This window comes from Seonamhaeicola marinus, from assembly GCF_008085455.1.
Genome location: NZ_VSDQ01000107.1, coordinates 1 through 57,671 on the forward strand (window position 1 = coordinate 1; position 57,671 = coordinate 57,671).

General features: G+C 33.2%; 44 protein-coding genes (1 of these 44 running past the window's edge). 21 read left to right on the plus strand and 23 right to left on the minus strand.

What is annotated here, in order from left to right; genetic code table 11:
* The 3 genes from FUA24_RS00680 to FUA24_RS00690 form a co-directional block, all read left to right on the plus strand.
* On the plus strand, positions 1-375 hold a 375-nt coding region (locus tag FUA24_RS00680), incomplete at its 5' end, for a T9SS type A sorting domain-containing protein (RefSeq protein ID WP_148539613.1).
* A 397-nt stretch (positions 376-772) separates the two neighbouring features.
* Positions 773-8,254: a choice-of-anchor D domain-containing protein gene (locus FUA24_RS00685; RefSeq protein WP_148539614.1), complete on the plus strand. Its 7,482-nt coding sequence runs from the start codon at positions 773-775 to the stop codon at positions 8,252-8,254.
* Positions 8,255-8,541: 287 nt separating this feature from the next.
* On the plus strand, positions 8,542-11,757 hold the full coding sequence (locus FUA24_RS00690; RefSeq protein ID WP_148539615.1) for a LamG-like jellyroll fold domain-containing protein: 3,216 nt from the start codon (positions 8,542-8,544) through the stop codon (positions 11,755-11,757).
* A 106-nt stretch (positions 11,758-11,863) separates the two neighbouring features.
* Here FUA24_RS00690 and hisS read toward each other — a convergent pair whose 3' ends face one another.
* The 7 genes from hisS to rpsF form a co-directional block, all read right to left on the minus strand.
* Positions 11,864-13,234, minus strand: coding sequence for a histidine--tRNA ligase (gene hisS / locus FUA24_RS00695; RefSeq protein WP_148539616.1), 1,371 nt, complete (start codon positions 13,232-13,234; stop codon positions 11,864-11,866).
* 210 nt (positions 13,235-13,444) lie between these two features.
* The gene (locus FUA24_RS00700) at positions 13,445-13,912 is read right to left on the minus strand and encodes a DUF6495 family protein (protein WP_148539617.1); all 468 of its coding nucleotides are present in this window, start codon (positions 13,910-13,912) and stop codon (positions 13,445-13,447) included.
* A 2-nt stretch (positions 13,913-13,914) separates the two neighbouring features.
* The gene (locus FUA24_RS00705; RefSeq protein ID WP_148539618.1) at positions 13,915-14,793 is read right to left on the minus strand and encodes a glycerophosphodiester phosphodiesterase family protein; all 879 of its coding nucleotides are present in this window, start codon (positions 14,791-14,793) and stop codon (positions 13,915-13,917) included.
* Positions 14,794-14,857: 64 nt separating this feature from the next.
* The gene (locus FUA24_RS00710) at positions 14,858-18,010 is read right to left on the minus strand and encodes a TonB-dependent receptor (protein WP_148539619.1); all 3,153 of its coding nucleotides are present in this window, start codon (positions 18,008-18,010) and stop codon (positions 14,858-14,860) included.
* Positions 18,011-18,139: 129 nt separating this feature from the next.
* Positions 18,140-18,592, minus strand: a complete 453-nt coding sequence (gene rplI, locus FUA24_RS00715; RefSeq protein WP_148539620.1) for a 50S ribosomal protein L9 — start codon at positions 18,590-18,592, stop codon at positions 18,140-18,142.
* A gap of 13 nt (positions 18,593-18,605) precedes the next feature.
* Positions 18,606-18,902 carry a 30S ribosomal protein S18 gene (rpsR, locus tag FUA24_RS00720; RefSeq protein ID WP_148539621.1) on the minus strand — a complete coding sequence of 99 codons (297 nt, stop codon included), beginning with the start codon at positions 18,900-18,902 and terminating at the stop codon, positions 18,606-18,608.
* A 2-nt stretch (positions 18,903-18,904) separates the two neighbouring features.
* Positions 18,905-19,243 (minus strand): 30S ribosomal protein S6, encoded by a 339-nt coding sequence (gene rpsF / locus FUA24_RS00725; RefSeq protein ID WP_148539622.1) that lies wholly within the window; start codon positions 19,241-19,243, stop codon positions 18,905-18,907.
* A 202-nt stretch (positions 19,244-19,445) separates the two neighbouring features.
* Here rpsF and FUA24_RS00730 point away from each other — a divergent pair, with 202 nt between their 5' ends.
* A complete protein-coding gene (locus tag FUA24_RS00730; protein WP_147131013.1) occupies positions 19,446-20,141 on the plus strand; it encodes a LytR/AlgR family response regulator transcription factor in 696 nt (231 codons plus the stop codon).
* A gap of 9 nt (positions 20,142-20,150) precedes the next feature.
* Here the strand turns inward: FUA24_RS00730 and priA are convergent, their stop codons facing one another.
* The 3 genes from priA to nadC all read right to left on the minus strand — a co-directional run bounded on the left by priA (position 20,151) and on the right by nadC (position 24,470).
* Positions 20,151-22,604, minus strand: coding sequence for a replication restart helicase PriA (priA, locus tag FUA24_RS00735; protein WP_148539623.1), 2,454 nt, complete (start codon positions 22,602-22,604; stop codon positions 20,151-20,153).
* Positions 22,605-22,606: 2 nt separating this feature from the next.
* The gene (locus FUA24_RS00740) at positions 22,607-23,533 is read right to left on the minus strand and encodes a YihY/virulence factor BrkB family protein (protein WP_148539624.1); all 927 of its coding nucleotides are present in this window, start codon (positions 23,531-23,533) and stop codon (positions 22,607-22,609) included.
* A gap of 79 nt (positions 23,534-23,612) precedes the next feature.
* Positions 23,613-24,470 carry a carboxylating nicotinate-nucleotide diphosphorylase gene (nadC, locus tag FUA24_RS00745; protein WP_148539625.1) on the minus strand — a complete coding sequence of 286 codons (858 nt, stop codon included), beginning with the start codon at positions 24,468-24,470 and terminating at the stop codon, positions 23,613-23,615.
* Between the two features lie 127 nt (positions 24,471-24,597).
* Between nadC and rlmH the strand changes: the two genes are divergently transcribed.
* On the plus strand, positions 24,598-25,071 hold the full coding sequence (gene rlmH, locus FUA24_RS00750) for a 23S rRNA (pseudouridine(1915)-N(3))-methyltransferase RlmH (protein WP_148539626.1): 474 nt from the start codon (positions 24,598-24,600) through the stop codon (positions 25,069-25,071).
* 1 nt (position 25,072) lies between these two features.
* Here the strand turns inward: rlmH and FUA24_RS00755 are convergent, their stop codons facing one another.
* The 3 genes from FUA24_RS00755 to FUA24_RS00765 form a co-directional block, all read right to left on the minus strand.
* Positions 25,073-25,432, minus strand: coding sequence for an MmcQ/YjbR family DNA-binding protein (locus tag FUA24_RS00755; RefSeq protein ID WP_148539627.1), 360 nt, complete (start codon positions 25,430-25,432; stop codon positions 25,073-25,075).
* Positions 25,432-25,731 (minus strand): ribosome hibernation-promoting factor, HPF/YfiA family, encoded by a 300-nt coding sequence (gene hpf, locus FUA24_RS00760; protein ID WP_148539628.1) that lies wholly within the window; start codon positions 25,729-25,731, stop codon positions 25,432-25,434. Before hpf ends, FUA24_RS00755 begins: the two co-directional genes overlap by 1 nt.
* 84 nt (positions 25,732-25,815) lie before the next feature.
* Positions 25,816-26,205, minus strand: coding sequence for a hypothetical protein (locus FUA24_RS00765; protein WP_148539629.1), 390 nt, complete (start codon positions 26,203-26,205; stop codon positions 25,816-25,818).
* A gap of 73 nt (positions 26,206-26,278) precedes the next feature.
* Between FUA24_RS00765 and FUA24_RS00770 the strand changes: the two genes are divergently transcribed.
* The 12 genes from FUA24_RS00770 to FUA24_RS00825 all read left to right on the plus strand — a co-directional run bounded on the left by FUA24_RS00770 (position 26,279) and on the right by FUA24_RS00825 (position 41,023).
* The gene (locus FUA24_RS00770; protein ID WP_148539630.1) at positions 26,279-26,854 is read left to right on the plus strand and encodes a non-canonical purine NTP diphosphatase; all 576 of its coding nucleotides are present in this window, start codon (positions 26,279-26,281) and stop codon (positions 26,852-26,854) included.
* Between the two features lie 62 nt (positions 26,855-26,916).
* Positions 26,917-29,136, plus strand: a complete 2,220-nt coding sequence (locus tag FUA24_RS00775) for a RelA/SpoT family protein (RefSeq protein ID WP_148539670.1) — start codon at positions 26,917-26,919, stop codon at positions 29,134-29,136.
* Positions 29,137-29,163: 27 nt separating this feature from the next.
* Positions 29,164-29,616, plus strand: a complete 453-nt coding sequence (locus tag FUA24_RS00780) for a Fur family transcriptional regulator (protein ID WP_148539631.1) — start codon at positions 29,164-29,166, stop codon at positions 29,614-29,616.
* A 12-nt stretch (positions 29,617-29,628) separates the two neighbouring features.
* Positions 29,629-30,903: an adenylosuccinate synthase gene (locus FUA24_RS00785; protein WP_148539632.1), complete on the plus strand. Its 1,275-nt coding sequence runs from the start codon at positions 29,629-29,631 to the stop codon at positions 30,901-30,903.
* Between the two features lie 108 nt (positions 30,904-31,011).
* Complete coding sequence (locus FUA24_RS00790) at positions 31,012-33,144, plus strand: OstA-like protein (RefSeq protein WP_187388121.1); 2,133 nt, start codon at positions 31,012-31,014, stop codon at positions 33,142-33,144.
* Positions 33,144-34,325, plus strand: coding sequence for an aspartate aminotransferase family protein (locus tag FUA24_RS00795; RefSeq protein WP_394344175.1), 1,182 nt, complete (start codon positions 33,144-33,146; stop codon positions 34,323-34,325). Before FUA24_RS00790 ends, FUA24_RS00795 begins: the two co-directional genes overlap by 1 nt.
* Before the next feature lie 154 nt (positions 34,326-34,479).
* On the plus strand, positions 34,480-35,865 hold the full coding sequence (locus FUA24_RS00800) for a tetratricopeptide repeat protein (RefSeq protein ID WP_148539634.1): 1,386 nt from the start codon (positions 34,480-34,482) through the stop codon (positions 35,863-35,865).
* A 57-nt stretch (positions 35,866-35,922) separates the two neighbouring features.
* Positions 35,923-36,843 (plus strand): DUF368 domain-containing protein, encoded by a 921-nt coding sequence (locus FUA24_RS00805; RefSeq protein ID WP_148539635.1) that lies wholly within the window; start codon positions 35,923-35,925, stop codon positions 36,841-36,843.
* Entirely contained in the window at positions 36,843-37,859 is a 1,017-nt protein-coding gene (locus tag FUA24_RS00810) for a DUF368 domain-containing protein (RefSeq protein ID WP_148539636.1), read from the plus strand. The genes FUA24_RS00805 and FUA24_RS00810 overlap by 1 nt, the downstream gene beginning before the upstream one ends.
* A complete protein-coding gene (locus FUA24_RS00815; RefSeq protein ID WP_148539637.1) occupies positions 37,856-38,602 on the plus strand; it encodes a shikimate dehydrogenase family protein in 747 nt (248 codons plus the stop codon). Before FUA24_RS00810 ends, FUA24_RS00815 begins: the two co-directional genes overlap by 4 nt.
* A gap of 2 nt (positions 38,603-38,604) precedes the next feature.
* Complete coding sequence (locus FUA24_RS00820) at positions 38,605-38,880, plus strand: hypothetical protein (RefSeq protein WP_148539638.1); 276 nt, start codon at positions 38,605-38,607, stop codon at positions 38,878-38,880.
* 142 nt (positions 38,881-39,022) lie between these two features.
* Complete coding sequence (locus tag FUA24_RS00825) at positions 39,023-41,023, plus strand: DUF349 domain-containing protein (RefSeq protein WP_148539639.1); 2,001 nt, start codon at positions 39,023-39,025, stop codon at positions 41,021-41,023.
* 93 nt (positions 41,024-41,116) lie between these two features.
* Here the strand turns inward: FUA24_RS00825 and mazG are convergent, their stop codons facing one another.
* Complete coding sequence (mazG, locus tag FUA24_RS00830) at positions 41,117-41,890, minus strand: nucleoside triphosphate pyrophosphohydrolase (protein ID WP_148539640.1); 774 nt, start codon at positions 41,888-41,890, stop codon at positions 41,117-41,119.
* Between the two features lie 254 nt (positions 41,891-42,144).
* On the opposite strand from mazG, the gene FUA24_RS00835 reads away from it, so the two are divergent.
* The 3 genes from FUA24_RS00835 (at position 42,145) to FUA24_RS00845 (ending at position 44,246) form a co-directional block, all read left to right on the plus strand.
* Positions 42,145-42,969, plus strand: coding sequence for an alpha/beta hydrolase (locus FUA24_RS00835; RefSeq protein ID WP_148539641.1), 825 nt, complete (start codon positions 42,145-42,147; stop codon positions 42,967-42,969).
* A 71-nt stretch (positions 42,970-43,040) separates the two neighbouring features.
* Positions 43,041-43,778 (plus strand): GldM family protein, encoded by a 738-nt coding sequence (locus FUA24_RS00840; protein ID WP_148539642.1) that lies wholly within the window; start codon positions 43,041-43,043, stop codon positions 43,776-43,778.
* A 144-nt stretch (positions 43,779-43,922) separates the two neighbouring features.
* Positions 43,923-44,246, plus strand: a complete 324-nt coding sequence (locus tag FUA24_RS00845) for a YtxH domain-containing protein (RefSeq protein ID WP_148539643.1) — start codon at positions 43,923-43,925, stop codon at positions 44,244-44,246.
* Positions 44,247-44,350: 104 nt separating this feature from the next.
* On the opposite strand, the gene FUA24_RS00850 is transcribed toward FUA24_RS00845, so the two are convergent.
* The 9 genes from FUA24_RS00850 to FUA24_RS00885 form a co-directional block, all read right to left on the minus strand.
* Positions 44,351-46,618: an aconitate hydratase gene (locus tag FUA24_RS00850; protein ID WP_148539644.1), complete on the minus strand. Its 2,268-nt coding sequence runs from the start codon at positions 46,616-46,618 to the stop codon at positions 44,351-44,353.
* Positions 46,619-46,945: 327 nt separating this feature from the next.
* On the minus strand, positions 46,946-47,074 hold the full coding sequence (locus FUA24_RS26025; RefSeq protein WP_262713596.1) for a hypothetical protein: 129 nt from the start codon (positions 47,072-47,074) through the stop codon (positions 46,946-46,948).
* 293 nt (positions 47,075-47,367) lie between these two features.
* A complete protein-coding gene (locus tag FUA24_RS00855; RefSeq protein ID WP_148539645.1) occupies positions 47,368-50,142 on the minus strand; it encodes a bifunctional aconitate hydratase 2/2-methylisocitrate dehydratase in 2,775 nt (924 codons plus the stop codon).
* A gap of 305 nt (positions 50,143-50,447) precedes the next feature.
* Positions 50,448-51,575, minus strand: coding sequence for an acyltransferase family protein (locus tag FUA24_RS00860; protein WP_148539646.1), 1,128 nt, complete (start codon positions 51,573-51,575; stop codon positions 50,448-50,450).
* Positions 51,556-51,741 (minus strand): hypothetical protein, encoded by a 186-nt coding sequence (locus FUA24_RS00865; RefSeq protein ID WP_148539647.1) that lies wholly within the window; start codon positions 51,739-51,741, stop codon positions 51,556-51,558. The genes FUA24_RS00860 and FUA24_RS00865 overlap by 20 nt, the downstream gene beginning before the upstream one ends.
* Before the next feature lie 20 nt (positions 51,742-51,761).
* Entirely contained in the window at positions 51,762-52,715 is a 954-nt protein-coding gene (locus FUA24_RS00870) for an AAA family ATPase (protein WP_148539648.1), read from the minus strand.
* Positions 52,716-52,719: 4 nt separating this feature from the next.
* Positions 52,720-54,156 carry a peptidylprolyl isomerase gene (locus FUA24_RS00875; RefSeq protein WP_317131912.1) on the minus strand — a complete coding sequence of 479 codons (1,437 nt, stop codon included), beginning with the start codon at positions 54,154-54,156 and terminating at the stop codon, positions 52,720-52,722.
* Positions 54,140-54,949, minus strand: a complete 810-nt coding sequence (locus FUA24_RS00880; protein WP_148539650.1) for a peptidyl-prolyl cis-trans isomerase — start codon at positions 54,947-54,949, stop codon at positions 54,140-54,142. The genes FUA24_RS00875 and FUA24_RS00880 overlap by 17 nt, the downstream gene beginning before the upstream one ends.
* A gap of 42 nt (positions 54,950-54,991) precedes the next feature.
* On the minus strand, positions 54,992-56,944 hold the full coding sequence (locus FUA24_RS00885) for a peptidylprolyl isomerase (RefSeq protein ID WP_148539651.1): 1,953 nt from the start codon (positions 56,942-56,944) through the stop codon (positions 54,992-54,994).
* Between the two features lie 243 nt (positions 56,945-57,187).
* On the opposite strand from FUA24_RS00885, the gene FUA24_RS00890 reads away from it, so the two are divergent.
* Positions 57,188-57,671 carry the beginning of a hypothetical protein gene (locus FUA24_RS00890; protein WP_148539652.1) on the plus strand. The gene runs 536 nt beyond the window's last position, so the window shows 484 of its 1,020 coding nt (coding positions 1-484); its start codon is at positions 57,188-57,190; the stop codon falls past the right edge of the window.

The window sequence follows — 57,671 nt, forward strand, 5'->3', positions numbered from 1 at the left end:
GATACGCAAGCTTCAATAAATCCTGGGGCTACTGAAATTCCAGGTAATGGAATAGATGATGACTGTAACCCATCAACTCTAGATGGAACATTAGGTATCAAAGATGAATTTAACAAAGAAAATGTAAATGTATCTCCTAATCCATTTTTAGATAAAATAAACATAAGTCTCCCCTCAAGTCTTAGTAATAATGATTTCAACTTTGTTTTAACGGACATTAATGGACGGGTAATATTTAATCTAAATATGTTAAGTAAAAACGGTAAAATTACCATTCCAACTAGTATTTATAGGTTAAATATTGGTACTTATTTAATTGTAGTAACGGATAAAGAATCAGGACATTCAATTATAAAAAAATTGATTAAGAATTAAACTATAATAATTACTAACTATGAAAAGAAGGTGGTTTAATGTAAACTACCTTCTTTCAACCCAAAAAAACTATTTTAAAAACACAAATAATAATCCCCTCTAATGTCGTAATGTAAATTGCTACTTATAAATCATTTTGATTTATAAAACTCTCTCATCATTCGTTTCCTTTAGATTAAATTCTAATTGAAACGGAGCTTAACCTAACCTTATAGAGGGTTCTTAGGTTTTACTTAAGAAATTTCGTTTGGGTTAAAAAAAAAGCAGAACAATAGTTCTGCTTTTTTCATTTAATCTGATACAAATCTTAAAACTTTATGCATTTCATCGATTATATTTGCGTTTTATGGATTATACATCTTATATTTGGGGCATTGCTATTTAAACCAAGTCTCTCATGAAAAAACTCGATCTCTCACTAGGGTTTTGCATACTTTTGGTATGTACATTATTTTCAATAAGAACATTCGCTCAGGATACATTAGATTCTGAGAGCTTTGAATCTGGTATGGGCATATGGTCCACATCAGGCAATGCAGTGCGTATTAATAACTCGAATCCATCTTGCGGTGGCTCTAGGTCTATTAGAATGCGTCAAAACAGTAGTGCCATACTGAGTTCTTCTACCTTAAACTTAACCAGCTATACCCAAATAGACTTTTCTTTCTGTCACAAAGCCAATAGCGATGTTGACACAGGTGAAGGTGTAAACCTTGAGTACTTTGATGGTACATCTTGGATTCAACTTCAGCAGTATAGAAGAGGTACCGAGTTTTCAACAACAGGTAATGGTAACCCCCACAATTTTTCGTTCACCATAACAACTGGGGGTTATACGTTTCCTACTAACGCTAGGTTTAGAATAGTAAATAATACAAACAACAATAGCAAAAGAAACATCATTGATAACATAGAAATACTAGGGTACACTAGTGCTTCGTATTGCGCATCAAATGGAGACGATACCAGTGGTGAATACATTAACAGAGTACAATTAAACACATTAGACAATACTCCAGCAGGTTCTGGTGCTGGAACTACCAGTACTGGCTATTCAGACTTTACAGCATTGTCTACAGACTTAACAATTAACTCTAATTATACAATTACTGTTTCTCCATTTTGGAGCAGTACGAATTGGTCCGAAGCATACTCAGTGTGGATAGATTACAACCAAGATGGAGATTTTACTGATTCGGGAGAACAAGTTTGGTCACTCTCTGCTACATCCTCTCCATCTGTTTCTGGTAGTTTTACTATTCCAGCTACAGCATTAACAGGTAGTACCAGAATGAGAGTCTCTATGAGGTATAACACAATACCAAGCTCTTGTGGAAATTTTGATTTTGGTGAGGTTGAAGATTATACAGTTAATATAACTTCAGCAGCTCCTCAACCTGAAATTAATATTCAGGGCAATGCCACTAACATTGTTGATGGTGATACAACACCCAATACTTCAGATGATACCGAATTTGGTTCAATAGCCAATTCAACAACTTTGGATCATACGTTTACAATTCAAAATACAGGAAGTTCAACTCTTAATTTAACTGGATCTCCTATTGTTTCCATTAGTGGAAACGCTGCTTTTAGTGTTCTTACTCAACCTAGTTCTAATAATATAACAAGTGGAGGAAGTGATTTAACTTTTATTGTTAGATTCGCTCCGACTATAGATGTTACCAACGCCCAAGCTACAATTTCTATATCCAATAACGATGCTAACGAAGATCCCTATACGTTTGTTGTACAAGGATCCTCGTTTACACCTTCACCTGAAATTAACATTCAAGGAAACGGTAATAGTATTACTGACGGAGATACTACGCCTAATGCGACAGATGATACCGAATTTGGTTCAATAGCCAATTCAACAACTTTAGATCATACATTTACAATACAAAACACTGGAAACGCTACTCTTAATTTAAATGGTGCTCCTATTGTTTCTATTAGTGGTAACGGAGCATTTAGTGTTCTAACACAACCCAGCTCTAACAATATAACAAGTGGAGGAAGTGATTTAACCTTTGTTGTTAGGTTTGCTCCAACCGTTGATAGTACTAATGCCCAAGCTACTATATCAATATCTAATAACGATGCTAACGAAGATCCATATACGTTTGTTGTACAAGGATCCTCATTTACACCTCAACCCGAAATTAACATTCAAGGAAATGGTAATACTATTGCAGACGGAGATACAACACCGAGTACAACAGACGATACAAACTTTGGAGATGTTCTAGTTACTGGAGGAACAGGTGTTAGTACTTTTACTATCCAAAATTTGGGCTCCGCAGACTTAAATCTTACTGGTAGTTCTCCTTACATAACAATTAGTGGTTCAAATGCTGCAGATTTTAGTATAACTAGTATACCTTCTTCCCCAATTTCTCCAAGCAGTAATACAACCTTTGCTATTACATTCGACCCAAGTTCGACGGGGCTAAGACAAGCAACTATAACAATTGCAAACAACGATTCTAGTGAGAGCTCTTATTCCTTCGATGTACAAGGTAATGGGGTAGCTGCATCATATTGTTCTTCAAATGGAGATAGTACTGGTGGAGAATACATTAACAGAGTACAATTAAATACATTAGACAATACTCCAGCAGGTTCTGGTGCTGGTACTACCAGTACTGGCTATTCGGACTTTACAGCATTGTCTACAGACTTAACAATTAACTCTAATTATACAATCACTGTTTCTCCATTTTGGAGCAGTACGAATTGGTCAGAAGCATACTCAGTATGGATAGATTACAACCAAGATGGAGATTTTACTGATTCGGGAGAACAAGTTTGGTCACTCTCTGCTACATCCTCTCCATCTGTTTCCGGTAGTTTTACTATTCCAGCTACAGCATTAACAGGTAGTACCAGAATGAGAGTCTCTATGAGGTATAACACAATACCAAGCTCTTGTGGAAATTTTAATTTTGGAGAAGTTGAAGACTACACAGTAAATATCATTTCGGCTGCCCCTCAACCTGAAATTAATATTCAGGGTAATGGTACTAATATTGCAGATGGTGATACAACACCTAGCGTATTAGATGATACAGATTTTGGAAATGTAGATGTCACTTTGGGAACAAACGCTAATACATTTACAATTCAAAATACTGGTTCTGGTATATTAAATTTAACAGGAGCATCTCCGTACATATCAATATCCGGAACCAATGCAGCAGATTTTAGCGTAACTGCAATACCTTCTGCTACAATTTCCGCTTCAGGAACAACCACTTTTAGCATAACTTTTAACCCAAGTGCTATTGGGCTTCGCTCTGCTACAATTAGTATAGCAAATAATGATTCTGATGAGCCAACGTATACGTTCAACATTCAAGGTAACGGAACTACCACAGCTCAAGAAATAGATGTTTTAGGTAATGGTATATCCATTGCCGATGGAGATACAACTCCTTCTTTGCCAGATCATACAGATTTCGGAAATGTACTAGTTTCGAGTGGTACAATTGCTAGAACTTTTACTATAGAAAACTATGGCACTGTTAATAGTCTTAATTTAACAGGAGTTTCACCATATATAACTATTACTGGAACTCACTCTGCAGATTTTACGGTAACATCTATACCCAGCAACTCTATTGCCGGAAGTAGCAATACTACTTTTGTAATTACATTTAATCCCAGTGCAACAGGACTAAGAACTGCAACAATTACAATAGATAATAATGATGCCGATGAGTCTTCATACACCTTCAACATTCAAGGTTCAGGAACCAATGTTACGGGACCTGGAGGCGTAAGTTCTGGTTTACAATTATGGTTAAAATCTACCGATGGATTAGCTTACACAGACGGACAAAGTGTGAGTATATGGCAAGATCAAGGTAATGCATCCGATGCTGTAGCTCCAGTCTCAGGGGTAGAACCAACATACAAAGACAATATCACAGATAACCTTAACTTCAACCCTGTAGTAGATTTTGATAACAATTATACAAGTATTTCTGTAGATAGTGATTTTTCTTTTGATAATACTTCTACACAATTTTTACAAGGTTCTAGTGGTTATTATTCACAAGATGTGTTTGTTGTATTAGTTCCAGATGTCACAGTTACATCTATATTTGGAAGCATGGACATTTTCTGTGGAGATGAAGACCCAGGAAGAAATGAACAAGATGGAACTGGTCTTGGTTTCGGACGATATACTTCTAGATTCTCTGGTGAAATTATAGCATATGCACATGGTACGGCAGGCGGAAGTGGAGGTTATGGTGTTGCTGAAATAGGAACAGGAAGTTCTTATAGCAACCCAAGTATTATTAACATAAGAAACAATTCGGGAGCTACACAGCAAGAATTATTCCTTAATGCAACCGATATTGAAACTAACCAAAATGATGTGGCTGACTTTGCTAATGTAAATAACAGTAGATATTGGATTGGAAGAAGTGAAGGATGGGAAGCTAGTACAGATGCCAGAATTGCTGAAATCATTACATTCTCTTCTCGTAAATCAGATACCGATTTAACACAAGAGCGCAATAGAATTCAATCTTACTTAGCCGTAAAATATGGTATTACTCTGGGGGCTAACGGAACATCTCAAGATTATGTAAATAGTGACGGTAATGTTATTTGGGATCAGTCTGTTAACTCTGGGTACAATTATGATGTAGCAGGTATTGGTAGAGATGATAATTCTACTTTAATTCAGAAGCAATCTAGTAGTATTAATAATGCCTCTGATGGAAGCGGACCAGTTGAAGGTATACTTACTATTGGTTTATCTGATATATATGACACAAATAACCTTAACATTAATAACAATACTACCAATTTTAGTGATAAACAATTCTTAATGTGGGGTAATAATGGCGCAGATTTAAATTTAGCCGCAACCACTGTAAGCGTAGATATGAGTTCTGGGGTAAGTGGATTAACCACACCTGTTACATTCACTGCTATGCAAAGAGTGTGGAAAGTTGTAGAAACGGGTGGTGATGTGCCAAGTGTAAAAATTAGAATTCCTCAAAATGCTATAAGAAATATTACACCTCCAGGTAATTTCTTAATGTTTATCTCAAATACAACTGTATTTGATCCTACAGCAGATTATAGAGTTATGACTGCGGATGGAAGTGGAAACTTAGAAACTGACTATAATTTTGATGGTACAAAATATATCACATTTGGATACGCTCCTCAAGTGGTAGCTGAGAGATCTGTTTACTTTAACGGTTCTTCAGATTACATTGATGTTGAAGACAACTTAGATCTTAACAACACTCAGTTTACTATTTCTGCTTGGATAAAAAGAGGTACTGGAAGTACTAATGCCTCCATTATTTCAAAAAGAAACGCTGCCAATACAGAAGGGTATGACTTAAGATTAGATGCAGCTGGAAGATTACAGTTTACCGTAAATGGTAATGCTGCGTCTTTAACGTCATCTGTGGTAATTCCAGAAAACAAATGGCATGAAGTAGCCATAGTATATAATTCTGGAACAGCAACATTTTGCATTGACGGTGTAGAAGATACTAGTGGTGCTTTACCTGCTCCAGTACAGACATCTCAATCTTTCTTAATTGGTGCTGCAGATGGTTATGACCCAAATACGACAGATTTCTTTACTGGAAACATTGATGAAGTAAGGGTTTGGAACATTGCCTTAACAATAGATCAATTAAGGTATATAATGAACCAAGAAATAAGTCATGATATGTACTTAACTTTGGAGTACGGAGATGTTATACCTACTTCTATTACGAACAATGAAATTAGCTCTATACCATGGACTAATTTAGCGGCATACTACCCAATGCAGGTATTTACATATACTAATACCAATGATATGTCTGGTAATAACCTTCAAGGTGCTCTAAGAAACCTTAACACAGTAGATTACCAAACGGCTCCACTACCATATAGAACGCAAGCAAGCGGTAGTTGGGATGATCCTGCTACTTGGTTAAATAATACCGATCAAATATTACCTAACTCTTTATCTATTGTAGATGGAACAACACCTATAGATTGGAATATTGTAGAAATTGATAATGATGTATACTTAGGTTCTTCTCCTACTGCGGCAAGAAGTAGAAATTGTACTGTAGAAGCTTTAATCATTAACAGCGGAGAATTACAAGTAAATGGAGATAATGGATCTCATACAGGTATCGGATTAACTGTATCACATTACTTAAAACTAGATGGTGTTTTAGATTTAGAAGGTGAATCTCAGCTAATTCAAACAAATGAAAGTGATTTAGATGTAACGAGTGCGGGGACCATAGAAAAAGACCAGCAAGGTACAAGAGACTTATATACATATAATTATTGGTCTTCTCCTGTAAGTACTAGTAATACATCTTCTAACAATAATAGTTTTAGTTTAGACACCAATGTACTTAAGAATGGTACTATATCTGCAACGCCAAATAACATTATGTTTTCTTCCACGAGTTATGATGGAGCAGTTTATGGAAATGACATTAGTATAGCAGATTATTGGATTTGGAAATATGCCAATCAAACAAATAATTCGTATTCTTCATGGCAACATGTTAGAAGTACAGGAACATTGAATCCAGGCGAAGGTTTCACTATGAAAGGTGTCGCTAATACGGGAGGTGTTGTTTCTCTTACTCAAAATTACGTATTTGATGGTAAACCAAATAATGGAGATATTTCCCTAACCATTTCTGCTGGAAATGATTACTTAATTGGGAACCCATATCCATCTGCAATTGATGCTAACGAGTTTATAATGGATAACATTAGTAATCTTGAGGTAAGTGGAAGAAATACCAGCGGGAATATTATTAATGGTGCACTGTACTTCTGGGATCACTTTGGAGGAGGAAATCATAACAGAAAAAGTTACGAAGGAGGTTATGCAACCTATACTTTAATGGGTGGTGTACCGGCCGTAGCAAACGACGCAACAATGAATAATACTGGGGCTATAGGTACCAAGACACCAGGACGCTACATACCTGTGGGGCAAGGATTCTTTGTATCAACAGTTTCAGATGCAAGTTTATCGGGAGCTTCTAATGATCCTGCTCTTGGACAACCAATTGTTGGAGGTAATTTAGTTTTCCAAAACAGTCAACGTGCTTACCAAAATGAAGTTAGTGCTTCTTCAACATTCTTGAAAAACACCAAAGGCAAATCTAAAGGTTCCTTATCAACTAATAAAGCAGAAGATACTAGAGAGAAAATTAGACTATTATTTGATTCGCCTAACGGATATCATAGAGAAATTTTAGTTGGTGTTCAAAAAAATACATCACAATCTTTCGATATTGGATACGATGCTATTTTAATTGATCAAAACCATGAAGATATGTTCTGGAATTTCAATGAAGTTAAATATTCGATTCAATCTGTTGATAATTTTAATGAGGATCAAATTCTTCCTCTTGGCCTTAAAACCCAGATTGAAGGTTTAGCTCACATAAGTATTAAAGACTTAGATAATATAGATAATAATAAAAATATTTACTTGTTCGATTCTGAACTAAATATTTATCACAACCTAAGGGAAAATGATTATGAAGTTCACTTAACAGCTGGAGAACATCTGGATCGTTTTGAAATAGTCTTTAACAAGCAATCTTCATTAAGCATTGAAGAGGCACGTATTGAAGGTTTACAAACGTATTTTTCAAATGAAAGAAGAAAAATAATAGTTCACAATTCAAGTAATAAACACATAAAAAATGTTGAAGTGTATAACATGTTAGGTCAATCTGTTGAAAACTTCAACCTAAATACAAACGAAAATTACATTGAGATTAACGCCAAAACAATAAATACAGGGGTGTATTTAATCAAGGTAAACACTCAGCATGAATCTGCAACTAAAAAGGTTCTAGTGGAGTAATACCTAATACTTATTGTTAAGCTCAAAACCCCTTGAATGTACATTCAAGGGGTTTATTTTTGTCTTCAAAACTTATTTTAGAAGCTATTACCCTCATCTATTTCTTAAAAAAAAATGCATTTCATCGATTTTTTAATACATTTTAACGTTGTTTGTAATACTTTATATATATTTGAGCAGCTATCAACGTAATTATCAAACTATTAGCCCAAATCTGTAGTTTGAAATGAACGGTAATTAACCAAAAACACTAGTATTTAGTACTTAGAAAACTAGGTAACCTACTTATGAAGAAAATCACTTTAAATTATTTATTTGTTATTATAACAACTCTTTTATCATTTGAGGGTTATAGTCAATTACATGCACCTCCTAGTTGTGGTGAAAACTTTACCCTAGACTGGTCGGCATCACCAAGTGCTTCAAATGAATATAACTGGTTACCAGGAGGAGCTTTATCTAATACTTTTAGCAATGTTGATGCCTCAGGAATTGATATTACAGTAACCTTTACCGGAGATACGTCTTCACTGGGGTCTTGGGGAGGACAAACTCCTAAAGTAGGTAACAGTTCTAGTTTTTTATATGAAGGGTTAGATTTATATACGTCAGGATTTTCTAGTTCGGGAATTACATGTACCATAACATTTAGTTCTCCAATTTATGCTTTATCCTTTGATATGCATCACGTTAACTCTTCTGGTGCTAATGGAGATAAATACACAATTACAGGTATAGATACTGATGGAAACACCGTTTTTCCAACATTTACAAATTCTGCCTCACCCTCATACACAACAGATGACGCTACAGGAATTATTAATGCCGTATCATCTTCAACATCTGGTGATGATGCCATAGTAGGCGTTAATTTTGCCGATGCCAATTATATAACAAGTGTAACTTTCTTATGGCAAGATTGTAATACTTGTTCTCCTTTTAATGTTCATGGTTCTGGGTTAGGAAACTTTAGTTTCTGTTTACCACAAACCTTAGATTTTGATGGTGTTAATGATTACATAGCACGCGCTCCTTTTTTAGGTGGAGTATCTGAAGTAACCATGATGACGTGGTTAAAACGAGATACTGGAGCTACTGGAGGAGAAATAATGGGACAAAGAAACTTTAGGATTTATATAGATGGTTCAAATAATGTTAGGGCTTATTTGTATAGTAACAACTCCATAGGTGTAACAACACCAAGCAATTCAAATACTTTAATTCAAGATGACTTATGGTATCATGTAGCCTCAATCTTTGATAATACCACTGGAGATTTAAGTCTATATCTTAATGGTAATTTAGTTGCTAATACTACTAATCCGTCATTGGTAAGTTCTACAATAAATAATACATCTAGTTGGAACGATGATCATGACTTCGAAATTGGTAGAAATACAGAATCCGACAATAATTACTTTGAAGGTTCTATTTACGAAACGAGAGTATACGGTAAAGCTTTAGACTTAAATCAACTACATAGACAGATTAACCAAGAAATAGTAAATAATTCGGGGAATGTTCAAGGCTCAGTAATACCTAAAGATATTGAAGGTCTTCTTTGGAGTGATTTACTGCTTTACTACAAAATGGATATCATTGACACTGGATATACGCCAGATTATTCCAACTCAGCTGTAGATGGCGGTTTAAACAACATGAGAACCTATCAAGATAGAACTGCTCCTCTACCCTACACCACAACAAATTCTTGTTCTGGTAGCTGGAATAACGTCAGTAATTGGGAGTATGGGTCTGTTTGGGATATTACAGGTACACACCCAGACTGTGCTATTGTTCATATAAAGGGTAATATGACCGTAGATTCAGATCATAGTATGGTTGGACTGTTAATTGATAGCGGTAGTGAACTACAGGTAACGAATAATTCTGGACTTTTTAACTCATGGTATCTTAAATTAGATGGAAAAATAGACCTGAATGGAGAGTCCCAACTTATACAGCAATCTGAAAGTACCTTAGATGCTAATAGCTCGGGGACTTTAGAAAAAGACCAACAAGGTACTGCGGATACCTTTACATATAACTTCTGGTCTTCACCAGTAGGGCTATCTAATGGATCTACAAATAACAATGCTTATACAGCGGCCGATATATTTACCAATGTAACCTTTTCAAATTCCACCTACAATGGTATTGCTTCGCCTTTAACAATTGCGGATTACTGGATTTGGAAATACGCAAACAAACAGAGTAATACGTACTCGCAATGGGAACATGCCAGAAGTACTGGAATAATTCAAGTTGGAGAAGGTTTTACCATGAAAGGTCCTGGAAGTGGCTCAATTACGGATGAACAAAATTATATTTTAGAGGGTAAACCAAACAATGGAGATATAGATCTAACCATTAATGCAGGAAACGATTATTTAATTGGAAACCCCTACCCATCTGCCATGGATGCACATGAGTTTATTATTGATAATGGAAATACAATAAATGGCACCGGTTCTACAACAGGAACATTATACTTTTGGGAACATTGGGGAGGAGGATCTCATATTTTAAGAGAATACCAAGGAGGTTATGCTACCTATACGCTTTCTGGAGGTGTACCTGCTGCCGCTAAAGGTACTAACAATCCTGATGTTGGAACTGGTGGAACGCCTTTAAAAACTCCTGGAAGATACATTCCTGTGGGTCAAGGATTTTTTGTTCAGGCAGAATCTACAGGAACGATTAAATTTAGAAACAGTCAAAGAATGTTTCAAACAGAAGATGGATCAAATTCTATTTTCCTTAAAGCTGCCAGCAAAACTAAATCTAATAATTCAGAGAAAAATCAGGCTCCAACCGACAGTAGGTTAAAATTAAGATTAGGGTTCTATTCAGTAAATACCATTCGAAGACAATTGCTAACTACAGTTGATCAAAATAGTACCATGGGTATCGATTGGGGTTACGACGCTTTATATATTGATACGCAATCTGATGATATGTATTGGATGATTACTAACGAAAAACATACTGTACAAGGTATCAATGAATTAAATGCAAATACAATTCTTCCTTTAGGAATACATACTAAAAATGACGGGACCAATAGTATAACTATTGATAAACTTGAAAATGCTCCATCTAATCTGGAAGTATATTTACATGATAAAGAAATGGGAACATACCATGATTTAAAATCTGGTGATGCTCAAGTATTTTTAATGGCTGGAGAATATTTAAATCGTTTTGAGATTACTTTCTCGAATGGCCAAACTTTAAGTAATAACGATAATGATGACAATAGATTTATTGAAGTCTATTATTCAAATGAAAAAAATAGTATTGTTATAGACAATCCTAATGTAAAAGAAATAAAATCTGTTGAAATGTTAAATATGCTAGGACAATCTTTATTTAAGTTCAACTTAAACACAACAGATAAGTATATAGAATACAAAGCCGACCAGTTTACAACTGGACATTATATATTGAACATAGAAACAGCGTTTTCTAAAATTTCAAAGAAAGTATTAGTAAAGAAATAGTTTAGTTTTTTTTATAGTTTGTTTAGTTAGTTTGTTAGTGAATTAGTTTAGGCCCCAAATCTTTTCTAATTCATTTGAAAGAGTTCCGAAAGGAACTCTTTCTCTTTTAAGAAAGTTTAGAAACTAATTCTTCTAACGAAACTTTATGCTGTTCTCCTGAAACCATATTCTTTAAAGTGTAGGTTTTTGAATTTATTTCTTCTTCACCAACCAAAACTACAAATGGAATGTTACGCCTATTTGCATGTGTCATCTGTTTTTTCATTTTGGCTGCATCCGGATACAACTCTGCATTAACTTCGTTATGCCTCAATTCTTTTATTGCCTTTAAACAAAACAACGCTTCTTTATCACCAAAATTTATAAATAACACCTCAACATTTTTACTTACGGTTTCTGGAAATAATCCTAATTCCTCTAATACCAAATAAATGCGGTCTAACCCAAAACTAATCCCAACACCACTAACATCTTTCATCCCAAAAATACCAGTTAAGTCATCATAACGACCACCGCCACCAATAGATCCCATTTTTACGTCTTTAGGAGCAGATACTTCAAAAATAGCACCTGTATAATAGTTCAATCCACGTGCTAATGTAACATCTAATTGTAAGGTAGCTGCAGTTAAACCTAGTTCTGCAATTGCCGCATCAATAAATGCCAACTCTTCAATACCTTTTAGCCCTTCTTCTGAAGCAGATAAGATGGATTTTAAACTTTCTATTTGAGATTCAAAAGTTCCAGAAAGCGTAAATAAAGGCTGTAATTTATCAATCCCTTCTTGAGAAATTCCTTTGCTTAACATTTCTTCTTTTACTTTCTCCTCTCCTATTTTATCAAGCTTGTCAAGTGCTACCGTAAAATCAATAAGTTTATCACTTGCGTCAATAACCTCAGCAATACCAGATAATATCTTTCTATTATTAATTTTTATAGTAACACCTTCTAATTTTAAGGCTGAAAATACTGTATCGTACAATTGAATAAACTCTACCTCTTGCCATAAGCTCTTACTACCTACTACATCGGCATCACATTGATAAAACTCTCTAAAGCGTCCTTTTTGAGGTCTGTCTGCTCTCCAAACTGGTTGTATCTGATAACGTTTAAATGGGAATTCAATCTCATTTTGATGTTGTACAACGTAACGTGCAAAAGGTACTGTTAAATCATAGCGTAAAGCTTTTTCTGAAATGCTACCAGTAAGTTTATTAGAATCTTTATTCTCATAAGCCTCTGCATTCGCTTTAGCTAAATAATCTCCAGAATTTAAAATCTTAAAGATCAAACGGTCTCCTTCTTCGCCATACTTACCCATTAAGGTACTGGAGTTTTCAAAACTAGGTGTTTCTATAGGTTGAAATCCAAATGTTTTAAAAGTGCCACGAATAGTATTAAAAATGTAGTTTCGCTTCGCTACTTGTTCTGGATTAAAATCTCTGGTGCCTTTGGGTATACTTGGTTTTTGAGCCATAATATTTCCTGCGAACGCAGGTATCTCTTTTAAAATTATAAAAATAGATTCCGCATCAAGTGCGGAATGACAAAAATAAATAATGAATACGTCATTGCGAGCTTTTTTCTAAAAAAAGCGTGGCAATCTTTTAAATCAAACTAAAAAAAAGTAAAAAGCTAAAAAACAAAAGAGACTGCTACGTCGTTCTACTCCTTGCAGTGACAGTTACTAATTTATTAACGTATCAAAATACTTAAACAAATTGCCTTTAGTAATAACCGCGCCTTGTTCTATCATTTTAAATTTATCAAGATTTTTATCTTCTGAATATTCTTTATTAGCCTGTAAAAACTCAACGTTTTCGTTCATTAAATTTTCTCGTAACCAGGCATAACCTTCTGTTGTTGTGATATCTATATCGTTCTTAACGTTCACTACAATGGCCTGCATATTCTCTTCTCCAAGTCTGAACAAATACATGTGTTTAGCAGAAATATGTTCTAAATATTCTGCATTATTTAAAACACCTTCCCAAATTAAATCACTAAAAACATCTAATTCAGTTTCAGCTAATTCTGGTTTATTATTTTTTAAGTTTTTCCACTCCTCAGCAGTTATCTGTTGTGTGGCTAAAAAATTGATAAACTCTTGGTGCAGTTCTTCAAACTGTTCTTTTGTTAATCTTGAATACTTCATTATTAATTGTGTTGTTTTGTTGCCCTATATGCGGCAAAAGGTCTATCTGTAGCTATAACATCTATGCCATTATTTACCCATAATTGATATAACGAATCTCCTTTTGATTCCGCTTGCTTATCTAAATTTCCTAGGGTTCCCAAAATGGTTTTTATACCGTAAGAATGAATCTTTTTATACAATTCATCGGGGGATAAACGAGTACCTGTAAAAGCCAACATATTTTTCGTTGGAATTCCAGAATGTATTAACCAATCTAATTCTTTTTCATTTCTTGCAGATACAGATAAAACCAGTTCTGGCGCAATTTTATAAGCTCTTTCAGCCTGCTCCATATCGTACGTTATTATTATCGACACGTCTTGTGCACCAACTTCATTTATTAGCTTTACAACTTGTTCTACAGCTACACTTCTTTTAATATCTATGGTTAAAACCACGTTATTGGTCTTTGCCCATTCCAAAACATTCTTAAAAATCGGGATTTTATAAGAAGTAGGACTTCCAAAATCATCCTTTAAATTAATAGATTGGAGGTCTTTATATGTCTTGTTTGCTATTTGACCACTTCCAGTTGATGTTCTATCTAGAGTGTTATCGTGCATAAGCACTAACACATCATCTTTAGTTTTTGCAACATCTATTTCAAAAATGACATTTTTAATACTATCATTTATATACTGTAAGGTTTCCAGGCAATTTTCAGGGAAATTCTTTAAGCCTTTACCTCCTCTATGAACACTTATAATAGTTGGCGAATCTGGATTATAAGCAAATTGCTCTAACAATTTAGAAGACTGCTTGTCCTCAACCTTGTTAGTATTGGTTTTACAAGATGATACTACTACAATCAGTAAAAATGCTACTATAATTCTTCTCATGGTAATAAAAAAAATGCGCTCCTAAATAAGGAGCGCAAATTTACTAATATTATTACGGTTTATTCTAGAAAATATAACGTAATCCTATTTGAGCTTGCCATCTAGAAGCTAAACTAGAATCAAAACCAAAAGTATTATTTAAATCTCCATTAAATGAATACGTTGGTGTGCCAGAACCATCAACAGTAACACCTATAGGTTGTACGTTATTAGGTTGTTGGATAACACCCCATTCCGAACTTAATAAATTACCAAAGTTTAGGATATCTAAACTTAATTGTATTGTATTTGTTTTATCATTACCAACACCTACAATAAAGTCTTGTAAAACTTTAATATCCCAACGACCTCTCCAAGGCGCTAAAGCTCCGTAACGCTCTGCGTATTGTCCTCTCCTTCCACTTAAGTAGTCATCTTGAGCTATGTAATCCTCTAATGCCGCAGCATCTCCAGGACTTGCAAATTGCATTTGACCTATTTCACTAGAAGTTGGAATATAAAGTAAATCATTTAAACCAGATCCATCGCCATTAATGTCTCCTCCGTAAGTATAACTAAAACGACCTCCTTGAGCATATTCAAAGAATGTTGAAATAGTAGTAGCTACTTTATCATTTCCATAAGTCCATTTTTTACTTGCAACACCAATAAATCTATGCGTATCACCATACCTAGAGTAAGACAGCACATCGTTATTTACATTTCCTAAAGCTGGATTACCAGCAAAGGCATCACCAGTAATTTCTGCTTCTATAGAGTTAACATCCTTAGAATTTAGATAGTTATAAGCCAACATTGTATAAAACCCTCCTTTGAACGTCTTTTGTGCTTTAATAGAAGCATTCCAAATTCTACCTTCATCAGAATTTGTCATTACATAAGCATTAGCGTTTGCAGGGAAAGGTACATCTACTTGCACATAATCTGAAGCAGTATAAATTGCTCTATTATCAACGCCTTGTAAAGTACCTGTAGGTTCAATTAATCCCCAATTTTGTACATGAGGACCATTAATATCTTTTGTATAAGATACATCGGCAGTTAATATTAAACCGTTCTCAAGTCTCTTATCAACTCCGAGGTTTGTTCTCCAAACTTGAGGGAATTTATAATCTGGATCAACCATTTGGTGGAACCACCAATTTGGGTTTCCTGTTTGATTAGATAACCATACAAATGGGAAACGACCAGTAAATAGACCTGATCCACCACGCAATTGGAAAGTACTATCTCCATTTACATCATAATTGAATCCAACTCTAGGCGATATTAACCAATCATTGTCGGGCATGCTTGTATTATCTAGTAATTGAACATTTCCGGTATTAGGATTAATATAAGGGGTATTAGGTGCGTAATCTGAAGCTAAGTCAATTACATTTTGAGCTTTTTCTGCTGTATCAAAAAACAATGGTTTATCAAAACGAACACCATAAGTTAATTTAAACTTGTCCGTAACATTCCATTCATCTTGTAAATAGAATGAAAGTTGTCCCACATTAGTTTCATTTAAGGCCCAACCACCAGCAACACCAGTACCATTTGCAGATAAGGCATTATGAGCAGCCGTAGCATCATTTAACATAGTTTCTAATCCTCCTCCTGGAGCTGCATCTGCCAATAACTCAGCTACACTACCATAGGAAGGAAAGAAAACACCTCTACCTCCATAAACACCTAAGTTAAAAGAGTTATCAAATTGAAATTTTTCAAAAGAAGTTCCAATGGTAAATGTATGATCCCCTTTAAAAAAGTTCAAATTATCTGTAAATTGAAAAACTTTTTGATCTAGTCTGTTGTTGATTGAGAACGGCTCATGACCAGCAATAATGTAATTAGAACCACCTTCTAAAATTGTAATGGTAGGAGCAGGTGCAGACAATGGGTTTCTAAAATCATCGAAATGTGTATATCCAATTTGAAGCTTATTAGTAGCTTCATCTGATAAGGTTGAGTTTAACTCTAATTGTATAGAGTTTAATTTATTATTAATCTCATAACCTGTGTTTTGATACTGCAATGTTGCTGCATTTGGACCTCTAAATCCTAAAGCTGTAGGATGCGCAGGCTTTTCTTTAGAAGCATTTAAAAAGTTATAAATTACAGCTAAACGGTTGTTATCGTTTATATTCCAATCTAATTTAAAAATACCTTTAGTAGATTTTGCTGCATAAGTAAATCCTTCATAAGCCCCTGTATCGTAACCTAAAGCAGCCAGAGCATCGCTTACTGCTATTAAATCGCTTTCAGTCACTCTAGATTCATTAATAGCTCCAGAACCTGTATTTGGCACCCAACCGTTTGTTCCTAAATCATCTCTATCGTCTGTCTCGAAATTAGCGAAAAAGAAAAGTTTGTTTTTTATAATTGGACCTCCAATACTTATACCATATTGTTTTTGATTTAAGTCTGGGCGCGTAACTTCGTCTCCCTTAATTTTTTTACCAGTTAAAGTTTCGTCTCTGTAGAAACCATAAACTGTTCCATGAAATTCATTAGTTCCACTTTTGGTAACGGCATTTACAGATGCTCCGGTAAAACCAGATTGCGTAACATCATAAGGCGCAGTTGTAACCTGAATTTGATCTATTGCATCTAAAGATATTGGTTGCGCTCCAGTTTGCCCACCAGGCGTTGGCGCATCTAATCCGAATGGATTATTAAAAATGGCACCATCTAAGGAAAAGTTGTTGAATTGATCATTACGTCCTCCAAAAGATCCGCCACTTGCGGTTGGTTCTAAACGTGTAAAATCCGCTTGCGATCTTGAAATAGTTGGTAAACGTGTAATTTCTCTTCGTCCAACACTAGTTTCTGCTCCAGTACGATCACTTCCAAAAGTTCCCGTACCACCAGTACCTTGAATAACCACAGCATCTAATTGTTGACTGTCTTCAGTTAAAGTAACATTAATGTTTTGCGTTTTACCTAAAGTTAAAAACACATCATTAAATGTTTGTTCTTGATAACCTATAAAACTTACGGTAATGGTGTAGGGCCCACCTACTCTTAAATTTAAAAGGTTAAACCTGCCATCAAAGTTAGTTGCTGCTCCATACTTTGTACCTGTAGGTGTATGAATTGCTACTACATTTGCACCAGGAAGTGGCTCTGAGCTTTGGTCTACTATAAGCCCTTTAATGTTTGATGTTGTTACTTGCGAAAACGCAAATAACCCACAAAACATGAAAAAAAATAAGATAGTTGTTTTTTTCATCCAGTTTGTTTTAAATGAGTTAGTCTATTATGCACGCATAAAAAGTGCTCATCAAAAGTAGTAAAAAAAAAGGCTACTCTTTCGAGTAGCCTTCATTTTATGATAATGCTTTATTAACCGTTTGTTAACTTAGCTTTTCTGCGCAATTACTTCAAAAGGTAATTCAACAGATACTTCTCTGTGCAAACGAATAATGGCAGTATACTTACCTAAACGCTTTACATTTCCACCAATTACATTGATGAATTTTTTATCTATTGTTTGTCCTTCTTTTTCTAAAGCAGCCGCTACATCAATGTTGTTTACAGAACCAAATAATTTGTCTCCTGTTCCAACCTTAGATGCAATTTTAATTTCTAAAGCTTTTAATGCTTCCGCTACTTTATTAGCATCGTCAACAATTTTCTTTTCTTTAAAAGCTCTTTGCTTTAAATTCTCTGCTAATACTTTTTTAGCTGATACAGTAGCTAAAATCGCTTTTCCTGTAGGAATTAAAAAGTTTCTACCGTAACCGTTCTTTACTGTTACAACATCGTCTTTAAATCCTAAATTCTCAACGTCTTGTTTTAATATAAGTTCCATTGTTATCGGTATTTTACTTTAATAAATCGGCTACATATGGCATTAAAGCTAAATGACGTGCTCTTTTTACAGCTACAGACACTTTTCTTTGGTACTTTAATGATGTTCCTGTTAAACGTCTTGGTAAAATTTTACCTTGCTCGTTTACAAACTTTAATAAGAAATCTGGATCTTTATAATCTATATATTTAATACCAGACTTTTTAAATCTACAGTATTTCTTTTGTTTGTTAGTTTCAATGTTTAACGGCGTTAAATATCTAATTTCTCCGTCTTTTTTTCCTTTTGATTGTTGCTCTAATGATGCCATAATTAAGCTTTTTGTTTAAGTTTTTCTCTTCTTCTTTCTGCCCAAGCTACTGCATGTTTATCTAACTTAACAGTTAAATAACGCATGAAACGCTCATCACGTCTAAACTCTAATTCAAGGTCTGTAATAACCTCACCAGCAACAGTGTACTCAAATAAGTGATAAAAACCACTTTTCTTGTTTTGAATTGGATAAGCTAATTTTTTAAGCCCCCAATCTTCTTTAGATACCATCTTAGCGCCCTTAGAAACAAGAAAATCTTCGTACTTCTTTACTGTTTCCTTTATCTGGTCATCAGATAAAACGGGATTTAAGATGAAAACAGTTTCATAATGATTCATAAAAATCTATTTAAATTGTTAAAAATTGGGTGCAAAAATAATCAATAAACACATACCACACAACAATATTTTATATTATATTGCAACTGCTCTTTTAAATGTTAAAATTTTGTTAAAACGCGTTGTTTATCGATGATTTTTGGTTTTTGGCGGAATTTTTTGTACTATTGTCGATATCTTAACCGAAATAATACAAAATGTTATGACTTTAAACTGTGTAGTAGTAGACGATTCAGCAATACAACGTCTCTCTATAGTTAAGTTAGTAGAGAACCACCCGTCTCTTAATTTAATTGCAGAGTACAGTAGTGCCCTAGAAACGAAAAATGGACTTAATACTCACCAAGTAGACTTAATCTTTTTAGATATTGAAATGCCAGTACTAAATGGATTTGAACTTCTAGATGTATTAAACAAAAAACCCCAAATTATTTTTGTAACCGGTAAAACCGAATATGCGTTTAAAGCATTTAATTATGATGCTACCGATTATTTACATAAGCCAATTACTAGAGAGCGCTTTAATGCTTCTGTTGAAAAAGCATTAGAACACCACCGCTTATTAATGAACCAAAACGAAGAAGAAGGTGAACACATCTTTGTTAAGAGTAATCTTAAAAAACGTAAGGTTTATATTAAAGACATTAAATGGATAGAAGCTCTGGGTGACTATGTAAAACTAGTTACTGAGGAAACAAGCTTAGTTGTTTTATCAACTATGAAGGCTTTTGAGGCTGAATTACCTGAGGGTAAGTTTTTAAGAATCCACAAATCTTATATTGTTAATTTAGATAAGATTGATAGATTTAACAGTAAAAATGTTGAAGTGGGTGCTTATGAGATTCCTTTAAGCCGAAACAAAAAGACACAATTGGTTGATGCTTTAAATAATATCTAAAATTATTAGCTAGAAGTTATCAACATTTAAGATTACTTTAACCGACCGAAAATCTTTAATACTAGAGAAGCTATTATTTATTTTAATGATAGCTTCTTTTGTTTTTGCTAGAGATTGTTTTTTAGGAATCTTAACTAAAATATTTTTGTGATATTGATTTCTTATTCGTGCTACAGGTGGCGCTTCTGGTCCCAATACGGCATCTCCAAAAAACTGCCTTAAAGATTTAGCAAACCAAATTGAAGCAGTCTCTGTTCTATTATAATCCTTATGTTTTAAGGTAATCTTTATCTGCTTATAAATTGGTGGGTACTTAAAATTATACCTATCATCCATTTGTTCTTTGAACATCTCCACATAACTATTGGTAGATACTTGCTGTAGGATATTATGAAACGGATTATAAGTTTGAATTAAAACCTTTCCTCTTTCATCAGTCCGCCCTGCCCTACCAGATACTTGTACCATTAATTGAAAACTACGCTCATGTGCTCTAAAATCAGGGAAATTAAGCATATTGTCGGCGTTCATTATACCTACTAACTTTACATTCCTGAAATCTAAACCTTTAGTAAGCATTTGGGTTCCTACCAAAATATCTATTTCTTGTTGTTCTAAGGCGGTAATTATTTTTTCATAGCCATATTTCCCTCTAGTTGTATCCAAATCCATTCTGGCAACGTTTGCCTTTGGAAATAGTTGTTTTACCTCTTCTTCTATTTGCTCCGTGCCAAAACCTTTAGTATCTAAATCTGTGCTACCACAAGCCTCACAACTTTGAGGCATTGCTGCAACATAGCCACAATAATGACATCTTAATTGACTTCTATATTGATGATATGTTAAACTCACATCACAATTTGGGCATTGCGGAGAATGTCCGCAGGTATTGCATTCTACAATTGGAGAAAAGCCACGACGGTTCTGAAATAAAATTACCTGCTTTCCTTCTTCTAAAACTTCTGTTATTTCTTCTATAAGCCGGTCGCTAAAATGTCCTGTCATTCGCTTCCGTTTATGCTTATCTTTAATATCTACCAGTTCAATATCTGGCATTAAAACATTATTATGCCTGTGCATTAATTCCACAAAACCATACTTACCTTGTTTAGCATTAAAATAACTTTCTAAACTCGGTGTAGCTGAACCTAGTAACACTTTGGCTTTATGCATTGCAGCAATTACTACAGCGGTATCTCTAGCATGATAACGCGGTGCTGGATCAAATTGTTTAAATGACTGCTCATGTTCTTCATCAACAATTATTAACCCCAAATTATTAAATGGCAGAAAGATTGAAGAACGCGCTCCTAAAACTATTTTCGCTTTCGCGGAAGATGATAAAACATTATTCCAAACCTCAACACGTTCGTGTACTGAATATTTTGAATGAAAAATTGCCACTTGCTCTCCAAAATAATTTTGAAGACGGGTTACTAACTGCGTTGTCAAAGCAATTTCTGGTAATAAATACAATACTTGTTTTCCGCTATTTAGAACTTCCTCTATCAATTTTACATAAATCTCAGTTTTTCCTGATGATGTTACACCATGCAAAAGCGTTACATTATTGGTCTCAAAAGATGTTTGCACTTCTTTTAGTGCAATTTCCTGATGCTCATTTAATTGTTTTGAAGCCTCATTATCTTCACCTTCATATTGCACTCTATCCGTTTGAATAAAATATTCTTCGAGTACGCCTTTATCAATAAGTGATTTTACTATTTGCGAGGATGCACCGCTTTCAGTGGTTAAATCTTTAACCTTTACAGGTTTTTTAGTAGTAGCTGAGATTGAAAACAAGGTCATTACAACATCTCGTTGTTTAGGCGCCCTATTCAATTTTTCCAATAAAGACTGTAATGCATGTTCTGAAGAAAAATTAGCATGTAATTTTACATAGCGCACTAACTTGGGCTTATATTTTTCATACACCTCCTCTTCCACTGTTATAGCTTCTTTTTCAATAAGCCTTTTTATAACAGGAAGTACATTCTTTTTATCCAGAATACTTGATATATCATGAATCTTTAAAGATGACTGATGATGTAATGCTTCGTAAATTAAAAACTCATCGTCTTTTAAAATTGATTCATCTATTGCTTCAACATTACTTTTAGTAATTACTGTTTCACTTTCAAGTATAAATGCACTTGGTAGTGCCGCACGCATAACGTCTCCCAAGGTACACATATAGTAGCTTGAAATCCATTGCCAAAGCTCTATTTGTGTTTGATTAACAATAGGTATATCATCTAAAATCTGGTGAATTTCCTTAGCATCATAAGCTGTTGGCGCTTGGTTGTGAATTCTAAATACCAAGCCCGTGTATATTTTAGTCTTTCCAAAAGGAACAGCAACTCTAATTCCAGGTTTTAAAAACTCAGCTTCTGCTTCGGTTATTTGGTACGTAAATAACTTCTGCAAGGGTATTGGCAATATAACATCAATAAAATAGCGCATACTTATACTCTTTTACGCAATTTGTTTAATGATGCGTTTAACTCATAACCCAGTAGTAAAATGTTAGCATTTAACCACAAATAAAAGAGTAAGATCAAAAGCGCTCCTATAGAACCATATAATTTATTGTATTGTCCGAAGTTTTCAATATAAATACCAAATAAATAAGAGGATAACATTACTAATAAGGTTGTAAATAAAGCCCCAACTGAGAAAAACTTAGAGTGTCTGCCTTCATGAGTTCCAAAATAATATAAAGTAGCTGTTGCAAGGTAAATCATTACTATAAAAAACAGGTATTGTGCAAAGTTTGCCCAAAACACGTTTTGAGAATCTACGTCTAATACCTCCAGTAATTCCTGAACTACATAAATTTGAAAATAACCTAAAAAGGCAATGGTAAGCACTAATAAAAGTGCCAAAATCAAAGCTATACTAAGAGCATATAAATATTGTTTAAATACATTTCTGGTGAGCTGTTCATGATAAGAATTTTCAAAACCAGAAAAGACCGCATTAACACCGTTTGCCATTAGTGCAATGGACAATGCAAAAACTGAAGACAACAAACCTCCTCTTTGAGATTTGTCTATATTTTCAAAAATATTATGAATAAAAAAGTCTGAGGTATTAGGAGGTAAGAACGATTCTAAAAACACTAAAAAATCGGTTTTAAAACCTTCAACAGGAATATATGGAATAATAAAAAGTACAAATAGCAAAAACGGAAACAACGCCATAAAGAAACTAAAAGCAATAGCACTTGCCCTAGTTGTTAAAGCACCTTTTACAATGCCTATTATATACAACTCTAATAAATCATAGAAGGATAAACCTTCTAAACCAGGAAGTTTAATTCTTTTGAGAAACCGTACCAAGACATTAATAACTGGAATTTTTTCTAGTTTGTCTTCAATTGGTTTTGTCATAAATAGCTTGTATTACACTACAAAGTTATTAAATTATGACCTAAGATAAGAATAGTTGAAATAGTAAAAAAGCAACTAATTACATTGCTTTAAGGCTCAAATCCATATTATGTACTGAATGCGTTAATGCCCCGCAAGAAATGTAATTCACACCACACTCAGCATAATGCCTAATTGTAGTTTCATTAATATTTCCTGAAGATTCTGTCAAACATTTATCTCCTATCATTTTTACCGCTTCTCTAGTGTCCTCATAATCAAAGTTATCTAATAAAATACGGTAAATTCCATCATTTCTAAGAATCTCTTCAACTTCATTTAAGTTTCTGGCTTCAACCATAATTTGGAGGTTTTTACCCGTTTCTCTTAAATAAAGCTTTGTCATTTCGATTGCCTTTGTTATCCCTCCAGCAAAATCTATATGATTATCTTTTAACATAATCATATCATATAAAGCGAATCTATGATTTTCACCTCCACCAATTTTTACAGCCCATTTTTCTAGAACTCTAATTCCTGGTGTGGTTTTTCTAGTATCTAATATTTTAGTATTAGTGCCTTTAACTAAATTAACAAAATGTCTCGTTTTAGTAGCAATTGCGCTCATACGCTGCATAGAGTTTAACACGGCACGTTCAGCTTTAAGAATAGATTGAGAAGGTCCTTCAACATACATTACAACATCTCCAAACTTTACCTCTGTACCATCTTCAATACGCACATCAAGTTTTAAGTTTTTATCAACGTAGGCAAAAATTTTCTTTGCAAAATTTACGCCTCCAATAACACCTTTGTCTTTTACTAATAGTTTAGCTTTCCCTCTAGCGTTTTCTGGTATACAAGCTAAAGAACTATGATCGCCATCTCCAACATCTTCTCTAATGGCATTTGCAATTATAGATCTAACTTCTTGGTCAAACTGCTCCTGTGTAATCATAATTTTGTTGATTTGCGACAAAAATAATAAATAGATTTACTTTTCTAAATTTTAGAATTACGATTTTTTAAATTTATTGCGATTTTAAATAAGAATTTCTCAAAATATAAAACTATTTTTGATTTTTATGACAATTACACTTATAACAATAGGCAAAACAGATAGTAATGACTTACAGTCACTTATCACCAACTATATCAAACGGTTAAGTCATTATGTGAGATTTAATTTTGAAGTTATTCCCGATTTAAAAAAAGTTAAAAATTTAAGCGAAGAACAACAAAAACAAAAGGAAGGAGAACTCATTCTCAATAAACTAGCAAATTCTGACACTTTAATTCTTCTGGATGAACAAGGCAAACAATTAGACTCGGTAGCCTTTTCTAATTACTTACAAAAACATATGAATTCTGGATTAAAACAATTAGTTTTTGTTATTGGTGGTCCTTATGGTTTTTCTGATGATGTTTATAAAAGAGCCAATGGAAAACTATCATTATCTAAAATGACTTTCTCACATCAAATGGTACGTTTATTTTTTATTGAACAACTTTATAGAAGCTTCACTATATTGAGAAATGAACCCTATCATCATAGATAACCTATAGTTCTTCCAATAGGGCTTGTTCTTTTTTGGTAAGTTTGGCTACTACTAAATTGTATGAGACATCTAACCATTCAAATAAGATCTTATCTGTTACAGAACCATCAACAACCACCCTACTCCAGTGTTTTTTACTAAAGTAGGAAGGTTCTTGAAGTGCATCATACTGAGCTCTTAACTCATCTATAGTCTCTGGTACACATTTAATACTAAAGCTCTCAAAAGTTTCAATATCTGTAGCTGTAAACATTTTACCCATAACCTTAAATACAAGTACATTGGGTAATTTAGGAAACGGAATAGATTCCGTAACTCCTTTTTTAGATAAACAATACTGCCTATATATTTCGATATTCATTAATGCGTTTTAAAAACTTGCTTTCGTTTCTTTAACTGAATTTCTAAATCTTTTATTGTCTTTTTTACAGACTCTTCATATTTCTCTTCATTAGAACTTGCAAAAATTCTTGGTCCAGGAACACTTAGCTCAATTTTACAAATCTTACCTTTTTGTTTCGCTTTCTGCTCAATTTCAAAATGAACTTCTGCATTAATAATCCATTCATATTTTTTATGAAGGTTATTTAATTTTTCTTTTACGTAGGCGCTCAATGCTTCACTAGTTTGCATATGAACATATTGAATACTCACTGTCATACCTCATTGTTTTAATTAATGTCTATTTCAAAGTTAATAGAGAAATAATTTATTTAAACTGATATTTGTCATACCCAAGCCATTCTAAAATTGTACATTAATTGCTGTATCATAATAGTTCTTTTCTCCTATTTTACGCTTCCCAAAATACAATTGTATTTTTTTATATCTGCCATTAAATACTCTTTTATAATAATCCAACTCAGTAGTAGATTGCACATTATGATGAAGCGCTTTTTTGTTGCCATTAACAGATCCATAAATGGAAACTTGATACACATGCTCATTATCTTTTCCTTTATAATTGGAAGAATACAATATCTTTTCAACAAAAAATTTAGCGTACTTACTAGTTGACTCTCTGTAAAACACATTATCATAATTAGTTTTAACCGGTACCTGCTTTATATTCTGACCTTGCATATATACAAAACCAAATACCATTAGCATTAAGGTTATTAATAATTTTTTCATTGTTTATTAATTTTAAATTTGCACTATTAAATTACTTAAAAATCTTAACATAATTGTTTCCTAACAACTCTCTATGAAAAAAATTGTTTTTGCTACTAACAACCAAAATAAAGTTAAAGAAGTACAAGCCTTAATGCCTAATGATATTCAATTAATTAGTTTAAAAGACATTGAGTGTTTCGAAGATATCCCTGAAACTCAAGAGACCATTGAAGGTAATGCCATCCAAAAAGCAGAATACATAAAGAACAAATATGGTTACGATTGTTTTGCAGATGATACTGGATTAGAAACAGAAGCTCTTAATGGAGCCCCAGGAGTTTATTCCGCCAGGTATGCCGGCCCTAAACGTGATGCTGAGGATAACATGAATAAACTCTTAAAAGCCTTAGCAAACAAAAGCAATAGAGCAGCACATTTTAAAACTGTAATAGCGCTGCATATAAATAATGAGTTAAAAATATTTACTGGAATTTGTCAAGGTGTTATTACAAAATCAAAACAAGGTGATAAAGGCTTTGGTTATGACCCCATTTTTAAACCAAATGGTTATAACGAAACGTTTGCCCAAATGGATTTAAGCCTTAAAAACAAAATAGGACACCGTGGTAAAGCAATAACCCAGCTAATAGATTTCTTATCAAAATAAAGCGCAACAAAACCTACCCTTATGTTGCCAATTAACAATCTTTATGTTACTTTTAATCTATGATGACAGCGGAAGATATTGAAAAGGAAAATGCAGCCATAGCTAAAGCCTACAAAGAATTACTACAGGTTAGTTACACTACACTAACAGATGAAGATAAAAAACTAATTAGAAGTGCTTTTGAAGTAGCCTTAGACGGCCATAAACACCAGCGTAGAAAATCTGGTGAAGCCTATATTTTTCATCCTTTAGCAGTAGCTAAAATTGTTGCTCAAGAAATTGGTCTTGACGGCACCTCTATTGCAGCAGCCTTACTTCATGATGTTGTTGAAGATAGTCCAGATTATGAAATTGAAGATATAGAAAAGAGGTTTGGAGGTACTGTTGCTACCATTGTAGATGGACTCACAAAAATTTCTTCATTGAGTAAAGAAAAAGACATGGATGTGTCTTTGCAAGCAGAAAACTTTAGAAAAATGCTGCTTACACTTAATGACGATGTTAGAGTTATTATTATAAAGATTGCAGACAGACTGCATAACATGCAAACCATGGACTCTATGCGTCCTGATAAACAGGAAAAAATAGCTTCTGAAACGCTTTACATTTATGCGCCCTTAGCTCATAGAATTGGTTTGTACAATATTAAAACCGAATTAGAAGACCTCGGTTTAAAATACACAGAACCAGATGTGTATTTTGATATTTTAAGTAAAATAAAAGAGAGTAAAGAAGAACAAGATCAATACATAGAACAGTTTACTGATGTTATAAAAAAGTCTCTGGACAAAGAACTATTTAATTATAACATTAAGGGAAGACCAAAATCAATTTTTTCCATAAGACGAAAAATGATGAAACAAGGCGTTTCCTTTGATGAAGTCTATGATAAGTTTGCCATTAGAATTATTTATGATAGTGATGTAGAAAATGAAAAATTCTTTGCATGGAAGATATACTCCATTGTTACAGATCACTTTAGACCAAATCCCACGAGACTTCGTGATTGGATTTCCTCTCCAAAATCTACTGGTTATGAAGCGCTTCATATTACCGTAATGGGACCTAAAGGACGATGGGTAGAAGTTCAAATTAGAAGTGAACGTATGAATGAAATAGCCGAAAAAGGTTATGCAGCTCACTACAAATACAAACAAGGAAGCGAAAAAGAGGACAATCTAGATACTTGGATAAACAGATTACAAGAAGCCTTGGAAAACCCCGAAACCAATGCTGTTGATTTCGTAGAACAATTTAAACTTAATCTTTACTCTAAAGAAATATTCGTTTTTACACCTAAAGGGGATTTAAAATCTTTACCCAAAGGAGCCACAGCTTTAGATTTTGCTTTTAATATTCATACAGAAGTTGGAATGAAAACTAGAGGTGCTAGAGTTAATGGGAAACTTGTTCCTTTAAGTCATGAGCTAAAAAGTGGTGATCAAGTAGATATTTTAACCTCCGAAACCGCAAAACCAAATCCAAACTGGTTGGACTATACGAGTACGGCAAGGGCAAGAAGTAAGATTAAATCTGCGCTTAGAGAAGATAAAAAACGCATTGGTGAAGAAGGTAAAGAAATTCTAAGGAGGAAGCTTAAACAGCTTAAAATAACGCTTAACGAAAACTCTATAAATGAATTGGTTAATTATTTTAAGCTAAAAACTAGCCTAGATCTCTTTTATAGAGTAGGTATTGGTACTATAGACAATACCATGCTTAAAAACTTTGCTTCTTCAAGAAGCAATGCCTTAATGAGTTTTATTAAAAATAAAATTACAAGAAAGGCTAATGTTAAGAAAGAAGACTTACATAAAGAGGAAGTTACAGCTAATTATGACTCTCTTGTTTTTGGTAAAGAAGAAGAAAAACTAGACTATAAACTTTCAAACTGCTGCAACCCAATACCTGGTGACCAAGTTTTTGGTTTCCTTACAGTTTCAGATGGTATAAAAGTTCATAAGAAAAACTGCCCTAATGCTTTAAGTCTACAGTCTAACTATGCTTACAGGATAATGCAAGCTAAATGGGTAGACTCTTCTCAAACAGAATTCTTAGCAAAAATATCCATTTCAGGAATAGATAATATTGGCTTGGTAAATGAAATAACACAAATTATTTCATCAAATATGCATGTTAATATGAGAAGTCTTAACTTTGAGAGTAATGATGGTCTTTTCTCAGGAAAAATACACCTTGTAGTAAAGAATAATACCATCATTAAAAAGCTAATTGAAAAGCTTAAAAAAATTAATGGTATAGATAAGGTTACCAGACTGTAAAAAAAGTGTAAATTTGCGTCGCTTATTATGAATTCAGAAACAGAAAATAAAAATCAGGAAATAGTAAAAAATGTTTTTACTAACTTTTTAGAAACCAATGGGCATCGTAAAACCCCAGAAAGGTATGCTATACTTCAAGAAATTTATAATAACGATGATCATTTTGATATAGAGTCCCTCTATCTCAATATGAAAAATAAAAAATATAGGGTTTCTCGTGCTACGTTATACAACACCATAGAATTACTTTTAGAATGTGGTTTAGTTAGAAAGCACCAATTTGGACAATCTCAAGCACATTACGAAAAATCATATTTTGACAAACAGCATGACCACGTAATTTTAACAGATACTGGTGAAGTTATAGAGTTTTGCGACCCTAGAATTCAATCAATAAAAAAAACCATCGAAGAAGTTTTCGATATTGAGATTAACAACCATTCTCTTTATTTCTACGGAAACCGAAAATCAACAAAATAACTAATTTTTACAATGGCAGTAGATTTACTACTAGGATTACAATGGGGTGACGAAGGCAAAGGAAAAATTGTTGACGTACTTACAAACAACTACAATATTATTGCACGTTTTCAAGGAGGACCTAATGCAGGACACACTCTAGTTTTTAACGGCAAAAAACATGTTTTACATACGATTCCCTCTGGAATATTTCATGATGATGCAACCAATCTAGTTGGTAATGGCGTTGTAATAGATCCTGTTATTTTTAAAGGCGAGCTAGATAAATTAGCTGAACAAGATGTAGATTACAAAAAGTCTTTATTAATTTCCCGTAAAGCACATATAATCTTACCAACACATAGATTATTAGATGCTGCTAGTGAAGCCTCTAAAGGAAAAGCCAAAATTGGTTCTACTTTAAAAGGTATTGGCCCAACTTATATGGATAAAACTGGTAGAAATGGTATCAGAGTTGGTGACTTAGAATTGGCAGATTGGAAAGAACGTTATAGAACTCTTGCCGATAAGCACGAATCTATGATCGCATTCTATGATGTAGATATTGAATACAATTTAGATGAACTAGAAGAAGAGTTCTTTAAAGCTATTGAAGTTTTAAAATCTTTAACTTTTATAGATTCTGAAGAATATGTGTATCAAGCACAAAAAGGAGGTAAAACTATTTTAGCTGAAGGTGCTCAAGGCTCATTGTTAGATATAGATTTTGGTACTTATCCTTTCGTAACATCAAGTAATACTACTGCAGCTGGTGCTTGTACTGGTCTGGGTGTTGCTCCTAATCAAATTGGTGACGTATTTGGAATTTTTAAGGCATACACTACAAGAGTAGGTTCGGGACCATTCCCTACCGAGTTATTTGATGAAGATGGAGATACTATGGGACGTGTAGGAAATGAGTTTGGAGCTACTACAGGACGTAAAAGACGTTGCGGTTGGTTAGATTTAGTTGCCTTAAAATATGCATGTCAAGTAAATGGTGTTACACAACTTAATATGATGAAAGCAGATGTGTTATCTGGTTTTAAAACACTAAAAGTTTGTACAGCTTACAAATACAAAGGTGAAACTATAGAACATCTACCTTATAACATTGAGGAAGAAAATATAGAACCAATTTACACTGAAATTAAAGGATGGGAAGCAGATTTAACAGAAATGACAGATGCTTCTCAATTTCCAAAAGAATTAAATGAGTATATAGACTTCCTAGAAAAAGCTCTGGAAATTCCTATTACAATTGTTTCTGTTGGACCTGATAGAAAACAGACTATTTTTAGGAAATAATCTAAAATAAAATTACAGAAAACGCTTCAATTTTTTTTTGAAGCGTTTTTTATTTCAAGGCAATAGCGCAATATAATAATCGTTATTTTTGTCACAAACATTTTAATTTTGAACAAACAACTTCTTATATATTCTTTATTATTCTTTGGTTTTATTTTAACTATAAATGCTCAGGAAAAAAGAAAAATTGAAATTAAATATGCTGGTAGGTTAAATGTTGATGAAGACAAGTATCCCGGAGCTCGAATTCTAACCAGAGATGAATCACAACAAGTACATATTGGCCATGAAAGTATAGAATTATGGTGTGATAGAGCTATTCATTATGGCAAAGAAAATTTTATTGAAGCCTATGGAAACGTGAGAATGAAACAAGCCGATACGGTAAACATGACTTCTAAATATATTGAATATAGTGGGATTACTCAATTGGCTCTGGCTAGAGGTGAAGTTGTTTTAACAGACCCCAATACCACAGTTTCTTCGGATACATTATATTTTGACAGACTTAAACAAGAAGCTTTTTACAGAAGTGGTGGTACCGTGGTGAAAGACACATCTGTGACAATAACCAGTAAAATAGGGCGGCACTACATGCAAGAAAACAAATTTAAGTTTGTAGAAGATGTGGTAATGGTAAATGATAGTTCAACCATTAAATCTAATTACTTCGATTTTTATTCTGATAATGGGCATGCTTATTTGTTTGGACCTTCAACAATTACTACTCCTGAAAGTGAAACTTATTGTGAAAAAGGGTTTTACGATACTGAAAAAGAAACTGGCTATGTTTTAAAAAATGCCAGAATTGACTACGATGATCGAATTATTGAGGGAGATAGTCTTTACCTTGATAATGCCAGAAATTTTGCTTCAGCTTCAAACAATATTAAAGTAACAGATACCATAAATAAAAGCATCATTAAAGGGCATTATGCAGAGGTGTTTAGGGGAGAAGAAAAAGATTCTGTTTTTATAACCAAGAAAGCTTTAGCTATAACAGTACAAGAAAAGGATTCTATATACATTCATGCTGATAAAATAATGGTAACGGGCAAACCTGAAGAGCGAATTATTCGGGCTTATTACGATGCAAGAATATACAAATCAGATCTTTGTGGAAAAGCAGATTCTATACACTCTAATCAAAAAACAGGCTTAACCAAATTAATAAACTTAAATAAGTTTAGTTCTTTAGATAAGTTTTCTACCGCCAGAAAACCTATTATGTGGAATCTTGAAAATCAAATGACAGGAGATACGATTCACTTAATCTCCAATCCCAAAACAGAAAAACTAGATTCCCTTTTAGTATTTGAAAATGCATTTATTATAAGTTTAGATACAGTAAGTAAAACTGGATACAATCAAATCAATGGTAAACGTTTAAAAGGTCTTTTCAATGAACAGAATCAACTAAGACAAGTAGATATCACTCAGAATGCCCAATCAATTTTCTATGCAAGAAACGATCTTCAAGAATTAATTGGAATTGATAAAGCAAAATCTGGGAGTATTTCCATTTTGTTTGACCAAGGGGCCATCGAAGAATATACAAGATTAAATCAAGTAGATGGTAGCTTATCACCAGAATCACAATACGATGAACGTGATAAAATACTAAAGGGTTTTGATTGGCGAGAAGAAGAACGCTTAACTAGTGTTGATAATTTATTTAAAGGAGATCCACCGCTGGAATTACCTGTGATTAAAGGGTTGGAAGATTATGTGCCACCTAAAGACTTTTTTGATGAGGATTTATTGGAACGAATTAATCAAGCTGGAAGTAGAGCCACAGAAAACATTGTTTTGAGCAGTAAAACTTTATTAGGTAATTTATTAAAATTTAATAATCAATTTTCCTCAAAAACCTGGACAAAAACAAATTTATCCATAAAAACTTACAAAGACTCAAAAAACACAAAAGCTTACCAACTTATTTCCAACACAGAAAAAAACGCTTACATGTTTCAATCTAACAGAACATTTGGTAAAAAAGTAAAATTCTCCGTTTGGCTTAAAGGTAAAGCGGAAATATCAATTATAATAAGGGATATTGATGAAGAAAAGACTTTTGTTGGTCTCAAAACTGTTAATATTACACCTAGTTGGAGTAAATACTCTTTATTCTACACTAAAAATAATGAAAACAACGAAATTAAAGTTGTTATTGGTGGGATTGATAAAAATGAAAATGTCTACATAAAGAATACTGAGCTAATAAATATACCCGAAAATTGATGATTGAAAAGCAATTCCTGAAATATCAAGCCCAAACAACCCCACATCCTTTAGGTATTGAGATTTCTAGGGCTTACGGCTCATATATTTACAATACAAATAACATAGTCTTTTTAGACTTTGTAGCAGGTGTTTCCGCTACGCCACTGGGACACAATCATCCAAAAGTTGTTAATGCCATAAAGGAACAACTTGACAAGTACATGCACGTAATGGTTTACGGAGAATACATTCAAAGACCTGCAGTAGAACTTGCTAAACTTCTCTCAGATAACCTACCAGCTTCTTTAGAAAAAACATATTTAACCAATTCTGGTACTGAAGCTATAGAAGGTGCTTTAAAATTGGCTAAACGTGCAACTGGAAGAAGCGAAATTATTTCAGCTAATAAAGCCTATCACGGCAATACAATGGGTTCCATGAGTGTCATGGGTTTCGAAGAGAGAAAACAAGCTTTCAGACCTTTATTACCCGATGTAAGGTTTATAGATTTTAATTCCGAAAAAGATCTAAACAAAATAACCACTAAAACTGCATGTGTAATTCTAGAAACGATTCAGGGAGGAGCTGGCTTTATTGAACCAACAAATAACTATTTAGAAAAGGTTAGAAAACGTTGCTATGATGTTGGCGCACTCTTAATTTTAGATGAAATACAACCGGGAATAGGGAGAACAGGCAAACTCTTTGGCTTTGAACACTACAACTGTATTCCAGACATATTAGTTACTGGTAAAGCCCTTGGTGGAGGTATGCCTATTGGCGCTTTTACAGCGTCTTCTGATTTAATGGATTTGTTAATGGATAATCCTAAACTGGGCCATATTACAACTTTTGGTGGGCATCCAGTAATTGCTGCCTCTGCTCTTGCTACACTAAAAGAAGTAACTGAAAGCAACCTAATTCCACTAACGTTAGAAAAAGAAAAGCTTTTTAGAAAACAGCTAATTCATCCATTAATTAAAGAAATTAGGGGTAAAGGCCTAATGCTAGCCCTAATAATGGAATCTGCTGATATTACTAACCAATTGATATTAAAAGCGCAAGACCAAGGCTTAATACTGTTTTGGTTACTTTTTGAGCCTAAAGCTGTTAGAATTACCCCACCTTTAACAATATCTGAGGAAGAAATAATAAAAGGGTGTAACATAATTTTAGACACCCTTAATTCAATCAAGTAACGCTATCCCTAATAAACTATTCATTTTCAAAACAAAAGGAAACCAAAGTATAAAACAATTGTTCATTACTTTGTTAAAAACATTTAAGCATAAAAAATAAAAACAAACAAATAGAAGCTTAAATTTAATCATGTAGAACCTTACAAATGTGCTTATGGAGTTCAGTCATGATGACAACAACAATTTGCCCCTTACTAAGTTCGAATCAATGTTAAAAACAAATCATGTTTTATTTTTTGATTCAGAAGAATTTGAAAACATCATTCATCACTACCTCAACCAAGGTAAAATTGCATTGGCAAAAAAAGCAATCAAATTAGGTTTAGACCAACACCCTACTTCCATTAACCTTAGGCTTTTTAAGGTAGAAGTTCATGTCTTCGAAGATAAGTTATTTGAAGCTGAAGATTTACTTAATGAACTTTACAGTATAGACCCGACTAACGAGGAAGTTTACATTCAAAAGGCTAATATTTTATCAAAAAGAGATAATCATGAAAAGGCTATTGAGGTTCTTAAAAAAGCTATTGACCTTACTGATGATTTGGTAGATTTATATTCTCTAATAGGTATGGAATACCTTTTCTTAGATCAATATGAAGAGGCAAAAGTTTATTTTATGAAATGTTTAGAACAAGATATTGAAGACTATTCTGCCCTATATAATGTCATTTATTGTTTTGAGTTCTTAAATCAAAATGAGGATGCCATTTCTTATCTGAACATTTTCCTAGACAAGAATCCTTACTGTGAAGTTGCATGGCATCAACTAGGCAAGCAATATGTGGTTTTAAAAAAATATCAAAAAGCGCTAACCGCTTTTGACTTTGCTATTATATCTGATGATAGTTTTGTAGGCGCCTATTTAGAAAGAGGTAAGGTCCTAGAACAATTAAAACGCTATGAAGAAGCTATAGAGAATTATACTATTACGCTTAAATTAGATGAACCTACTTCTTTTGCTCTTTTAAGAATTGGCACTTGCTATGAAAAACTAAAGGATGATGAATTGGCCGTTCAATACTACTACCAAACTGTTCATGAAGATCCTCTACTAGATAAAGGTTGGATAGCAATTACAAAATTTTACAATAAGAAAAAGAACTTCAAAAAAGCACTTTATTACATTAATAAAGCTATAAACATAGATTCCGAAAATGTAAATTACTGGAAACTGTATTCTCAGATAAATAATCGGCTTAATCTTTACGAAGAAGCAGAACAAGGTTTTAAAAAAACACTTGAATTAGGTAATTATGAATTAAATACATGGTTATCACGAGGAGATTTACTAATAAAACTGGGAGAACCTGAAGCAGCTATTTATAATTTTGAGCAAGCGGTAGAATTTTATCCGGAAAATGCCGAATTAGAATATAGGCTAGCAGGATTGTATTTTTCCTTACGAGAAAATGAAAAAGGAAAATTTCATTTAAAAAATGGACTTAAATTTAATGCGGAATACTCATTTATTATTGATGAACTTTTTCCCGAAGTTTCGAATAAAATTCTTGTAAAAAGTATCATAAAAGAGCATTAATACTGTGCTTTTCTTTCATTAAAATACATACCTTTGGTTTCAAATAAAAATCCAAAAATGCAAAGACGGTTTATAGATTACCTTATCATATCCCTAAAAGGTATCGCAATGGGCGCAGCAGACGCTGTTCCAGGAGTATCGGGAGGAACTATAGCTTTTATTTCCGGAATATATGAAGAACTGGTTAATACCATAAGCAATATAAACACTTCTTTATTTAAAACATTATTTAAAGAAGGTATTAAAGAATTTTGGAAGCAAGCTAATGGTAATTTTGTTCTAGCTCTGGGGTTAGGCGTAGTTGTTAGTTTTGTATCCTTTATGAGATTAGCAAAGTACCTATTAGAACATCACCCTGTGCTCATATGGTCTTTCTTTTTTGGGCTTATAATAGCTAGTATTTATTTTGTTGGTAAACAAATTACTAAATGGAATTTAGGGGTTATTGTCTTTTTAATTATTGGAACTGCTCTAGCATATTATATTACCTCACTACCTGTTTTATCAGAAACTAGCGGTGAGTACTTTTTATTTATTGCTGGCGCAATAGCTATTTGTGCTATGATTCTTCCAGGAATATCAGGATCTTTTATTCTTATTATACTTGGAGCATATAAAACCTTAAGCGATGCTCTTCATGACTTTGATTTTAAAAAAATAATCATTTTTGCAACAGGAGCAATTATCGGCTTGCTAAGTTTTAGTCACGTTTTAAAATGGTTATTTAAGCGTTATCATAACATAACTTTGGCAATACTAACGGGTTTTATTTTGGGTTCTCTAAATAGAGTTTGGCCATGGAAAAAGACACTTTCGTGGCACACCAACTCCAAAGGAGAAAAAACACCTTTAATTCAAGATAGCGTTTCTCCTTTTTCTTTTGAAGGAGATCATCAATTGGTTTTAGCCATAGTTTTAATAGTTATCGGATTTGCGACTATCTTTGTACTAGAAAGACTAGGGTCTAAAAAGCTATAATGCAAAGCACGAGAACACTAACAGACAGAATATTTTTGGTCTTAAAAGGACTGGCAATGGGGGCTGCTAATAAGGTTCCTGGAGTTTCTGGTGGTGTTGTGGCTTTTGTTGCTGGCTTTTATGAAGAATTCATTTATTCTCTTCAAAAGTTTAATGGTAAAGCCTTTAAACTTTTAATAAATAGAAGGTTTAAAAGCTTTTTTAGATACATTAATGGTAGGTTCATATGCCTTTTGTTTCTTGGAATGCTCATTAGCTATTTTAGTATTTCAAAACTTCTAGATTACCTTATTATTCACTATGAACTTTACGTATGGGCTGTTTTCTTTGGTATGATTATTGGCTCTATTTATTATATAAGTAAAGATTTTAAGGGTTGGTGCACCCAAGCCTATGTATCACTTTTCATAGGGATAATTATTGGAGTTAGTATTAGTTTTTTAGACCCCGCAAAGGAAAACGACAATCTAATTTTTGTTTTTTTCTGTGGAATGATTAGTGTTTCTGGTATGACACTTCCTGGCTTATCTGGCTCATTTATTCTAATCTTAATGGGAAACTATGTGCTTTTATTAGTAGATTCGGTTAATGCCCTTTACGATACTTTACTTGATGTTTTTACAGGAGATTTCTCGTTTGTAAACAATATAGAACGTATGCGTATGTTAAAAGTTTTGGTTGTTTTTACTTTAGGCTCAGTTGCTGGATTGGTAACATTTTCTCATATACTAAACTACGTTTTAAAACACTATAGAAACATTACCCTATCAATTTTAATGGGATTTATAATTGGATCTCTTGGTGTGGTTTGGCCTTGGAAAAAAACAATTTTTAAAACAGATGTTAATGACGCTCTCATTTTAGACTCTAATGGAGAAAAAATAATAGAAAGTTATAAAAGATTTTTGCCAGAATTAAATAGTGAAACTTTTTTTGCCATTGGTTTTATAATTATCGGAATTTTAATAGTATTGGCACTTGAATGGTACGGACAAAAAACAAGGAAAATAAAATGATAAAGAAGTTAGGGCTTTTAGGTAAAAATATATCATACTCGTTCTCAAGAGCATACTTTAAAGAAAAGTTTGAAAAAGAAAACATTTCGGGAGTCTCATATGATAACTTTGATCTAGAGTCCATTGACGTTTTTCCATCTCTTATAAAAACAACAGAAGGCCTACAAGGTATGAATGTAACCATTCCTTATAAAGAAGTCGTAATGCCTTTCCTTGATGAAATACACGAACAAGCAGCTGAGATAGGTGCGGTAAATACAATCAAATTAACGGAAAATGGTAAATTGATTGGTTTTAATACCGATTGTTACGGCTTTAAAGAATCTTTAAAACCTTTTATTAAGCCTAATCATAAAAAAGCACTCATTTTAGGAACAGGTGGTGCAAGTAAAGCAGTTGCTTATACTTTAAGAGAATTGGGTATTGAATTTCAATATGTTTCCAGAAGAATGAAAGAAGGTATTGGCTATACTTATGATTCTTTAACAAAAAAAATAATTGAAGAGCATACCATAATTATAAATTGTACACCATTAGGCACATTTCCGAATATAGAAGATTGTCCGGATATACCTTATGACGGTATTACTGAAAACCATATACTTTTCGATTTAATTTATAATCCTCAAGAAACGAAATTCCTCAACTATGGTAAGCAAAAACAAGCTACTTTAATAAATGGATTACTGATGCTAGAGTTACAAGCTGAAAAAGCTTGGTCCATTTGGAATATAAACGATTAATTGTGGAAAATTTAATTAATAAGGCCTATAAAATCTATAAGTTCTGTTTTGTCTTAGGTTTTATTTTATACTGCTTATATATTTTCGTAGATGATTACAACCTAATTTCAGAATATTGGCAAACGGAATTGGTAACCTATCTTGGAATATGGTTATTATACCTTGTAATTTATTCAATCACCTTTACAATCTTATTCTGGACTCCAACAGTAATAGGTCTATTTATTTACTACAAATTTATTTTTAATAGAAAGGCTCCAGACCTTGCAAAATTTTAAGTATTCCATTTTCTTTTTCATTCATATTTTAATCTTCTTTAATTTATTTAAAAGTTAAAACAACATTCTATTCTTTGTAAATCAATATAGTTGTTAGTATCTTTAGTGTCTAAAGCAATTTTGAACCTTAACATTTATTAAAATGTCTGATACTAATGACCTACAGAATCCAGAAGGAATTGAAAACAATAGTTTAAACCAAGATAGTGTTTCTCCGGAAACTCAAGAGACAAAAGTTGAAGCCTCTCAGGCTGATACTCAAGATGAGTCTAACGAGGTTGAAATTACTGAGGAATCTACAACCGAAATTCAAAATGAAACAACGGTTCCTTCAAATGGCACTGAAGACGAAGTTTTAAATGAAATAGAAGAAGCCAATGCCGAAGATGCCGAAGATGAAGGTAATAAAGAAAGGCATGCTATAAAAGAGAAAGACTATGACACCATGTCTTTAGAAGCTTTAGCTATAGAATTAGAAAAACTTTTAAACAATGAAAAGGTACAAGCAATACGCTCTCATGTTGATAAAATAAACAGCGTTTTCAAAACTAAATTTCAGGCTTTAGTAGATGAAAGGAAAGAAGAGTTTATAAACGAAGGTGGTAATGAAATTGATTTTTACTATTCCTCTCCTGTTCAAAAACGATATAAAGAAGCTTATAGAGGCTATAGAAAAAAACTTAACGACCACTATCAAAATATTGAAAAAAGCTTAAAAGATAATCTAGCTAAAAAACTAGAAATTATTGAAGAGTTAAAAGGTCTAATAAATGTTGATGAAAACATTAACACCACATATAATCATTTCAAAGAATTACAAGAACGTTGGCGAAATACAGGACCTATTCCAAGAGATAAGTACAACAACGCCTGGAATAGTTACCATCACCACGTTGAAATTTTTTATGATTTCCTTCATTTAAATAGAGATTTACGCGATTTAGATTTTAAACACAATTTAGAAAAGAAGCTTAAGATCATTGAACGTGCAGAACAATTAGCAAATGAAACTGATGTTATGCGTGCTTTTAGAGAGTTACAGGAACTTCATAAAATGTGGAAAGAGGAACTTGGCCCTGTTGGTAAAGAGCATAGAGAAGAAGTTTGGGATCGTTTTAAAGCTGCCACTAAAGTCATAAATGACAAAAGGCAAGTTTACTTTAAAGAAATAGATAAGGTTTATGAAAAGAACCTTGAAAGAAAACTAGAAATTATTGCCAATATTGTTGCTATTTCTGAGCAAAATGATGCCAATACGCATAATGGATGGCAAAAGAAGATTAAAGAAATTGAAAGCTTAAGAAATGACTTCTTTAATGCTGGTAAAGTACCTATTAAAGTAAACGAAGATACTTGGGCAAAGTTCAAAGAATCTGTTAGAACATTTAATAGAAAGAAAAACGCTTTTTATAAGGACTTAAAGAAAGAACAATATACCAATCTGCAAAAAAAATTAGATCTTATTAAAATTGCGGAAGACAATAAAGACAGTGATGATTTTGATACGGTTACGCCTTTAATGAAGAAAATTCAAGCGGATTGGAAAAAAATCGGTCATGTACCAAGAAAGGACAGTGACAAAATCTGGAAGCAATTTAAAACTGCCTGCAATTCTTATTTTGATAAGTTACATGCAAACAGAAATGCTGCGAATAAGGAAAATTTAGAAGCTTTTAACAAGAAAAATGATCTGCTAAACAATCTTAAAAGCTTGAAGTTAGAAGGAACTAAAGAAGATAAAATTCAAATTATTAAAGATCAAATTGCTAGTTGGAATGCCTTAGGAAGAGTTCCAAATGACAAACGCTATATAGAAGGTAAGTTTCAAAAAGCAGTTGACGAATTATTTTCTAGTTTAGAAGTTGAGAAAAATGAAGTAGAGATGATCAAGTTTGAAAACAGGCTTGATAGTATTAATTCTTCCGAAAACTCGCGTGATTTAGACAACGAACGCAACTTTATTAGAAAGAAAATAGATGAAGTTAAGAGTAAAATAAATCAGTTAGAGAACAATTTACAGTTCTTCACAAATGTTGATGACGACAATCCACTTGTAAAAGACGTTAGAAATAATATAAGCAAACACGAAGAAGAACTCCAACTTTGGAAAAGTAAACTTCAAAAAATTAAAGAGCTTTATTAAAAGCTCTTTTTTTTATTCCAAGCCTGACTTAGAATCTCCTCTTACAACAAAATAGAAATTAGGATCCCTCATCCCTCATGTTCGTTACATTCTTTAAAGTTTCTTAGCTTCCTCCCAAAACACATCCATTTCAGCAAGTGTCATATCCTTTAGACTTTTATTTAAGTCCTTAGCTTTTTTCTCTAAATACTGAAAACGTTTACTAAATTTCTTATTCGTACGTTCAAGAGCATTTTCGGGATTAATATCTAGAAATCTGGCATAATTAACCATAGAAAATAAGACATCTCCGAACTCACTTTCCATAGCCTCTTTATTACCAACAATTATTTCTTCTTGAAACTCTTGTAGTTCTTCTTGTAGCTTTTCCCAGACCTGTTCTGGCTTTTCCCAATCAAACCCAACACCAGCAACCTTTTCTTGTATCCTATTTGCTTTTACCAGAGCTGGTAAACTTCTTGGAACGCCCTCTAATACACTCTTTTTACCTTCCTTTAGTTTAAGGTTTTCCCAATTACGCTTTACATCATCCTCATTTTGAACCTTAACATCTCCATAAATATGTGGATGCCTATTAATTAATTTTTCACAGATTTCATTACAAACATCAGCTATATCAAAATCATTTGTTTCACTTCCAATTTTAGAATAAAATACAATGTGCAACAAAACATCACCTAGCTCTTTTTTTACCTCTTCTAAATCATTATCTAAAATTGCATCTCCCAACTCATAAGTTTCTTCAATAGTTAAGTGGCGTAACGTTTCCATGGTTTGTTTCTTATCCCACGGACATTGCTCGCGCAACTCATCCATAATGGTCAAAAGTCGGTCAAAAGCTTTTAATTGGTTTTGTCTGGAGTTCATTTTACAAGTTTTTGTAAAAGTAGTGTTTTTGAAATCTAGTAATTAAAATAATTTATTTAAAAATACCCTTTTAAATCAAACACCTAAATTCGATATTTTCAAATCTGAAGGCTACTTGTACCAATCAGAAAATTAATATAAATTGCATGAATATTAATTTATTAAACACGTGTAAAAGCAATTCCAAATGGAAATACGCTTCGCATTTTAGAGTTTAAAGCACTCAAAATAGTACTAATAAAAATTGCCTTAAATTGAAAATCAACTTCAAAAAAATAGGAAGACGACTATTACGTATACTAGCACTCTTTCTTCTATTAGTTCTTTTTGCCTATGTTTTTTTATATATAAAACAAGAACGCTTCTTCTTTAATCCTAAAGTTTTAGATAAGGACTATATATATCACTTTGACCAACCTTTTGAGGAGATTAATATTCCTGTTGAAGAAGATGTAAACCTAAACGCCTTATTATTTCCCTCTGATTCCATAAGCAAAGGTGTTATTCTATATTTTCATGGTAATGCGGGAGCCCTTCACGAGTGGGGCGAGCGCGCATATATTTATACTGAAAACAATTATGACGTCCTATTTGTAGATTATAGAGGTTATGGCAAAAGTGATAGCTTTTATGAAAAAGAAGCTGAAATTTACAATGATGCTCAAAAAGTATACGACTACGTGCTTACCAGATATAAGGAAGAGGATATTATTATTTTAGGCTTCTCAATAGGAACAGGCTTTGCCACTTATGCGGCTTCCAAAAACACCCCAAAGCTTCTTATTTTAGAAGCCCCTTATTACTCTTGGAATGATCTTATTAGCAATATGGGACCAATTCCTGAGTGGTTAATTGATTATGAAATCCCTTCTTACAAGTTCCTTGCAGATGTAAGTTGCCCTATTCAGGTCTTTCATGGTTCAAAAGATTTCATTATTGATCCAGATGAACATTCTAAACGTTTAAAAGACCTGTACCCTCATAAAATTAATCGTAGCTTAATTAAAGGAGCAGGCCATAGTGTTCATCTTACAAAACAGTATTATGATGAGCTTAAAGAGTTGTTAAACAACTACTAACGCATAATTTAGCTTAAGCAAGTGATTCCAAGTCCCAAAAGTAAAAGGTTAATTCTGATTAAAAATACATCTTGGAATTTAACAAGGTTTATAATTTTCTAGAAGATACAATACTAAACTACACTATTTCGTTTTATGTTTTTGATCATTTAGAAATGAAAACGTATTTGTTACCTATATTTCTATTTTTTTCTTTGAATATTTTGGGGCAAAACATTCATGCAAAGCCCATAATTGAATTTCTTAGATCGCCAAAAGTATTATATAGAGGGATTTATAATAATTTAAAAATCAATGTTTCTAAAACCGATAGTATTCAGTTATATGATACTGAAAACTCTCTAATTCCTAAAAGCATTACTGGATATTACAGAATTAATTGTACCTCCAATAAATTAGGGAGGAAAACATTAATAGTTAAATCCTTTCTTAATGGTTTGAATATAAAATCGGATAGTATAATTTTTAAAGTTGAAAATATTGATAGACCAAGATTAAAAATAGGTAATTACTCAGGTAAAAATCTAAAAATGACTGTTGATGAATTAAAAAATGCTAAACTTGAAGTATTTGTATACAATTTACATCAGGATTATAAAATCAAAGTTTCAGGGTATAAAATTAAAATTGCCGATGAAAAAATAAGACATGTCTACAGAGATTCAATTTCAACCGAGATTTATTCAAAACTTAAAGATTTACAAGCCGGCAAAGAGTTATTAATCTTTGACGTCCAATATCATTCTCCATATTTTAGATGTGGTAAACGCACATCTCCAGTGTATATAGAGATAATGAATGAAAGATGATAGAAACTCAAAATACTGACTAAACTTAGGCCAACAAAAGCATCTTCCATTAATTTAAATATCTGGCACTGAATTTGTTTGTAACAAAAAAGTAGCTTTTGCTACAAACAAGTAGAACAAGTCTAACATAAAAAAGAAAAAGAAATGATAATTAATAAAGGAACATTAATTCTAGGTGCTTTAATAGGTGCTGGTATTGGTGTATTATTAGCACCTGAAAAAGGAAAAATAACAAGAGATAAGTTAAAAAAAGAAGGTAAGGAAATTAAAGACCAGATAACCGAAGATTTCAAAGAAGTAAAGGAGGATGTTTCTAAAGCAGCCCAATCTGGAAAAGATAAGTTTAAAGAAGACATGAAAGACTTTGCTTCTAAAGCAAGTTATAAAACCGAAGAAGCCATTACATTTTTAGAAAAGCAATTGGCTAAGCTTAAAGAAAAGAATAAAACACTACAGCAAACGAGCTAGTAAAATGCTTTAGTACTGAAATAAATTCAAAACAGTTGAATTAAAACAAATAAAAAAACCAACGTTTAAACGTTGGTTTTTCTTTATTTAAATGCTTCTTATTGTTAAGCATTTTGCTTTTTAATCAAATTTAAAGCTGAACCTTCTTTAAACCATTCAATTTGAGAATCATTATAGGTGTGATTTAAGGAAATTGTATCTTTACTACCATCAGCATGAACAACCTCAACAGTTAAGGGCTTGCCTGGAGCAAACTCGTTTAAATCTAAAAAGTTGAAAGTATCATCTTCCTGAATTAAATCGTAATCATTTTCATTGGCAAAAGTCAATCCTAACATACCTTGTTTTTTAAGGTTTGTCTCATGAATACGAGCAAAAGATTTTACTATAACCGCTGCAACTCCTAAATGACGTGGTTGCATAGCTGCGTGCTCTCTTGATGATCCCTCACCATAATTATGATCCCCAATAACAACAGTTTTAACACCCGCTGCTTTGTAGGCGCGTTGCACATCTGGCACACCACCATACTGTCCTGTTAATTGGTTTTTAACAAAGTTTGTTTGTTTATTAAACGCATTAACTGCACCAATTAATGTGTTATTCGCAATATTATCTAGATGTCCTCTATAACGCAGCCAAGGTCCAGCCATAGATATATGATCTGTAGTACATTTTCCAAAAGCTTTGATTAATAGTTTAGCACCTGTAATAGTATCTCCAAGGGGTACGAAAGGCGTTAGTAACTGTAACCGTTCTGAATCTTCTTTTACAACAACGTTAACGCCGCTTCCATCTTCAACTGGCTCCAAATAACCATTATCTTTTACATCAAACCCTTTTGGCGGTAATTCCCATCCTGTTGGTTCATCTAACATCACTTCTTCACCATCTTCATTAATAAGCTTATCCGTTAAAGGATTAAAGTCTAAACGTCCAGCAATGGCTATTGCAGCGGTTAACTCAGGAGACGCCACAAAAGCATGTGTATTTGGATTACCATCAGCACGTTTAGCAAAGTTTCTATTAAACGAGTGTACAATACTGTTTTTAGGTGCATTCTTCGGGTCACTATAACGCGCCCACTGCCCTATGCATGGTCCACAAGCGTTTGTAAATATAGTGGCATCTAGCTTTTCAAAAACCTCTAAAATACCATCGCGTTCCGCTGTATAACGCACTTGTTCAGACCCTGGATTGATACCAAATTCTGCTTTGGTCTTTAAGTTTTTATCTAGTGCCTGTTGAGCAATAGATGAAGCTCTTGATAAATCTTCATATGAGGAGTTCGTACAGGATCCTATAAGCCCCCACTCTACTTTTAAGGGCCATTCATTTTCAGTAGCCCTTTTGGTCATATCCGAACCAACTTCAGTGGATAAATCTGGTGTGAATGGTCCGTTTAATAAGGGCCCTAACTCAGATAAATTAATTTCAATCACTTGGTCAAAGTATTGCTCTGGATTTGCATATACCTCAGGATCTGCCGTTAAATAATCTTTTACTTCATTAGCTGCATCTGCTACACCTTCTCTGTCTGTAGCTCTTAAATAGCGGTCCATAGAGTCATCATAACCGAATGTTGAAGTTGTTGCACCTATTTCAGCACCCATATTGCAAATAGTCCCTTTTCCAGTACAAGACATTGCTATTGCTCCTGGTCCAAAATATTCAACGATAGCACCAGTTCCCCCTTTTACCGTAAGAATCTCAGCAACTTTTAAAATGACATCTTTAGGTGCGGTCCAACCAGACAACTTACCTGTTAACTTCACCCCTATTAACTTAGGAAATTTTAATTCCCAAGCCATACCAGCCATTACATCTACCGCATCTGCTCCTCCAACTCCTATGGCAACCATTCCTAACCCTCCGGCATTAACCGTATGTGAATCCGTACCAATCATCATTCCTCCTGGAAATGCATAGTTTTCTAATACTACTTGGTGAATAATACCCGCTCCTGGCTTCCAGAAACCGATACCGTATTTATCAGATACAGACTCTAAAAAATCAAATACCTCACTACTCACATCATTGGCACGTTTTAAATCTTTTGCAGCGCCTTCTTTTGCTTGTATTAAATGGTCACAATGTACGGTAGTTGGAACAGCAACCTTCTTTTTCCCAGCTTGCATAAATTGCAATAAAGCCATTTGCGCTGTGGCATCTTGACATGCAATTCTATCTGGTGCAAAATCCACATAGTCTTTACCTCTTTCAAAAGCTTGGGTTGGTGCTCCGTCCCAAAGGTGATTATATAATATTTTTTCAGAGAGTGTTAGTGGTTTTCCAACAACCTCTCGGGCGGCATCTACGCGTGCTTTCATTCTCGCGTAAACTCCTTTTATCATTTCGATATCGAATGTCATAAGCTGTATCTATTTAATGTTTAATGCTTTATTTTTATAGGCTCACTAATATACGAAATTCGCAAATCGTTTTAAACTGAATGAAATAGAGTTCTTTTATTTTAGATTTGGTAAAATCTATTTAATCATTACCTCCATTATATCCATTTTGCCCTGATGAACTACTGAGATTTAAAACACTGTTCTAATTGAAAGTATATTTCCTAGCAAAAACAAAACATCATACCTTACCAGATTATTTTCATCATCAGTATTTCTAGATGATAACTAGCTTGAAAACTCGAGACATACTCGCGATGTTCTATTGATGTTGACGCTTTTCTTTAGCTATGCTCCGCCTTGATCTTCAATTCTGTGAATTAACATAAAGACACGACCTTCTAAATAGGATAGGCTTTTAGCAAGTACAACAGCTTTAGGGATTGAAGCGGCATCCTTTTTTTTGTAAAGAAGCATTAAGGTTTAAATTGGACTACAAATTAACAGATTGCCACGTGCTACCTCCTCACAATGAGGCTAAAAAAAAGATATAGCGGAAAGCCCGACCTATTTCCTGCAAGGTTTTGAAACCTTGTAGGTATTAAGGGAACCTGCCTGGGATATCGCAGGTAGACAGGCGCCCAACTTCTCGATACAATTCCTCATGCTTCTGAATCACTCGAAGTGACAGTACCGCGATATTAAAAAACAAAAAGTCCGAGCTTAAAAAACTCGGACTTTTAGAGAATATGATAAAATAATCTAAATGATTATATAACTAATTGCTTTTGAGAAGGTTTAAACTTTGTTAATACAATACCCTCTACAGCCGCTTCGTATTCTTCCATAGTAGGGGTTCTTCCTAAAATAGTTGATAATACTACTACAGGTGTCGATGATAATAAAGACTCTCCTTTTTTACCTTCAGCATCTTTTACCACGCGTCCTTGGAATAAACGTGTAGACGTAGCCATCACAGTATCTCCTGGTTCCGCCTTTTCTTGGTTACCCATACAAAGGTTACACCCTGGACGTTCTAAGTACAACATGTTTTCATATTTAGTACGTGCTGCTCCTTTTGGTGCATCATCATTAAATACAAATCCTGAATACTTTTCTAATACTTCCCAGTCTCCTTCTTCTTTTAACTCATCTACAATGTTGTATGTTGGTGGCGCAACTACTAATGGTGCTTTAAACACCACTTCACCTTGTTGTGCTTCAATATTTTTAAGCATTTGTGCTAATATCTTCATATCGCCTTTGTGAACCATACAAGATCCTACAAACCCTAAATCTACTTGTTTAGTACCACCGTAATATGATAACGGTCTGATAGTATCGTGCGTGTAACGTCTTGAAGGATCTTCGTTATTTACATCTGGATCTGCAATCATTGGCTCAGCAATTTCATCTAAGTCAATCACCACATCTGCATAATACTTCGCATTCGCATCTGGTTTTAACGCTGGTTTGATTCCTGTTTTAACCTCAGTAATTCTTGTATTGGCTTTATCAACAAGACCTTTAAGCACTTGCTTTTCGTTATCCATACCTTTATCAATCATGATTTGGATACGGTCTCTAGCAATTTCTAAAGATTCTATTAGGGTTTCATCTTCTGAAATACAGATAGATGCTTTAGCTTTCATTTCTGCCGTCCAGTCTGTAAACGTAAAGGCTTGATCTGATGTTAATGTACCAATATGCACCTCAATGATACGACCTTGGAATACGTTTTCACCACCAAATTGCTTTAACATTTGCTGCTGAGTTGCATGTACCACATCACGGAAATCCATGAAGCTTCTCATGTTTCCTTTAAAGGTTACTTTTACCGACTCTGGAATTGGCATTGTAGCCTCACCAGTTGCTAAAGCTAATGCCACGGTTCCTGAATCCGCACCGAACGCTACACCTTTAGACATACGTGTGTGTGAATCTCCACCAATAATAATATCCCAATCATCTACTGTAATATCATTTAATACTTTGTGGATTACATCTGTCATTGGGAAATATTTCCCTTTAGGATCACGACCAGTAATTAATCCGAAGTCATTCATAAACTTCATTAATCTAGGAATGTTAGCTTTAGACTTATCATCCCAAACTGAAGCGGTGTGACAACCAGATTGGTAACTTGCATCAACTATAGGAGAAACCACTGTTGCAGCCATCATTTCTAACTCCTGAGAAGTCATTAATCCAGTTGTATCTTGAGATCCTACAATGTTTACTTCAACACGAACGTTAGATCCTGTATGTAATGTTTTACCTGGAGTTGTTCCAACAGCATTTTTGTTGAAGATTTTTTCAACAGCCGTTAAACCTTGCCCTTCAATAGAAATTTCTTTAGAAGGTGCATATACTTGAGGTACGTCAATACCTAAAGCCTTACAAGCAAAGGTTTGTAATTTTTTACCGAAAACCACCGCATAAGAACCTCCAGCTTTAATGAACTCCATTTTTTGTGGTGTTAATGCTGTAGAGATATCTTTTAATTCTTGGTCTCCGTTATATAGTTTCTTTTCTTTAGTATTAATAGTTAAAACAGTTCCTGTTTCTACCGAATATACTTGTTCTAATACTGGCTCACCATCTGCATCGTAAACTGTTTTACCGTCAGCGTCTTTTTTAGTCACCCAGTTTTTAAGGTCTATACCAATACCTCCTGTTACACCAACAGTTGTTAAGAAAATTGGCGCAATACCATTTGTACCTGCAATTACAGGAGCTATATTAATGAACGGTACATATGGACTAGAAGAAATACCTGTCCATAATGCCACGTTATTTACACCAGACATTCTTGAAGACCCAACTCCCATAGTTCCTTTTTCTGCAATTAACATAACACGCTTATCTGGGTGTTGTTCTTTTAAAGCCAACACTTCTTTTTGCATGTCTTTGTTGTGCTCAAAAATACACTGTCCGTGTAACTCTCTATCTGAACGTGAATGTGCATCTGCACCAGGAGATAATAAATCTGTAGAAATATCTCCAACTCCAGCGATATATGTTACTATTTCAATTTCTTCATCAACTTCTGGTAGTTTAGTAAAGAATTCAGCTTGTGCATAGCTTTCAATAATCTCTTTAGCTAATGCATTTCCAGCTTTCATTGCATCTTCTAAACGGTCTGTATCCGCCTCATATAAGAATACTTGTGTTTTTAACACTTTAGCGGCCTCTTCAGCTATAGCTTCATCGTTACCTAATGCTAGATCTAACAATACTTCTATTGAAGGCCCACCTTTCATATGTGATAATTGCTCAAATGCAAAAGCAGGAGTAATTTCAGCAACCACAGATTCACCAAGAATGATTTCTTTTAAAAACTTTGCTTTAACACCTGCTGCACTTGTTGTTCCAGGTAATGTGTTATAAATAAAGAATTTAAGAGCTTCCTCTCTATGGGCATTACCAGAATCTTTTATTAACGAAATGATATCGCTTAATAATTCAGCCCCATCAATTGGCTTAGGGTGTAGGCCCTGAGCTTTTCTTTCTTCGATTTCTTTGATGTAATCGTTATAGTTCATATAATGAAGTATTTCAATGTTAAATTGCTTAAAAAAGCATTGTTATTTTTTATTTCAAAAAGCAGCGCAAAATACGAATTTAATGCAAAGATTTAAAACTTAAAATGAGTTAAGAATAAGTATTTATACTTAATTATTATAGTGCTATTATTAAATCAAATGATTAACATTTTAACAAAATTTATTTCAAAATTTAATAATTCATTAAAAAACCTATCATATAATTATCAAAATAAACTAATGTTTTGAGTAAATCGTAAAGTTCTATCCGCATACACTAAATAGTATTTCTTCAAAATGAACTTTTATCTAGAGATTTTTCTGTCTCTAAACTGTAAAATTGGCTTTTCCAGATGCGTATATAGGATATTGGCAGTGAAAAGTGTAATGATTAAAAAACAAATCACTACAAGCATTCTTTCTTCAAAGGAGAGCGTATTTAACTGTATTAACCGTTTAATACTTAAGAGTATTAAAGAATAATTTAATAGGTAAATTGAATAAGATCTTGTGCTCATAAAATACACAATCTCTTTTAGTTTTACTTTATTAGAATTTAAGCTTATACAACAAGGAAAAAGTAAGACTAAACTAATACATACGCCTTGTAAATAGATGAAAGTATAAAACCAAAGATGTGTATTGGGTTCTATTTCCAGCAAGAATATTGCCATATGTAAACTTAGAAATAAAACTACTCCAATCACAAATAACACAGTTTTAAACTTATGAATAAGAGAAGCGTATACCTTGGTAATATATAGCAATAAGAAACCATAATAAACACTGTCTAACCTGTAAATAAGAACTTTTCTGAAAGCAGCACTCCATTCGGAATAACTTTCAATGGTTGAAGAAATATAGAACTGCCACTTAAAAAGAGCTAAAACAACAATGATTAAAAGTGTAGTTACTAGATAAACTCTTCTTTTATTTTTAAGCTTGAAAAGGTATAGAGCTAAAAAGAAAATAAGGGGCAGAAAAATATATGCGTATTCTTCAATGGATAGACTCCATGCTTCCGTAAAAAAGTCCGGATGAGCTCCTGAAAAGTTTTGTAAAAACACCATGTAGAACCACACTTTACTACCTATTTGAAAGTCACCTAAAATTAGAAGCAAAAGAATGTTTAAAACTAAAGTAACAAAGTACACCGGAAGAGTTCTATACCAACGTCTTTTCCAAAATTTAAATAAATCGTCTAATTTAAATTCACTTAAAACTACTTTATTGTATAAGATACCTCCTATTAAATAACCACTTAATACAAAAAATAAGTCCACTCCTACCGCTCCCAATGTTCTTATAACCGTAACCACTAAAGGGATATTTTCATCGAACAGTAAGAAGGTAGCATGAGAAACAACAACTAAAAGAATTGCTAGGGCACGAAGCACATCTAAACCAAAAATTCTAGCTTGCTTTTCTAGCATATTGGAATAATTTAAAAATAGCTATTGCAATTGCAGTGACTTTAATAACAGTAGCCAAAATTAGTATTCTGTTTCCCGTTAAATAGTAAATTTCAAAATGAATAACCTTAAAGAGCGCTCCAATGTAAGTCATTGCCCAACCTATAAGAAATATAATAATGGGCATTATGAAGGCCTTTAAATTCACTAAAACAAACTTGTAATAATTTGATTTTCAGTAATACCTTCTGCTTCAGCTTTGTAATTTTTTATAATTCTATGACGAAGTATACTCTGTGAAACTGCTTGGACATCTTCAATATCTGGTGAAAATTTGCCATGTATAGCTGCATGGGTTTTAGCGGCTAAAATAAGGTTTTGAGAAGCTCTTGGTCCTGCTCCCCAATCTATGTATTGCTTAACTAAATCTGCAGCAGATTCACTATTTGGTCTTGTTTTACCAACCATTCTAACGGCATACTCGATTACGTTATCAGCTACGGGTATTCTTCGTATTACCTGTTGAAAATTAGTTATTTCGTCTGCTGTAAACAACGCATTTATTGTTGGCTTATCATTATTAGTTGTAGCTTTTACCACTTCTACTTCTTCTTCAAAAGAAGGGTATTCTAAATTTATAGCAAACATAAATCTGTCTAACTGGGCTTCTGGAAGTGGATAAGTTCCCTCTTGTTCAATAGGGTTTTGTGTGGCCAATACAAAATAGGGTAAATCTAATTTGTAATGATGTCCTGCAACTGTCACTGCTCTTTCCTGCATTGCTTCTAATAAGGCAGCTTGAGTTTTAGGAGGTGTTCTATTTATCTCATCTGCTAATATAATATTAGCAAAAATAGGGCCTTTAACAAACTTAAAGTGTCTGTCCTCGTCCAGTATTTCACTACCTAAAATATCACTAGGCATTAAATCTGGTGTAAACTGTATTCGCTTAAAGTCTAAACCTAAGGCTTGAGCAATCGTATTTACCATTAAGGTTTTAGCCAAACCAGGAACGCCGATTAACAATGAATGTCCTCCTGAAAATATAGAAATTAATATCTGACTAACTACTTCGTCTTGTCCGACAATAGCTTTAGCAATTTCTTGCTTTAATGCTTTATACTTTTTTACAAATTGTTCAATTGCTGCTACATCAGACATAAATTTACTTTTTTAACCAGTTACCAGAAAAATCACATTCTCTATATTTTCCACTTACTTTTATATAGGTGTCTAATATCTTTTCGGATTGCCAATCTTCAATTGCTCTTAATTGTTTTTCCTTAAGAGCTAATTCTTTTATTTTAAGAAAATCTCTAGCATAATCTGCTTTATGCTCGTCAATTCTATCAGTAACCATTAAAATTTTAAATTTAGTATCTCCAGATCTGTCTTGCTCAGTTAAAACTAAACTTATGTCATTATCTTTTAAGTTTTGAATTTGCGAATACAACTCAGTATCCATTCTTGTTAATTCAAAATTGTAATCTTGTGTTTCAGGATTTATAAGCTTTCCACCATCTTTTCTAGTTTCCTCCTCATCACTAGCTTCTTTAGCAGCTTCTGCAAAGGATATTTCTCCGTCTGTAATACGCTGTCTTACCTTTTCTAATCTTTCCTTAGCTTCCTTAATGGCACTGTTAGAAACTTTAGGTTTCATAAGTACATGGCATATATCATACTTTTGACCTTTTATTTTTTGACAATAAACTATATGATAACCAAAATCAGTTTTAAACGGCTCAGATACTTCTCCCTCTTGTAAAGCAAAAGCGGCTTGTCTAAATTCCTTAACCATTCTTGGTTTTTTTCTATCTAAAGTATAAATATAACCAGATTGCTTAAGACCGGGATCTTCTCCATATAGAACCGCTTTGGATCTAAAGCTAGCTCCTCTAACCATAACATCTTCCTTGAAACCTTTAAGTCTTTCTATAATTCTTTTCTCTTCTTCTTCAGAAGCCTTAGGAATAGCAACAATTTGAGACACCTTTAATTCTGTTCCAAACGTTGGACGCTTGTCTTTTGGAATTTTATCAAAATATTCGCGAACTTCTTCTGGAGTAACTTCAACTTCCTCAACTATTTTTGCTTGCATTTTAGAGGCTAATTGATTGTTCTTGTTTATCTCGAACATTTCATCTCTAAAACTCTGTTCATCTTCTTTCTTGTAATACTTTAAAAGCTTATCCATAGATCCGCCAAAGTATTGTAAAAACTGTTGAACTTGATAATCTACCTGTCCTCTAATTTCCACATCAGATACTTGAATACTATCCTGAATGGCGTGGTGAGCATACAACTTATTCTCTAACAAAGACCCCATTAGTTCACAATCTGAAACACCATCAAGATTACCTCCTGCTGCTATAATTTGCTCCCGTTCTTTTGGAACATCAGATTCTAGAATAATAAAATCACCCACAACCGACGCCACACCATCAACTTTAACAGCATTGAAAGTGCTTAATACACTATCCTTCTTCTCTACGGGCTTTTCCTCTTTCTTTTCTTCTATTATTTCCTGTGCAGAAAGCACATTTAAGGTAAGTAAGGCAACAAATAAAACCTTTATTGTTTTTGAATTATTTATAAATTTCAAATTGTTTGTTTTTAATAGCATCTTTCGTAATATCTTTTTCTAACTGCCTAATAAGCTCTAGTTTTCTTTTATTAATAACTATTTGGTCTATTGTAGGCTTTACATATTCTAATGGTGCAGCATCATTTCTTAACAGCACATCATTAATTTGCATCAAATATACTCCTAATGAATCTTTGAGTTGCACAAAATTAGATTTTTTTAACAGTTCTGATTTATTTTCGGGAGTTACTACAGGTATTTTTTCTAGTACTTGACTAAACCTAATCCAAATAGAATCATTTAAAGAATATGCATTAAACTGAATGGATATTGAATCTAATTCTGTTTTATCCGAACCTTCAAAACGCTTAAACTTCTCCTCAATGATATCGTAATCATTAATCTCTTCACTAACATGAATATACCTAAATTTTATGAGCTCCTCATTTAATTTAAATGCTTCTTTGTTGTTACTGTAATAATCTTGAGCTTCAGTAGAAGTCACTACGGTATCAATACTACGTTTAACTAAAGCTTCCATATACGCTTTGGTATATAAGTCAGTTTTATACTGACTCACAAGTTTGTTAAAAGCCTCTTGTTTGGTTTCATTTAAATTAACTAAAGCACCATCTAATAAAAGTTGTTGTGTAGCCCAACGATTTATATAATTCTGTACAATAAGCGTGCTATCTGCTTTGCTTGTTTCGGCTGTAAGCAAGTCTTTTATATCTTCTTCAAATAAATAGGATTCATTAACTCGGGCAATAGCTGTTTGTTCCTCTGATTTTTTAAAAAAATCACAAGACATAAAAAAAAGAACTAGAATTAAGATGACGAACTTATTTTGCACCTATTGCTTTTTTATCTGAGATTTTACCTTTTTTAAAACCTCTTTGTTAATTTTTATAGGGTATTTTTCTTTTAAAGTATTTACCCAGTTATCTTCTTTATAGGTCTGATAATCACTTATAACATGCCCCTTAGCTTCTTCAAAACTTTTCTGTAATTGGGGCAATACCTCCTTAATATCTACAATAACGTATCCTTTGTTATGTTTGTATATTTCTGAAATACCTTTTTTGAATAAAATATCTTTTGGTAGCACTTGATTAGAAGCATCCATAATATCGATAGTAAAAATAACATCTGTTGTTTCTTTACTATTTATCTGTTTCTTGATAGTATCGATATTGGTACCTTTTTCTAATAGTTTTGCAACCTTTTTAAGTACTTTTTGTTTTGAGGAGGAAGCCACAACTGCATCAATTTTCTTAGGGCTTGTATATGATGTTTTGTGCTTGGTGTAATAATCCTTTATTTCTAAAGAATCTGTCTTCGCAGCATTCCAAATGGTATTTTCCATTAAGTCAAACAAAAGTAAACCATCTCTATATTCATTTAGTATGTGTGCATACTCTTCATTCTCTTTCTCTAAATTAGCTTCTTTGTATTTTATTAGATTTTCATTTAAAAAAGTCTCGTAATTGGTTTTGGTAAAAGCTTTTAAAGGTTTTTTAATAACTCTTCCTTTTTGTTTAGCCATTAAATACGCTCCAAAGTCACTGTATTTAAATTGCCTGTTACCAATTTTTACAAGATTTTCAGTAGCCTTAAAATCTTCAGGTAAGGTCCAGCTTCTTTTAAAGTAAGTATCGTTTAATATGGATTGAAAGTAGTCTAATGCCTTTTGGTTTTCATTTACACCATATTGTTTTTTAAGTGATGAATAAAGCGCCTCATCAATAAGCTTAGAACGGTCGTCTCGTTTTACTTTCCCCTCCAACTCAGGTTTCATATCTTCAAATGGAGGTATTAACTTTTTATTTAGAAGTTTTACAATATGCCAACCAAATTGTGATTGAAACGGTTCTGAAACATCCCCTTCGTTTTCCAAACTAAATGCCATATCTTCAAACTTCTTTGCTCTTATTTGCCCGCTAGAGAATGGCGCTAACTTACCTCCTCTGGAAGCTGAGTTTTTATCATCCGAAAATTGTTTTGCCAAGGCCTCAAATTCCTCACCTTGTTTCAGCTTATTATAAATTTCCTGAATGCGTTCTTCTGGCTTTGTAAGTGTATCACCTTTTTTACTAACCATCATTATATGGGCTACAGTGCGCTCTCCTCTAGACTTTCTTTTATCAAGTACATTAACAATATGGTATCCAAACCGTGTTCTAAAGGGCATTGAAATCTCTCCAACTGGCGTATTAAAAGCAGCATTTTCAAACTTATACACCATTCTAAAACCAGTAAAATACCCCAATTCCTCCCCAAAAACTGTTCTACCGTTATGTACTTCTTTTCTAACTTTATCGAAACCTTCTGCTAATGCGCGTTCTCTTAACTTTAATAACCTATTATAGGCTACAAGAGTATCTTGTGGATTGGCATTTTCGGCCACTTTAATCAAAATATGATTTGCATTAATATCTTGAGAGATTCTCTGATAAGCCTCTGCAACCAAGGCATCCGAAATTTTGGAATCCCTAATGTAGCTATTTGCTAACTGCTTTTTGTAATTACCAAGTTCCTTTATATAGCTAGGTTTTTCATCTAATTTTAAAGATTTGGCTTCTTTTAACTTTAACTTGTACGTTGTAAACAGTTTTAAATATTCATCCACATCTCTTTGAGAAGCGTCCTGAACCAAATCCAAATTTTTGTTATAAACTCTTAAAAATTCTGAAACATAAATGGGGTCTCCTGCTACCGAAAAAAGCACCTCATCTTCAGACGACTGCGCTTCAATTGATATTACAAATAACACTGTAATAAATGTGAGGAAATATTTTATTTTCATGGATTAAGTGAATTATTCAGGTGGCTACAAAAATACTAATATAAAGCTATTATGCAAGTGGTTTAACATTGCCTTAAGCATAATGTTCTAGCCTTTTCTTTCTTTAAAATTTAACTACTTTACTTTGGAAAAGATATACATTATAGTAGTTTCTCTTTACACTTGAAAAATATTAATAAAAAAGCATTAATTTTAGTAACGAATTAACACTAAAAAGATACTAATATTTGAAAAGCATTTAGTATGGTTAGAACTACTTTTTTTAATAAATCCCATTTCGTATTTTTAATAATTACAGGTCTTTTCCTAAGTCTAATTTGGTTAATAAATTCACCTTTATACTCAAATAACACTGTTCTAAATATTGGGATTACTGCAGATTTACTGTTCACAGTTCCAATCATATATTTTCTCTTAATACGAAAGCGTAAAATTCCAAAAACTACGGTCGTCCCAATTATACTTGTAGGTGTCATTATTGGCACCTATGTTTTGCCCAAAGAAAATCAAACCTACTTAGATCTATTTAAAACTTGGGGATTACCTTTAATAGAGCTATCAGTCGTTACCTTTGTAATTTTTAAGGTTAGAAAAGCAATAAAACAATTTAACCGTAACAAAAATGGTAGTTTAGACTTTTATGCAACTTTAAAAACAACCTGTGCAGAAATATTACCTAAAAAAGCTATTATGCCTGTTGCCACAGAAATTGCTGTCTTTTATTACG

Coding starts and splice junctions, on each gene's coding strand:
- FUA24_RS00685 (WP_148539614.1), top strand. CDS start 773: ATGAAAAAACTCGATCTCTCACTAGGGTTTTGCATACTTTTGGTATGT.
- FUA24_RS00690 (WP_148539615.1), top strand. CDS start 8,542: ATGAAGAAAATCACTTTAAATTATTTATTTGTTATTATAACAACTCTT.
- hisS (WP_148539616.1), bottom strand. CDS start 13,234: ATGGCTCAAAAACCAAGTATACCCAAAGGCACCAGAGATTTTAATCCA.
- FUA24_RS00700 (WP_148539617.1), bottom strand. CDS start 13,912: ATGAAGTATTCAAGATTAACAAAAGAACAGTTTGAAGAACTGCACCAA.
- FUA24_RS00705 (WP_148539618.1), bottom strand. CDS start 14,793: ATGAGAAGAATTATAGTAGCATTTTTACTGATTGTAGTAGTATCATCT.
- FUA24_RS00710 (WP_148539619.1), bottom strand. CDS start 18,010: ATGAAAAAAACAACTATCTTATTTTTTTTCATGTTTTGTGGGTTATTT.
- rplI (WP_148539620.1), bottom strand. CDS start 18,592: ATGGAACTTATATTAAAACAAGACGTTGAGAATTTAGGATTTAAAGAC.
- rpsR (WP_148539621.1), bottom strand. CDS start 18,902: ATGGCATCATTAGAGCAACAATCAAAAGGAAAAAAAGACGGAGAAATT.
- rpsF (WP_148539622.1), bottom strand. CDS start 19,243: ATGAATCATTATGAAACTGTTTTCATCTTAAATCCCGTTTTATCTGAT.
- FUA24_RS00730 (WP_147131013.1), top strand. CDS start 19,446: ATGACTTTAAACTGTGTAGTAGTAGACGATTCAGCAATACAACGTCTC.
- priA (WP_148539623.1), bottom strand. CDS start 22,604: ATGCGCTATTTTATTGATGTTATATTGCCAATACCCTTGCAGAAGTTA.
- FUA24_RS00740 (WP_148539624.1), bottom strand. CDS start 23,533: ATGACAAAACCAATTGAAGACAAACTAGAAAAAATTCCAGTTATTAAT.
- nadC (WP_148539625.1), bottom strand. CDS start 24,470: ATGATTACACAGGAGCAGTTTGACCAAGAAGTTAGATCTATAATTGCA.
- rlmH (WP_148539626.1), top strand. CDS start 24,598: ATGACAATTACACTTATAACAATAGGCAAAACAGATAGTAATGACTTA.
- FUA24_RS00755 (WP_148539627.1), bottom strand. CDS start 25,432: ATGAATATCGAAATATATAGGCAGTATTGTTTATCTAAAAAAGGAGTT.
- hpf (WP_148539628.1), bottom strand. CDS start 25,731: ATGACAGTGAGTATTCAATATGTTCATATGCAAACTAGTGAAGCATTG.
- FUA24_RS00765 (WP_148539629.1), bottom strand. CDS start 26,205: ATGAAAAAATTATTAATAACCTTAATGCTAATGGTATTTGGTTTTGTA.
- FUA24_RS00770 (WP_148539630.1), top strand. CDS start 26,279: ATGAAAAAAATTGTTTTTGCTACTAACAACCAAAATAAAGTTAAAGAA.
- FUA24_RS00775 (WP_148539670.1), top strand. CDS start 26,917: ATGACAGCGGAAGATATTGAAAAGGAAAATGCAGCCATAGCTAAAGCC.
- FUA24_RS00780 (WP_148539631.1), top strand. CDS start 29,164: ATGAATTCAGAAACAGAAAATAAAAATCAGGAAATAGTAAAAAATGTT.
- FUA24_RS00785 (WP_148539632.1), top strand. CDS start 29,629: ATGGCAGTAGATTTACTACTAGGATTACAATGGGGTGACGAAGGCAAA.
- FUA24_RS00795 (WP_394344175.1), top strand. CDS start 33,144: ATGATTGAAAAGCAATTCCTGAAATATCAAGCCCAAACAACCCCACAT.
- FUA24_RS00800 (WP_148539634.1), top strand. CDS start 34,480: ATGGAGTTCAGTCATGATGACAACAACAATTTGCCCCTTACTAAGTTC.
- FUA24_RS00805 (WP_148539635.1), top strand. CDS start 35,923: ATGCAAAGACGGTTTATAGATTACCTTATCATATCCCTAAAAGGTATC.
- FUA24_RS00810 (WP_148539636.1), top strand. CDS start 36,843: ATGCAAAGCACGAGAACACTAACAGACAGAATATTTTTGGTCTTAAAA.
- FUA24_RS00815 (WP_148539637.1), top strand. CDS start 37,856: ATGATAAAGAAGTTAGGGCTTTTAGGTAAAAATATATCATACTCGTTC.
- FUA24_RS00825 (WP_148539639.1), top strand. CDS start 39,023: ATGTCTGATACTAATGACCTACAGAATCCAGAAGGAATTGAAAACAAT.
- mazG (WP_148539640.1), bottom strand. CDS start 41,890: ATGAACTCCAGACAAAACCAATTAAAAGCTTTTGACCGACTTTTGACC.
- FUA24_RS00845 (WP_148539643.1), top strand. CDS start 43,923: ATGATAATTAATAAAGGAACATTAATTCTAGGTGCTTTAATAGGTGCT.
- FUA24_RS00850 (WP_148539644.1), bottom strand. CDS start 46,618: ATGACATTCGATATCGAAATGATAAAAGGAGTTTACGCGAGAATGAAA.
- FUA24_RS26025 (WP_262713596.1), bottom strand. CDS start 47,074: ATGCTTCTTTACAAAAAAAAGGATGCCGCTTCAATCCCTAAAGCTGTT.
- FUA24_RS00855 (WP_148539645.1), bottom strand. CDS start 50,142: ATGAACTATAACGATTACATCAAAGAAATCGAAGAAAGAAAAGCTCAG.
- FUA24_RS00860 (WP_148539646.1), bottom strand. CDS start 51,575: ATGCTAGAAAAGCAAGCTAGAATTTTTGGTTTAGATGTGCTTCGTGCC.
- FUA24_RS00865 (WP_148539647.1), bottom strand. CDS start 51,741: ATGCCCATTATTATATTTCTTATAGGTTGGGCAATGACTTACATTGGA.
- FUA24_RS00870 (WP_148539648.1), bottom strand. CDS start 52,715: ATGTCTGATGTAGCAGCAATTGAACAATTTGTAAAAAAGTATAAAGCA.
- FUA24_RS00880 (WP_148539650.1), bottom strand. CDS start 54,949: ATGTCTTGTGATTTTTTTAAAAAATCAGAGGAACAAACAGCTATTGCC.
- FUA24_RS00885 (WP_148539651.1), bottom strand. CDS start 56,944: ATGAAAATAAAATATTTCCTCACATTTATTACAGTGTTATTTGTAATA.